This is a genomic window from Gammaproteobacteria bacterium (genome assembly GCA_022450155.1).
Taxonomy (GTDB): domain Bacteria; phylum Pseudomonadota; class Gammaproteobacteria; order Arenicellales; family UBA868; genus REDSEA-S09-B13.
This window is the reverse complement of the sequence record JAKUQR010000013.1, coordinates 1-57671: the sequence shown is the minus strand read 5'-3', so window position 1 is coordinate 57671 and position 57671 is coordinate 1. Positions and strand designations below refer to the sequence as shown.

The following is a 57671-nucleotide window of genomic DNA, read 5'->3' as shown; positions in this document are numbered from 1 at the left end:
TTGTGCTTGGGGTTTAGCGCGAGTGCTAAAATGGTCGCAGCAGAAGGTGTGGTCGAGTGGCTACAGGCGGTTTTCTGGCGGCGGCAGTCGGTCTCCCTGGTGGCGATAAATTGTGAACCCGGTCAGGTCCGGAAGGAAGCAGCCGCAGCAATTGATTCGAGTGCCGGGGTCGGGCTGGCTGGCGCCGTCTCCAGTGACCATTCAGCCGGTATTGACCATATGCGGCAATACCCCGTTTCAGCGAGAATAGGAACTGTATGAGCTACCAGGCATTGGCAAGACGCTGGCGTCCTCGGCATTTCAAGGATGTCGTCGGTCAGGAGCATGTCGTATCAGCGCTTACCAGTGCGTTAGACAATGAACGGGTTCACCACGCATTTTTGTTCTCGGGTACCCGTGGTGTCGGAAAAACCACCCTGGCAAGATTACTGGCCAAAGCACTGAACTGCGAACAGGGTGTCAGTTCACAGCCCTGTGGGTCTTGTTCTGCATGTCAGGGTGTGGATGAAGGACGATTTATTGACCTGCTTGAGGTCGATGCTGCGTCCAGGACCCGAGTTGAAGATACGCGGGAGATTCTAGATAACGTTCAATACACCCCAACTCAGGGTCGTTGCAAGGTTTACCTGATTGACGAAGTCCATATGCTCTCAGGCCATAGTTTCAATGCCTTGTTAAAAACACTTGAGGAACCACCTGACCATGTCAAGTTCCTCCTGGCTACTACGGACCCCAAAAAACTGCCAGCCACGATCATTTCCCGTTGTCTCCAGTTCAACCTGCGGGCTCTATCGCCTGACCAGATAGCCGCACAGCTGGACAAGATTCTGACAGCTGAAGAAATACAGCATGACAGCGAAGCGCTGGCTATTATTGCGCGTGCTGCTTCGGGCAGTATGCGGGATGCGCTGAGTCTGCTTGATCAGGGCATTGCCTTTGGCAGTGGTCATGTGAGTGTCGATTCAATGCGGGACATGCTGGGAATGATCGAGACAAGACACGTCGAGCATATACTCAGGGGCCTAGCCGCACACGATGGTGCCAGTGTCCTGGCTGCAGCAGACGACATGGCTGAGCGGGCGTTGGATTATATGTCTGTCCTGGATGATCTGCTTCTCGCCCTCCAGGATGTCGCACTCTATCAGGTGTCTCCTCAAGGCTATGCGGCCAAGGGTGAGGTTTCGGCTTTTACCGCCGAACTGGGCGACTTGATGATACCTGAGGATGTTCAGCTTTATTACCAGATTGCGCTGCTGGCAAAACGTGATCTGCATTTGGCACCTGAACCTGGTTCTGGCTTCCAGATGGCACTTCTCCGAATGCTGACCTTCATCCCTGATCTGGCGGAAGATTCTGCGCCTTCCGTGGCTCCCCCGGAACGCACACAGAAAAAAAGCGTCAGCAAAGCCAAGGCTGTCAGACAAAAACCTGCCCGAACCCGCACTGATGTGCGTGGGGAGGTCGGTGCAGAATCACCTAAGCCAGCCCCAACCGAGGGCAACAACTCGGCTGACGCGGATCCGGCGGACCCGGAAATATGGGCTGACCTGGTTGCAACTGCTGATCTCGCCGGCATCACCCGCGAGTTGGCCATGAATCTAGCACCACAGCGTTTTGTTCAGGGTGTGCTTGAGGTATCTCTGACTGAGTCGCTCGAACATCTGACCAGTGAAGCCCGAATAAAAACTCTAGAGAAGTCGCTTTCGGCCCAGCGGAAAGGCGTTTTGAAACTGAAACTCGTGGCGCCGATAGAAGACCGAGTTTCCTCACCGACACCGGTACAAACCGAGAAACGCCAGGCGGACGAGGCCAAGCAGGCGGCCTATCAGGCTATGCTCGAAGATCCGGCTGTACAGGAGATGATGAAACGATTTGATGCAACAGTCGTGCCGGAGTCAGTCAGGCCCGCTAATTCGAAAGAGGCTGGAAAATGAAAGGACCGCTGGAAAATATTATGAAGCAGGCGCAAGCCATGCAGGAGAACTTCAAGAAAGCACAGGAAGAGCTGGCTCAGATAGAGGTCACTGGGACGTCTGGTGGCGGGCTGGTGGAGGTGGTCATGACATGTCGGCACGATGTCCGGCGTATCAAGATTGATGATAGTTTGATCAGTGATGACAAGGAAGTACTGGAAGATCTGGTCGCAGCTGCAGTGAACGATGCAGTACGGCGTGTCGAGCAGGCAAGCCAGGATAAAATGAGTGGGTTGACGTCAGGGCTCAATATACCCGGGCTGAACATTCCCGGTTGACTATGAAGGAAGGTCGCGCAATTGAACAGCTGAAGCGTGCGCTTCGGCGCCTGCCAGGTGTGGGTCCCAAGACAGCCCAGCGGATGGCTTTCTATCTTCTCGAGCGAGATCGGGATGGTGCCAGTCAACTTGCTGAGGCCCTCACCGAAGCAGTGTCCACCGTCAGGCACTGTGCACGATGCAACAATTTCAGTGAAGAGGATCTGTGTGCAATATGTACATCTGGGAAACGCGATGAGAGCCTGTTGTGTGTTGTTGAGACCCCGGCCGACCTGGCCATTATAGAGCAGGCGGGTGCCTTCTCTGGTTATTACCTGGTTCTGATGGGGCACCTTTCACCACTTGATGGTATCGGCCCAGACGATCTCGCAGTACAGCATCTATTGAAAGTTCTGTTGGACTATCCGGTACGAGAGGTCATTCTGGCGACCAACCTGACCATTGAAGGGGAGGCTACAGCCGATTATCTGTCGGATCTCATGGCGAAATATGAAGTCCAGATCAGTCGTCTGGCCCGTGGTGTCCCAGTAGGGGGTGAACTTGAATATATGGATGCCAACACCCTCAATCAGGCGTTCTCTGATCGACGTGCGGTCCGGGTTGAGTTAGCCTGAGTCAAGAAACGTGCAAGTCGAATTTCCAGCCAATATCGTGACCGACCAGGAAAGTGTCCTTCAACAAAACCTGTGTGGCCGCCTCTGTCACTGAGCTCCAATCGGATACCTGGACCGAGTTCGTGCTCCTCAGGTAATAGATCCTGGGTCATGAAAGGATCATCTTTGGCTTGAACGATTAACGTTGGTGTAGTGATGCGCAGCAAATACTGTCGGCAGCTGTCAGTAGCATAGTAGTGTTCAGCATCGCGGAATCCATGGAGGGGTGCGGTGCCCAGGTTGTCGAATTCGCGAAAAGTTCGAGTCTTAAGCAGAGCGGGTATATTCAGACCGGTATTGTGCTGATAGGCTTTCCTAATGGCGGTTTTCTTCATTGACCCTACCAGCCAGTGTTGATAAAGCCTTGAGAGACCCTTTTCCAATCGTGATGCACACTGTGACAGTTCGAAGGGAACCGAAATTGCTGCAGCTGCTGCCAAGGGGATTTCCGGGTCTTTCTGTCCAAGCAGTTTCAGGAGCATGTTTCCGCCCAGAGAGTAACCTACGGCAAACAAGGGCACGTCCGGATTGTGTCGATGAAGCCAGCGTATCACGTAATCTAGGTCGTTGGTTTCGCCGGCGTGATAGGTCCTGGGGAGTCGGTTATTTTCTCCACTGCAACCCCGAAAGTGCATTACGCAAGTGCGGAACTGATGCTGGCTGAGGACTGAGCATAACCCGCGTATGTAGTGCGATTGTGAAGATCCTTCCAGGCCGTGAAGTACCAGAACTACGGGTCTGTCATGATCAACAGGGCCCGACCAATCCAGATCAAGAAAGTCCCCATCTTTGAGTTCCAGACGTTGACGATGATAATTGACCTTGAGTCGGCGGCGAGCAAAAATAGGCCACAGCGTCTGCTGGTGTGGGTGTCGGCACCACCAGGCTGGTTTGAATACAGGACAGACCTCCCCACCCTTACCTGAATTCATTGAGGTGGTCATCATGGCACCACTCGCAAAATCAGGTTCCGGGTCGCCTGAAGGTGAGTGGTTTACCATGGACGCCGGGCCGGATTCTGCCGGACTCAAAGACCACCTGTCCGCCTACAATGGTATAGACAGGCCATCCCGTAAGTTCCAGACCGGTGTATGGACTCCATCCTGCGCGGCTGAACATTTCCTCGTCCCTCACCGGGTGGCGTCGATCCATATCGACCAGCGCAAGGTCAGCATCAAAGCCCTCAGCTATACAGCCTTTGTTCGGAATGCCGTATGTCGCGGCAGGTCCAACACTCATCCAGTTCTGCACCTGCTTTAGTGTGCATTTCCCAGCCTTAAACTGAGTCAGCATTAGCGGAAGCGAAGTTTCCACGCCCGGCATCCCGGCCGGAGAGTCGGGATAGGGCCTAGATTTTTCCTCAAGTGTGTGCGGCGCGTGGTCTGTGGCGATGAAATCGATAATGCCGTCTTTCAAGCCTCGCCAGAGAGAATCCGCGTTTTTGGGGCCACGAATCGGCGGGTTCATCTGAACCCGGGCACCGAGCCGGACATAATCATCAGTATTCAGAAACAGGTGATTGGGAATAACTTCACAACTCACCTGGGCAGCCTTGTGCTGACGCAGGTGTTCGACCTCGATTGCAGTGGACAGATGGAGAATGTGGAGGCGTCGCCCATATTTATCGGACAGTTCCAGCGCCCGTTGCGTGGCGATAAGGGCGGTCTGTGGGTCACGAATTTCAGAGTGAAGCTGATGGGTTACTGATCCGCTGGAGTCAGATAGGATAGCGGCTGTGCGTTGATTGATGCGTTCTTCATCTTCGGCGTGCACCGCGATGAGGCGCTCACCTGAGGAGAATATACGGTCAAGAGATTTATCATCATCGACCAGCAGGTCACCTGTGCTTGACCCCATAAAAATCTTGATTCCACATGCAGGGTGCGTGGTGTTTAGGGATTGCAGGTTGTCCCGAGTGGCACCGATAAAAAAACCGTAATTTGCAACGCAGGTTTCCGCGGCCCGGTTCAATTTCCAATCCAGCTGTGCCTGGTCAATTGTGGCGGGTTTACAGTTCGGCATCTCCAGGAAGCTAGTGACACCCCCTCTGACGGCTGCACGAGAACCTGACCCCAGGTCTTCCTTGTGGGTGGCTCCCGGCTCACGGAAGTGGACCTGTGGATCGATTACACCGGGAAGCAGCAGATTACCGTACGCGTCAATAGTTTCTCTGGCAGCGCCGCTAATTGTCTGGTCGATTCGGTCGATCCTGCCGTTTCTACAGGCAAGATCAGAGTTAACGATAGACCCGTCTGGTTGTGCGACTCGGGCGTTTTTGATGACGAGGTCGAACATCTTGCTCATATACTGACCGAGTAGTGTGCCGTCTCAGTATATTGTACGGCCTAGAGCCTTCTAGGCGACAGTGTTGTACAACTGTTTTTGCTGCTGACCGATAACGAAGTCGCAATGTCAGGCGAGTTGTTTTTCCCGGATTTCATCGAGAGTCTTACAGTCGATGCACTGATTGGCCGTAGGGCGTGCTTCCAGTCGTTTTATGCCGATGGGTACCCCACACCTGTCACAATAGCCGTAGTCGCCACTGCCGATCATTCCGATGGACTCTTCAATTTTCTTGATCAGTTTGCGCTCACGGTCACGGGTTCTCAGTTCAAATGAACGGTCGGTCTCCTGTGTCGCGCGATCATTGGGATCGGGCAGGTTAATCGACTCATCCTGCATGGTCACCACTGTCCTTTCGGTATCGTCGATCAGTTCCTGTCGCCAGGCACTTAGGATTGCCTTGAAGTGCCCCTGCTGGCTGTCGTTCATGTATTGTTCCCGCTTTTTGGCACGATAGGGCTTGATGCCATGGACCAGTTCTGCGAGTTTGGTTTTTGTTGTGGCCATCTAGAAAATTGCTCCAATGAGATAAAAATACAAGCTCGGGGCTCGATGCGCCGTTCTCTCGAAAGCGGGCCGTTATACCAGAGTGACCTCTGGTGTGCAACTATTGTTGACTGGGACCTACGGCAGCAAATATCTACTGAATTTTGTTCACGCCAGGTTGGGTCTACGGTTTGACACTGGGAAATCAACGTGGCGGCGTCGCTCCCCCTAGCTGCCGGGAAACAGCAAAGTTCTGGCTGCGAAACGGGCAAGTTCAGATATAATGTAATGCCAGTTTAGATCAGATAATTCTAACAGCGTATTATTGCGATGGCTGTGGTGCTGACCACCAGCCGCGAGCAGTCGCATGTGATGGATCCCGACATATTCCCGATGCCCGTAAAACAAATAAGCTGGGTTAATGCGCCTTAAGACACTCAATCTTTCTGGGTTTAAGTCTTTTGTAGACGCTACATCTATTACCATTCCGGCTGACTTTACTGGAATAGTTGGCCCGAACGGCTGTGGCAAGTCTAATGTCATTGATGCGGTGCGCTGGGTTATGGGTGAGGCATCCGCCCGCAACCTCCGCGGTGAGAGCATGTCAGATGTCATATTTAACGGTTCTTCCACCCGGAAGCCTGTCGGCAAGGCTTCAGTAGAACTGCTGTTTGACAACAGTGAAGGCACGGCGCCTGATGCATATTCTGCGTTTGCTGAAATATCTGTCAGGCGCACCTTGTCCCGTGACGGTACTTCTGAATACCAGATAAATCGCGCGCGCTGTCGCCGAAGGGACATAACGGATCTTTTTCGCGGTACCGGTTTGGGTGCCCGTTCCTATTCCATCATCGAACAGGGCATGGTCTCAAGGATTGTAGAGGCCCGTCCTGAGGAACTTCGCAGCTTCGTTGAAGAAGCTGCTGGCATTACCCGCTACAAAGACCGGCGCCGCGAAACTGAGACGCGCATTCGGCACACACGAGAAAATCTTGACCGGATCGAGGATATTCGAAGTGAACTCGCGAGTCAGCTACGCAGGCTACAGCGCCAGTCCCAGGCTGCCCGGCGCTATCAGAAGCTTCGCGATGAAGAACGGGTTGTCAATGGTCAGTTACTTGCTGTGCGTTATGCCACGATGAAGCGGAGAAGTGAAGAGCAAGACAGGAGCACGGCCCAGGCTAGAAATCAGGTGGAAGCTGAACTGGCTCAGCAGAGATCGCTTGAGAGCACGGTGGAAGAGATCCGCGCACAGCAGTCAGATGCCCAGAAACTGGTGAATGACATTCAGGCAGAGTTCTATACGCTGGGTGCTGAGGTCGCCTCGATTGAACAGAAGATAGAGCACACCCGCGAAACTGAGCAGCAGCAGCGAGCTGAGCTGGATCGATTGACCACTGACTTGGCAGCAATCGGTACACAGTTGGAGCAGGATTCACTGGAACGCCAGAAGCTGGAAGATCTGGTGTCTCGCAGTGAAGGGCTGCGCACCAGTCGGGAATCAGCCCTCGAATCCACTCAGCAGCATCTGCTGGATACAGAGCAGCAATTCGAGGACTGGCAGGAGCGCTGGCACGACTTTACCCAGCAAGCGGCTGAACCTGCCATGAATCAGGAGGTGCAGCGTACGCGGATAGAACAACTCGAATCAGTAGATAAAAAAACACAGGAGAGACTGGCTCGTCTAGATGAGGAAGGTCTAAAACTCCTTGAGGAAGAGGAGCAGCTTGATGTGGAGGGAACGAGAACGGTCTCTCAGCAACATGACCAGGAAGTTGAGGACAGGCGGGCTGATTTTCAGAGACTCGCGCAAAGCATCGAGGATGGCCGTCAGGCTGCAGAGAGCCTGGCTCAGCGTGTTGATGAGGGGCGGAAGAACATGCACGCGACGAACAGTCGTCTTGAGAGTTTGAGTGATCTGCAGGAGTCGGCCCTGAAGCATGACGATCGTTACCAGGAGTGGTTGGTGCGCCGGGGTCTTTCGCACGCACCCAGGCTCGCAGAGGAGGTCAAAGTTGCCGATGGATGGGAGGCTGCCGCTGATGCGCTGTTAGGGAATCGACTTGCTGGGCTGGGTGTTGGCAGTATAGAAAATACCATTGCCGATGAAACTGCGCTGCCAGCCAGCAATTTGTTTTTCATTGAGTCCGGCCAAATTTTCGAAATTAGCGATGATTCCAAAACCCTATCGAGCAAGGTGCGCAGTTCACGCTATGATCTACAGTCGGTGCTGGCTGGGGTCTATATTGCTGAGACACTGCCGGAAGCGATGCAGAGGCGAACTACACTCAAACTGCACGAATGTGTAGTGACGCGTTGTGGAACCGTGGTGGGGAAGAACTGGGTTCGAGCACCACGCGCACCTGATAACGAGACAGGCCTGCTGTCCAGGGAGGATGAAATAGACGGACTGCGCGCGGAGGTTTCCTGTCTCGTACCCGCCACCCAGGCACTGGAAGATGAACTTCTCACTGTTCGCGAACGGTTTCGCCTTCTGGAACAGCAACAGCAGACCCAGCAACAGGAAGTGCACGGTTTGCGCCTCACGCGAGATATACACCGCCAGTCTCTGGCTGATAAGGAAGCACGATTTGCTCAGATTGAAACCAGACGACATCAGCTTGCCGGCGAAATGGAAGAACTCATCACTGATCTCAGTAAAACAGGAGAGGGGCTTGATGAGGCCCGTCGGAATCTCGCTTTGGCAGAAAATGAGACCGGTTCGGTTGACAGTGATCGTGAAGTCCTGCTGCAGGAAAAGCAGCAGGTATCAGATGTACTGATTCAGGCTAGGCGTGCAGTACAGGATAATCGAGATCAGCTGCATCGGGCCGAGCTCGACCTTCAAGGTGTTCGGGCATCGCTTGAATCGCTTCAGGTGGGTCAGGCTCGTCTGACAACGCAGCATCAACAGACTGCCTTCCGTCATCGGGAGCTGGAACACACGTTACGTGTTGGTGTCGAGCCAGAACAGGTTTTGAGACAGCGGCTGGACGAATTTCTCGACAGTAGGATCGAAGTCGAAAACAGGTTGACTGCTGCAAGAAATGACTACGCCCAGTTTGACGAAAATCTTCGAGACACACAGGCACTGGTGTCGGAATGTGAACAAAGGGTCGCAGTAACCAGGGATGCATTGGAAGAGCAGCGATTAAAGGCGCAGGAACTCGATGTGCGGATTGATGCGCTGCGGGAGCAGATCGAAGCAAGCAAATACGTTCTTGAGGAACTGCTGACCGAACTGCCGGAAGACGCCGAAGAATCTCTCTGGACGGAGAAATCTCAACAGCTGGGTGAAAAAATCTCCGGGATAGGGCCTGTAAATCTTGTAGCCATTGAAGAATTTGACGAGCAATCTGAACGCAAGAGCTATCTGGATAAACAACATGCTGACCTTGTTGAGGCTATTGACACGCTCGAGAATGCGATCAAAAAAATCGATAAAGAAACCCGGCATAGATTTAAACAGACATTTGATAATTTGAACATCGGATTCACCGAATATTTCCCACGATTGTTTGGAGGAGGAAAGGCCGTCCTCGAACTTACTGATGGAGACTATCTGACTGCTGGTGTTACAGTGATGGCCAGGCCTCCCGGTAAGCGCAACAGTACGATCCACCTGCTTTCAGGCGGAGAGAAGGCACTGGCAGCAGTCGCCTTGTTGTTCGCACTGTTTCGCCTCAATCCGGCCCCTTTTTGTATTCTTGATGAGGTTGATGCGCCTCTTGATGATGCGAATGTCGTTCGATATTGTCAGACCCTAAGGACCCTTTCGGAACGCTCACAGCTGATTGTGATAACGCACAACAAGATTACAATGGAATCCTCAGATGTGCTTCTTGGTGTAACCATGGGTGAACCTGGTGTATCTTCCATCGTTTCAGTCGATATCGAAGAAGCTGTAGAGATAGTCGCACAATGACATGACTCTGCGACTGGCTCTGCTTACTCTGGGTGTTGTAGCACTGATACTGATATTGGGCCTGTCGTACCTGCGGCGGCGGCCGGATGTATCCAGCTTGAAGATCCCCATAAGGACGTTCGGAAGGACGCTCGTGTTACTGATGGCAAATATTTTCCAACTTCTCAGAGCACGATTTTACCTCGGGCGGAACACTAAGATCGGTCAGAGAGAACCATCGCTGGTGGCAGCGGCAGACTTTGAACTGGGAGAGCAACCCGTAGCGGGGCACGATACGTCGCCTGTATCCGGGCAACAAGCGTCAGACCGAAAGCGTGCAGCTGAGTATCACAAGACCCGAGATATTGCTGGATTGCCACCTGAGGATGGTGTCGGCTCAGGACCACTGCGTATCGACTACTGGGCACGACTTTCAGGAGATGAATTAGTTGATCGGGATAGCGTCTTATCTCTGTTTCGAGAGTATGAAATTAACCTTGAACATCCAAGAGCGGTGCATGGTCGCAGTCACCCCGGACGGATCTGGCTGGATCTTGAACAGGCGGGCAGCGATGAACTGTTTACAGATCTTGTCGTGAGCCTTCAGCTGGCAGATCACTCCGGTCCAGTAGAAGAAACCGAGTTGACACGATTTAACAGCCTTATAGTTGCTCTTGCAGAAGGCCTTTACAGACGCTGCCAACTCGACAGTTCAATTGAAGACGCGCTTCCTCAGGCACGACGGCTGGATCGATTCTGCAAAGCCTACGATATGCTTGCAATATTGAACATAAAACCAATCGGTGAAACCAGTTTTTCGGGAAAGGATACAGAACGGGTGATGCAGAGATCGGGTATGCGGCTTGGTGACCAGAACATCTTTCATTATTACGATCCGCGTAATGGAAGGAGCCAGTTCAGTTTGGCAAACCGGTACCAGCCAGGGTATTTTTCCCATACAGACCTGATTGACGGTTCATTCTGGGGATTGACAATGTTTATGAGTATCCCACGCTGTACCGAACCTTCAAAGTCCTTCGGCGAAATGCTGTCAGTAGCCGAATACCTGGCCAGTGAACTCAACGGCAGCCTGGCTGATCCTGACAGCGGGCAGTTGTCACCGGCACATTTAGCGCTTATACAGCGGCAGGTTCATGGCGTTGGGGAGTCTATGAAAAGACTGGGTGTGACACCGGGTGGAGAGGAGGCATTGCGCCTGTTCTAGGATTGATATGAAGAAAGGTCCCAGAACCGAGTTGGACAGGCTGTACGGTCAGATTCGGCATCATGACTACTGTTACTATGTTCTGGATGCCCCGGAAGTACCTGATGCTGAATATGATCGCCAGTATCGTAAACTGATCGAGCTTGAGGCCCGTAATCCCGAGCTGGTTGCAAGCGATTCGCCGACCAAACGGGTCGGCAGTGCACCTGTTCAGGGTCTCGATGAGGTGCAGCATGCGATGCCCATGCTTTCCCTGAGCAACGCGTTTGCGAAAGACGACGTCATTGAATTTGATCGCAGATGCCGAGAGGCTCTGGGATTGGATGTTGTGGGTTATGTTGCCGAGCCCAAACTCGATGGATTAGCAGTTAGTCTTCATTATGACAATGGCCGACTGGTGCGTGCTGCGACGCGAGGGGACGGAAATCGAGGTGAAGATGTAACGCACAATGCCCGCACAATTCGTTCAATTCCACTACACCTGGTAGGCGTGGATCATCCCGATCAACTGGAAGTCCGTGGCGAGGTCTACATGTCTCACACCGGTTTTACTCGACTCAATGAAGCACAACGTGGTAGCGGCGGTAAACTCTATGTTAATCCACGGAACGCGGCTGCTGGCAGTTTACGGCAGTTGGATCCCAGAATTACAGCCAGCCGCCCTTTGGCGTTCTACGGTTATGGTGTTGGGCTGGTCAATGCCCGTGCATCTCCTGAATCACAAAGCCAGATGCTGGACTCCCTCCGTCATTGGGGTATCCGGGTCAATCCACAGGTCAGTGTTGTCAGTGGGGCCGCGGGGTGCATCGACTACTACGAGAAAATTGTTGCCATAAGAGAGAAGCTGGCTTATGACATAGATGGTGTTGTCTACAAGGTCGACAGTTTTGCAGCGCAGAAACAACTTGGCTTCATCGCCAGAGCACCTCGTTGGGCGCTGGCGCATAAGTTCCCAGCACAGGAGGAGCTTACGGTTATTCAAAGTATTGAGGTCCAGGTTGGGCGAACGGGTGCAGTTACGCCAGTGGCCCGCCTTCAGCCGGTATTTGTTGGCGGTGTAACCGTCTCAAATGCGACCCTTCACAATGCCTCTGAAATCAAGAGGCTAGATGTCAGAGTAGGTGACACGGTGATTATTCGTCGGGCGGGTGATGTGATTCCTGAAGTGGTCTCGGTCGTGCTGGACCGTCGTATAGGGGGCACTCGTGCATTTCGCTTCCCAAAGCGGTGTCCCATATGCGGTTCAGATATTGTTGGCGATGCCGACCAGGTAGTCCTTCGCTGTAGCGGCGGTCTGTTCTGCAGTGCCCAGTTGAAAGAGTCTATCAAGCACTTTGCATCCCGCCGGGCTATGGACATAGAAGGTCTTGGCAGTAAACTTGTAGACCAGCTTGTTGAGACAGGACATGTTCGTGATGTGGCTGATTTGTTCGATCTGGATCTCGAGGTCCTGTTGAGCCTTGAGCGGATGGGTGAAAAATCAGCCCGCAATTTGCTCGATGCGATAGATCATAGCCAAAATACGAGTTTAGGGAGATTCCTGTTTGCACTCGGGATACCACAAGTTGGTGAAGCAACAGCCAATACATTGGCCGAACACTTTGCCACCCTTGATAGGCTTCGAGCTGCAGATCAGTCGCAACTCCAGGCAGTATCGGATGTGGGGCCTGTCGTGGCCGAAGGGGTGATCCGGTTTTTTTCTCAGACTGATAATCAGCAGGTTATTGATCGACTGCTGGCAGCCGGTGTCATCTGGCCAGACAAACAGATTTCAGTACCCAGCGACAAACTCGCAGGCAAAACATTTGTCTTGACCGGGACTCTGGATCAACTGACCCGCGACGATGCGAAACAGCGCCTGACTGACCAAGGTGCCCGGGTTACTGGAAGCGTTTCAGGAAAGACGGATTTTCTGGTTGCCGGTGCTGATCCGGGCTCGAAGCTGGTCAAGGCGGAAGAACTGGGTATCCCGGTTCTGGACGAGATCGCATTCCTGCTGTTATTGGAGGAATCTGAATAATCCTATTTTAGGAAAAGAGATTCAGCGCTAAGATACAATCTGCCTTGTATCGTTATCGTGCGAAGGGCGGCTGGCCCAGCCAGAGCCGCACTATTGTTAACTCCATTGTTAGGAGATGTGATGAAAGACACGTTCGGTTCACGTGAAATGCTCGAGGTCGGGGACAAGTCTTACGAGATTCGGGCGCTCGATGCGCTTAATGATGAGTATGATATTGCACGGTTGCCTTACTCGCTGAAGATTCTGCTGGAAAACCTGCTCCGTAACGAAGACGATACCAGTGTCAGTGCAAAGGATATCCGTACGCTGGCCGGATGGGATCTCCAGGCAGGTGCGGCATCTGAAATCGCTTATACGCCTGCCAGAGTATTGATGCAGGATTTAACCGGCGTGCCTTCAGTGGTAGATCTGGCTGCCATGCGTGAGGCTATGACGGAACTTGGTGGTAATCCTGATCGCATCAATCCTTTGTCGCCGGCTGACATGGTAATAGATCACTCTGTCATGGTGGATCATTTCGGGTCAGCCCAATCCCTGGATCTCAATGCGGAGCTTGAATACAGCCGTAACCGCGAACGGTATTCTTTCCTGAGATGGGGTCAGCAGGCTTTCAGTAACTTCAGTGTCGTACCACCGTCAACAGGGATTGTTCACCAGGTTAACATCGAGTACCTGGCTCGCGTGGTATTCAGTCGAAAGGTGGACGGTGTGCTTCAGGCCTATCCTGACACGGTTGTGGGGACGGATTCGCATACCACCATGGTCAACGGGCTTGGTGTTCTGGGGTGGGGGGTCGGCGGTATTGAGGCCGAAGCGGCCATGTTGGGTCAGCCCATCAGTATGCTGATACCTGACGTTGTGGGGTTTGAACTGCATGGGGAACTGGCCGACGGCGCCACGGCCACTGATCTGGTACTGACAGTGGTGGAAATACTGCGCCAACACGGTGTGGTGGGTAAGTTTGTTGAATTCTACGGCTCCGGGCTTGATTGTTTGTCCCTGGCTGACCAGGCCACAATTGCGAACATGGCACCTGAATACGGGGCAACCTGCGGCATTTTCCCGATTGACTCGGGAACACTGAATTACCTAAGGCTGACCGGACGAACGGAATCGGACATCGCGCTGGTCGAAGCCTATGCCCGGCGGCAGGGTATGTTCAGAGACGAGTACATGCCTTATGCACAGTACACAGACAGTGTTTATCTTGAATTGTCTTCTGTTGTACCCAGTATTGCGGGTCCTAAGCGCCCCCAGGACCGGATCAGCCTGTCAGAAGCAAAGAGTAGAATCGCTGAAGCCTGTATTGATGTCTCATCAGGTAAGTCAGGGTTCCCACAATCTATCGTGTTAGAGGGACAACAGGTCGATCTCAAAGATCAGCATATTGTTATCGCTGCGATCACCAGTTGTACAAACACCTCAAACCCAGGTGTTATTGTGAGTGCCGGGCTAGTAGCAAGAAATGCTCTGGCCCACGGGCTTAACGTCAAGCCCTGGGTAAAGACATCGCTTGCACCCGGTTCAAAGGTAGTGACGGACTATCTGGCCAAAGCCGGTTTGCTCGATGCACTTTCTCAGCTAGGGTTTGATGTAGTGGGTTACGGCTGTACCACATGTATCGGGAATTCGGGTCCTTTGCCGGTCCCAGTGAGTGAAGCCATACAGGCAGGTGATCTTGTGGTCTGTTCAGTGCTTTCGGGAAATCGTAACTTTGAAGGCAGAGTACACGCTGAGGTCAAAATGAACTTTTTGGCCTCCCCACCTTTGGTAGTCGCGTATGCATTGGCAGGGACTATGGCTGTGGATTTTGAAACAGATCCACTCGGAACCACAGCCGATGGCCGTGACGTTTATCTGCACGATATCTGGCCTGGCCAGGCAGAAATAGAACAGGTCATCAGCAGTAACGTGACCCGAGAGCTATTTCAGGCGCGTTATTCGGATGTATTCACTGGCGATGCCCGCTGGTCAGGGATTAAGGTTGATTCTTCAAGCCTGTTTAAGTGGGACACTGAGTCAACCTATGTACGGCATCCCCCGTATTTCGAGGGCATGACCCGGCAAGTGCCTGGCATCCAGAGCGTCCACGGAGCCCGTGTTCTGGCCAAACTTGGAGACAGTATCACGACCGACCATATTTCCCCTGCCGGCGCAATCAGTCCAGACAGCCCGGCGGGTGATTATCTTCGATCACACGATGTAGTCCAGGCCGACTTTAATTCGTACGGATCGCGTCGCGGAAATCACGAGGTGATGATACGCGGCACATTCGCCAACATTCGCCTGCGCAATGAACTGGCTCCCGGTACGGAAGGCGGATGGACCTGCCATCAGCCAAGTGGCGAGCAGGCGACCATTTATGATGCAGCGATGCGCTATAGGTCTGAAGGCACGCCGCTGATGGTAATTGCTGGTAAAGAATACGGCACAGGGTCTTCGCGGGACTGGGCTGCCAAGGGCTCCTTATTGTTAGGTGTGAAAGCTGTTCTGGTTGAAAGCTTCGAGAGAATTCATCGTTCGAATCTGGTCGGTATGGGCGTACTTCCGTTGCAGTTTCAAGAAGGCGAGGGAAGTGAAGTTCTCGGACTGTCCGGGCACGAACTATACGATCTGGATGATCTTGAGTCTGGTATGAGGGAAATCGGTGTAACAGCGACAGATTCGGAGGGTGGAATAAAGCGATTTTCGGTGATTGTTAGAATCGATACTCCCAAGGAATGGGAATATTTCAATCATGGCGGGATCCTGCAATTTGTGCTGCGCCAGCTGCTGGGTTGAGCCTGCTTTTGATCAGGTTTTGATGGCAGCAGCAGCCCGTTGCCAAGATGTCTGGTCCGCAAAGGTGTAAAGTCTGTTGAACTAATGTTCTGAAAGTGGTTTTGCCAAAGCGGCAGAAAACTGATCCAAACTGTCCAGATATTGGAGAATACTCTTTGGCATCGGTACTCTTACACCAGCCATATAGGAGATTAGATCAACCCCTTCAGATAACAGTCTTTTGCCCCAACTATACACCTCTCCAAGATTGGCTTTATCGGAATTGATAGATGGCTGGTATTGTTTTACGCGTGCTGCCAGAGTGACGAATTCCGGCCAGCTATAGAAGAAATCCGGATCGCTTTTCATGATTTCGCTTTCTTGGCGTGCGGCCCGTGCGTAATCGAGAATTCCGTCTTCGACGTTGTCGTACCCAGGAATAGCCCTGAAGGTGGACACCATGTGTTCGGCGATATTATCGATGGCTTTCATCACCTGTGCGATTTTGACGTATCGACTTTCATAATATGCGGCGATCGACTTGGTGAAAACTTTTAACGGTTCACCCCAGAGTTCATCTATCCCCTCATGCCCACTTGAATGACGTACCTGTTTTCCCAGTTCCAGTGCTTCCTGAAAGCAGTCACTGCATTGTGTCATTAACGGGTTATCGGCCCCAACATGAATGCCGCGGTCCTCGAGGCCGACAATACTGGTGAAAAGATCAGTCGCCCGATTAAACAGCCCGCCTGCAAGCATCGCCGCATTGACACGCTTCCGCTCGGGGTTGCGTTCACTTTCGTAGGCCTGTCTGGCCGCCTCAACTCTGTTTCCAGGTGTATTGATACCGGCTTCAGTATGGTGGAACGTCCGCCGTGTCAGAACAAGAAGAAGGTCGCGTTTGGCCGACAGGGTTTCCATGGGGGGCGGGTAATAACGGATCCAGTAGCCATCGTAGAAGATGTGCGGCTTGCCGTTAATCTCCTTTCGAGATCCGTTTGCGATACCAATATTCATATACTGAAGCGCCGGCTGCGGTGTCTGTTGCCGTTAGATAAAGAAAGTGGTCAGAACAGCGCGGGTCTGTGACCAGGTGGGTTAGGGCGGGGTTGGTTGGGAAGAATCTGCTTCAATCCAGACTTACCGGTAAAAAGATTCGACGGGGCGGAATTGTACGCTGACCGGTTTGAAAGGCAATAGCTGGCGGTCGTTTCATTGACTCACCCGGGTATATTACCGGGGAATCAGAATGGCTAATGCCTTTTCACCGGAAATGTGGGGTTATAGGTGCGTTGACCGGTGTGACTCTTGATTAGCAGGAGATGAGACAGGACGGCCGGTCGAAGTGGCCGTAACGCGGCCCTCAAAGAAGATATCATCGGTCAGGTCGTCGGGGGACACTGTGTTTTCATAACGGTTTACAACAGTATCGATAGTGGTCGCACCGGCCCTGACAGCTTTGCTTTGTGCACGCTCTGATGCGATGGCCTCAGCCCATACAAACGCACTGCAGCGATCCGGAAAATCGACGGGACCTTTCAGGCTGTGGACTCGAAATGTTCCCTGGCTGGGTTGAGTAATCGTGATGTGTTCACGTTGAACGACACTGCCTACAACGGCACCTATAGCATTTGCGACATCGTTGTGCTTTGGTATCTTCAAGTCAATGCCGAGCAGGCGGCCCGCTGCAGGGTAATAAAACGGGGCGGGAGCACCCACGGCCACCAGAGATCGGCCAGGATCAAAATTCAGAGTAAACAGCCCACCGTCGATCGTACCGTTGCCCATGATCCATTCAGCGAATAATCGGTTGATCTTGCCGAATACCGCAGTCTCACTTCGGGAACCACCAGTCGCCATGCAGGCTTTTATAACTGTTTCACAAATGGTGCTGACGACCTTGTCATGTACAACCTGACTGACGGCGGAAGAATCATTCGGATCAAAGCTGCCCCAGCCGTATACGTGGCGCATCTGTTTTGCCCAGATGACTGCTGCAAGATGGGCCGCTTCGGTCGACCAGTGATCACTGAAACCGAGCACATGGGCTGCGTCCGAGGGGGTGAAGCCACTGTATATCACCATCCCTTTGCGCACCATTACAGCCGCAGCCTGGGCTTGCTCGCGTGCGCTGCGATGCAGGGTCTCGAGTTCGAGAGGGCGTTCAGCCAGACGCTTCCACACTTCCCTTTCAACAGGTGTAAGCTGAGCAATTTGACTACTATCAGCGAAAAGCGGAAGAAGAAATCGGTTACTTCGAGGCGTCGGTTTAGCGTCGAGCTGACGTTTCAGGCACCCAATCACCCAGTCATGGTCACCTGCAAGCAGGCTCATCGGTACCACCCGACGGGGTCCAATTCCCAGGCCTTCGCCGCCGCTGAACCGTGCTTCGCTGTCACCGCCGAGCCCTACCGAAAAAACCCGGGTAGCCTCAATCATCGGTCGCCACTGTCCAATCACAGTAGCATCTGCACTGAAGGCGGGATAGCCATTGGTTACGATGGCAACGTCCGTTGTGGTACCCCCCATGTCGGCAATAATGGAGTTTTCAGTCTGGGCGAGGAATGCGGCGCCAACTACGCTCGCAGCCGGACCGGATAACACAGTTTCTACCGGTCGTGTCAGCGCAATCTCTGCCGTAATCAAGGAGCCGTCGCCTTTGACTACCATGAGTGGTGCGCTGACGCCATGATCTGACAGAAGCGCCTGTGTCGTGCGAATTAGTCGGTCGATATAGGACACCAAAGAGGCATTGAAGGCCACAGTGACAGCCCTGCGCGGCGCATCCAGTGACGAGGCGAGTTCATGGCCGCAGGTCACAGGTTTATCTGAGAGAGAATGAATCAGTTCGCGTAGAGCAATCTCATGGGCGGGATTGCGAACGCTGAACATACCCGAAACACCAAACGCTGATACTCGGTTCCGGTACTTCTCGATGGTGCGACGCGCCGCATCCAAGTCAAGTGGACAGTTCTCTCGGCCGCCGGCGTCATGACTACCCGCCAGTGTAACGCAAGCTCCACCACGGACGATAAGCTCGAGTTTCGCCCGCTCTATCTGACGGGCGGTGTAACCCGGGAGCAGCAGGCAAACGGGGGTGCCACGGCCTTCGACAACGGCATTGGTTGCGAGCGTGGTCGACAGCGAGGTCAGCGTAACATTTGAAAGAAGGTTTGAAGGAAGCTTTTTGAGTACAGCACTGATCCCGATTTCGAGCTGGCTGTGCGTGGTCAGTGACTTACCACTGGCTACGACGTGGTCCTCAGCATCGACGAGCGCGGCATCTGTATAGGTCCCGCCGGTATCAATACCCAAACGGAGCTGCGTCTGTCCAGCAGGCTCTTCAGCCATAGGACTACTGGCCGTAGTCGAAGAATCCCTTGCCACTCTTTTTACCCAGATAACCTGCGTCGACCATTTGTTTTAAGAGTGGACACGGCCTGAATTTTGAATCTCCAAACTCCTCCAGAAGAATGTTCATGACGTAGAGACAAACATCGATACCGATCATGTCAGCGAGTGCCAGAGGTCCCATGGGGTGGCCAGCACCCAGTTTCATTGCTGCGTCGATCTCGTCTGCACTGGCGAGACCCTCGTAAAGTATGAACACGGCTTCATTTATCATAGGAACCAGCATGCGATTAACCACAAAACCCGGGCTGTCTTTTACGCTTACCGGTGTTTTGCCCAGTTCTCGGGTCAGCTCATCGACTCGAGTGAAGGTGTCATCTGAAGTCTGCAATGCCCTTATGATCTCTACCAACGCCATCATTGGCACTGGATTAAAGAAGTGCATGCCGATTACCTTGTCTGGCCTGCCACTGACTGAGGCAAGTTTTGTCAGTGAAAGCGACGATGTGTTGGAAGCGATAATAGTCTCCGGACGGGAGACCTTGTCTATCTGCTCAAACAGGCTGAGTTTAAGGGCCATGTTTTCTGTAGCGGCTTCTATGACAAGGTCGCAGTCAGCTAGGTCCGATAGATCGGTAGTGGTTTTGATCTTTCCAATTGCGGTGTCTTTCGCGTCAGCAGTAATCTTTTCGCGGTCTACCAGTCTTTGCAGGCTTTTATTAATTGCACCCAGGCCTCGACGGGTTGCTTCCTCTGACACATCCTGCATGACGATGTCATGGTCGGTGAGGGCAGCTACCTGAGATATTCCGCTGCCCATTGTGCCAGCGCCGACTATCCCGATGTTACTGATTTTCATTTTGCATACTCCTGTTCTTATCCACGGGTATATCTACAAGGGGCGCAAGGCTAACCTAAACCAGCGGCGAAACCAATGGCCGGCTGCGTTCAGGGAATCACCGGTATACACTGTCCATTAGACAGCAACTATGGTACCGACCATGAACAGCAAACAGATGATCGAGCAGCTGGTTGGATTCAACACTGTGTCTCGTGACAGCAATCTATCTCTAATCGAGTTCGTTCAGAATTATCTGGATGACCACGGTGTCGCATCAACCCGTGTCGTCAGCGATGACGGTGAGAAATCGAATCTTTATGCCACTATCGGGCCGGTTGAGGAAGGTGGTGTAGTCCTTTCCGGGCACACCGATGTGGTACCTGTAGATGGCCAGGACTGGCACACCGACCCATTTCTACTGACTGAAGACAACGGCAGGCTTTATGGGCGTGGAACTTGTGATATGAAAGGTTTCATCGGGATTGCCTTATCACTTGTACCGGAAATGAGATCACTACGGCGTCCTATTCACCTGGCGCTATCGTATGATGAAGAAGTAGGGTGCCGTGGTGCACCGGCCATGATTGAACGGATGGTGACCGACATACCCGCACCGAAAGCTGTTATCGTTGGGGAACCTACGGGTATGGGTGCAGTCACCGGACATAAGGGTATTGTTGGACTCAAGACAACCGTCCGCGGTTATGAGACGCATTCCAGTCAGACCAACCGTGGTGTGAGCGCGGTAATGAACGCTGCCCGACTCGTCAGTTATCTCAGTGCAATGGCAGAGCGTCTCGAGCGTGATACGCCGTCGAACAACGGATTCGACCCTCATCATACCAGTATCCATGTGGGCGTCATTAATGGTGGCACCGCGATGAATATCGTTTCACGGCACTGCGAGTTTGTCTGGGATATCCGTAATATTCCTGGAGATGACCCAGATGTTCTGATTGGGGAGTTCGAAAAATACTGTAAGGAAGAGGTGTTGCCTGAGATGCGGCGGCGATGGTCGGAGTGTTTTATTCAGACAGAGGTCATTGCACGTGCGCCGGAATTGTTACCAAAGGAATCTGCAGCGCTTGAATTGGTGCAGGCCATTACCGGAGTTCAGGATACCGGTCGAGCTGCCTATGTCGCTGAAGCTGGGCAGTTTCAGGCCGCGGGGTTTCCAACGGTAATGTGTGGGCCGGGCTCAATTGACCAGGCCCATCAACCTGATGAGTTCATCAGTCTCGAGCAGGTGGCACAGGGCGAGTCGTTTCTACGCCGACTTGTTAGAGACCTATCGACTTGAGTAGTGTCGATTCAGATCGACAGTTGCCCTGAAATCAGCTGAGCGACCTGTGAACTGCCGTTGACAGTCTGTTGGCGACAGACAGGCCGGATAGCCAGCAAATTCTCCAGTTCGCTGAGCCAGTCGCCGGACATGTAGTCTTGTACTGATAGCGCAAATCCGTCCGTGTTGTGCTGGAGAAAATTTACCAGTGCCTGCATTTCAGGATAATCTTGCCGCACAAAATAGCCAAATCGCACCTGGTTGTAGTAGATCTCAGCGATGGTGCTGTAACCTGCCTTGCCGATTACAGCATCGGCAGCATTGATCAAATCGGGGTGATAGTGTTCGCTGTTGGCGGGAAGGAGAAGGATATTCGGTGCCACCCATTGTTGTTTTTCTCCAATGCCGGCAATCACGAAGTCTATAGTAGCGAACTCTTGGTGGAGCCTACTCGTGAAAGGATATTCCTGAGGCACACCGCCCATAGTCAGGAACACCATCGATGTTTGTCTTTGTAGTCCCAGTGCCTTTCGGGTACTGTCCCTGTTCTGCCGTGGGGAGCGGGCAATCGGGTTAACATGAATCGCGCTACTCGCCGGATTACACACCGGTGCTGCTTGGATATGAACCTGGGCATTGGCAAAGACATGCTCCAGTACATCAGCGTATGTCAGGAATGCCGGATGCGTCTCCGCAAGTGATCTGTAGATCCAATCCCAAGTGAAGTTCTCGATCAGAACGCTGGGTAGGCCAGCCGCCCGTGCGGCTGCTATACCAATCGGTGCAATGTCGCAGATGACGAGTTCACAGTGTGTATCGGCCAGTTTGTTGGCCAGAGCCGTGATTTGCGTGGTCTTGAATGGTATTTCGTCGGCCAGTGCTTTCAGAGTAGTGGGAATATCTGTACTCAGTGCATCATGTTGGACCAAGCCGATATCGCAATTCAGTTGATGAAATCGAAAGTCATCGAGCGTGCGGGAGAAATACCACGGAGGGATGGAGGAGAAGATTTCAAAGCGCACTTCTGGTCTAATATTGGTCAGGGCTTTGGCTACTGCACAAGCACGGGAGGCGTGACCAAATCCATGAGAAGTCACGAATAAGGCGACTGAGCGAAAGCTATTTTCTCCTACCACACCCTAAACCAGTTGAATCGACCAGCTGCCCTGTTATTGATTGAAATAGTGCTCCAGAAACTTGTTAAATCCGATGCGGTCTGCTTGTTCCATTGCCCGCTGGCGGTCGATAGAGTCTATGGCATCCTGTGACATCTGGTTGAGTTGATTCGCGGGAAGGTCCAGGTTCTTAAAGTGTTCTCTGGTCTTGCCAGCCTGTGCCAGTGCAAAATTGAAAAAGTTATTGTCGTATTTCTGCATGGCTTCAAGAACCTGGGCTGAAGGAGTGAGGCTTGAGTCGTTGAATTTGTCCTGCTGTTTACGTAGCGTATTGCTGTAACCCTGGCCGCCATGCTGGTCGAGAAATTCAGCCAATATTTCAAATTGACTCATAATGCTGCTACCCAATTCGGTTAGTTTCTGATTCCCGATGGCCAGGGAGAGATCGGGATCACGACCTCTTTCGACAACTTGTTTCACGGTGGTATGGCAATCCTGCTGTTCAGTATTAGACATTGGTGGACTATCTAAGAGCAAACAATAAAGCAGAAAAAGATCGAGGAAGAGAATTTGTGAATGGTCAATGCCAATGGGCAGAAAAGGGTTGAGGTCTATACTTCGCAGCTCAATATATTCAACACCGCGCTCCCTGATTGCATAAGTTGGTTTTTCACCGGTTTGAATGGTTCGCTTGGGGCGTACCGATGCGTAATATTCGTTTTCAATCTGTAGCAGGTTGGTGTTCAGTTGCCTGTATTCACCATCAACCCGAAGGCCGATCTCCTCATAAGGGGGGTAGGACTCAGTCGTTGCCCGAATCAGTGACTCAATATACGCATCTGTGCTATCCAGGTTAATTCTAATAGCTGCCTGAGCGTCACTCCGATAGCCAAGATCACTCAAACGCAGACTGGTTGCGTATGGGAGGTAATAACTGGACTCACCCAAGAGTTCCAGATGGTGATCTCTGCCGTCGAGGAATGTTTGGCAGACCGCGGGTGATGCACCGAACAGGTAGGATATAAGCCAGCCATAGCGGTACACGTTGCGTACAACACCGAGGTAGCCCTCGGACTTGAATTCCCGTAGTGGCACAGTTGAGCCACACATTGTCCGCCAGCTGCGCCAGAAATCATCGCCAATTGAGAAATTGAAATGAATGCCAGCAATGGTCTGCATCAACTTGCCATAACGGTGAGACAGACCGATTCGATAAATAGTCTTCATGCGGCCGACATTAGATGTTCCGTAATTGGCGATGGAAATACTGTCGTCCCCATGCAGTATGCACGGCATACTGTTAACCCATAACAATTCATCTCCGAGATTACGGTAGGCAAATTGATGAAAGTCGGTCATTTCCTGCAGCAGTGATTCCGTGTTCAGATGTGGGGGGGTAATGAGTTCAAGCAAGGCCTCCGAGTAATCCGTAGTAATGTAAGGATGGGTCAGGGCTGAGCCCAGGTGAGATGGGTGTGGCCGCTGAGAAATGATGCCTCCCTGATTTACGCGAAGACTTTCTTTTTCCAGCCCTCGGCGCATGCTGAGCAGGCTGTTGGCAGCACCTGCCTGCTCGATCTTTCTCAGAGTCCGTGTTAGCGTTTGGGTCATGGAATCTTATCCAGGGCAGCGATTACAGCCGGGGCAGAAGCCTGGCGACTGGTATCAGGAGACAGTCGAGGTCGATACGGTTGGTCGGGAGATTCGTGACCTTACAAGTTTGATTGACGAGTCTGTCGCCCGATCAGATATGCAGACAGGGTTATGCCACATTTTCTTGCAGCACACCAGTGCATCTTTGTTGCTATCAGAAAATGCTGACCCGGCGGTACAGGTAGACTTGGAGCACTTTATGCAGCGTCTCATTCCAGATGGCGACCCGGCCTACCGGCATACCAGCGAAGGACCTGACGACATGCCGGCCCATCTTCGTTCGGTTTTGACCGGAAGTTTCCTGACTTTGCCAGTGCTTGAGTTCCGGCTGGGTCTTGGTGTGTGGCAAGGTGTTTATCTGTGGGAGCACCGGTATAAAGGCCGTAAACGTCGCTTGGTTCTGACTATCCAGGGTCAGATCGGAACTGTATGAATCGAATGAGCTCAATCCCTGCCAGCCAGAACGTGGTCGCAGCCCGCCGTTACAGTGTTGCACCCATGATGGATTGGACTGACCGGCATGAACGTTATTTTCTGCGCTTGATAACGCATCAAGCGATGTTGTATACGGAGATGATCTCTGCAGCAGCGCTGTTACATGGTGATCGCAACCGTTTACTTGTACACAGCGCTGCCGAGTATCCGCTCGGGTTGCAACTGGGGGGTAGCGATCCGCGTGAGATGGCCCTTTGTGCACGGTTCGGTGAAGCAGCGGGGTTCAATGAAATCAATATGAATGTGGGCTGTCCGAGTCCGCGTGTCCAGTCTGGCCGTTTTGGTGCATGCCTGATGGCGGAACCAGAACTGGTGAGTGACTGTTTCAGTGCTATGGCGTCAACGGTCCGCATTCCTGTCACCATCAAATGCCGCATAGGCATTGATGACCGAGACAGTTATGATGATCTCGAATCGTTTGTTACCACACTGGTAGATGGTGGTTGCCGTACATTCATTGTTCATGCCCGTAAGGCCTGGCTGACCGGTCTGAGTCCCAAAAAGAACCGCGAAGTGCCTCCGCTGCACTACAACATGGTGTATCGGCTGAAGCAGAACTATTCTGATCTTGAGATTATTGTTAATGGCGGAATCTGTAGTATTGAAGCGGCTCACTCTCATCTAAAGCACGTCGACGGTGTAATGGTCGGACGAGAGGCCTATCAAAATCCTTTCTCACTCGCCGATGTTGATGGACAGCTGTTCGGTACAACAAATCCGCCACTGACGCGCTGGCAGGTGCTGGACCAGTACAAATCCTATGTAGCTCGTGAAATTGAGTCTGGTACTCAGCTTAAACACATGTCCCGACATATCCTGGGACTTTTTTCGGGGCAGGTGGGTGCCCGGGCCTGGCGTCGGTATCTGAGCGAGCATGCAGTTCGATACGGTGCCGGCCTGGAGGTCATCGAGGCGGCCGAACGTATAGTTCAGCAGAAAATGCAGCACGTGGCATAGATACGTTGAGTTCTGTCGTTTCCATCGCGAGCTCCGTACAGGTTGGATCATGATACAAAAGAAAATCCCCGTTTTGGGTGTATCGGCTTTGCTGTTGCTCCTGGCCCTTACCATAGCGCTGACAGCGTTGGTGCTGAATATCGACCAGCTGCGCAGCGGCCTTGCCGCATACATCACGCAGCAGACGGAAAGAAACGTCACCATTGGGAGTGACGTCGAGATAGGTCTTGGGTTCAGTGGGTCCGGTTCGCTGTTGCTGACCCTGAAGGCAGAGGATGTGGTGGTCTACAACAATCCTGATTTCAGTGCTGAGCCCCTGTTCCACGCGCCATGGCTTGAACTTGAATTCAGGCTGTTGTCGATACTGTCCGGAGAGCTTGACGTCCGGAGTTTGCTGATCGAGCGTCCCAGGTTCGATCTTATTCGGTTAACTGACGGACGTTCAAACTGGCAAGATATCGGAGTCCTTGCTGTTGCACCGGCTAAACAAGTGAATGTATACGCGGGCAGGGTTCATTGGCACGATCGTATGACCCAGCAGATCGTGACGTTAGCTGACCTGTCTTGGCGTTCGATCAGATCCGAGACCGACTCGACAATCGCACGGGAGGTCTCATTTCAACTCTTGTCGGAAGAGTTACGTGCGCCTTTAGCTGTACGTCTATCGGCAAAGTCTTCTTCTACACATAGTCAACCGCGAGGCGTGGTATTGAATGAGGTTGTCGGTCATGTGACAACGCCTGGATTGGTGTTGAGTATGAGGCTGCCGGAGATTAGCGTGGACATAGACCGTGGCAGGATCCATGTGGCGGAGTCGGCGGTGAGTATCGGGGCCGCTGGTGCTGAAGCCGCGCTGAAGATCGCCGATCTGAGTATCGACACCCGCACCCGACAGATCAGGATAGCACTGCTCGACGCAGACTGTTTTATAGGTCGATTCGCACCTGGTATTACTGCTGATGCAATTACCATCGATCTGTCCAACCAGCGCATTGTTGTGCCGAAACTGGCCGTGAGCTGGCTGGGTGCAGAACTCTTTGCAGACTTGTCAGCTGCCTGGGCCGGAGGAGAGCCAGAGCTTCTGGCTGACTTTGATGTACCGTCGGTAAATGTTCAGACAATTTTGCACAACGCCGGCATTGTGCTGACGGGTCTCGAGCCGAACAGACTTCGTCCGATATCTCTGAATGGAAAGTTGCGTTTCCGGCAGAATCAACTGACTTTAGACGATCTCAATGTAAAGGCAGGCGATACCGTCGTCACGGGATGGTTCAGGCACCGCAGAGGAGACCCAGCAGCCTGGACGTTTGCTCTGGAATCCGACAGCCTTCTCCTGGCTGATAAAGCAGAAGACGGTTCCCTCCATATTACCTCCGCGGGTGTGCTTGTCGGTTTACTGGTCGAACGACTTTCAGATCTTCCAGCAGATGTGACGGCAGCGGGAAGTATCGCTGTTGAGCAGCTGTGGGTTGACCGGATACAGGCAGAACATGTGATCGCGACGATTCGCGCCAAAGGAAAAGTACTGTCGATTGCTCCATTGTCGGGTCAGCTTTACAGCGGCGCTGGCCAGCTATTTATTTGGCTGGATCGTCGTGCCGACGCACCACTCATTCTTGTTCGGCAAACAGTCGGTGATTTCAACCTGGGGAAACTCCTGCGCGATGCAGACGACATAGCTGGAATTGAGGCAACAGGCGATCTAAATTTTGTCCTGGCGATGCAGGGGCGGACTGGCGCTGAATTGCTTAAGAACGCCCGTGGGGCTGCCCGGGTCAGCCTGCGGAACGGAGAACTCTCGGCAGAGCTGTTCGACCGAGTTCTAGGACATTTCGATACCGAATTGGTGGCAGTGATCAGCGCACAGTTGCCTGTGCTTAACGTCGAGCAGGCTTCGACATCCATTCGAATCGACCGCGGTGTCATCCACAACCCGGATTTACGCCTCACTGGTCGTGGATTCTGGATCGAGGGTAAAGGATCACTGTCCGTGTCGGTCGGTGCTGTGGACTATAGAATTCTGCTTGCGCTTGAGGATGATCTGAACAGCGGTTTAGGGGGTGTTCCAGTTATTCCGTTTCAGATCACAGGATCAGTAGGTGATCCCAAGATTACTCTAGACGTTCAGGAACTGGTGCGATACAAAATTGAACAGGAGCTCACCGGCGTTTCACCGCGGCCATCTAGCGTGTTACCGGATCAGGCTACGATAACGCTGATCCAACGACTCGAACGGCAGATTGCAAACCTTCAACAGGTGTTGGACCCGGAATAGAATCTATAGCTGCGCCTCTATAATTAGGCAAGCGTGAGCGTTGTTTCTGTTATGCTTTAACGGAATATCCGGCAGATTCCTCAACGGTCGCCGGTTTCCTCGGTCTTAGAATGGAGAACGCTATGAGCGGTGAAAAGCTCAATAAAGTCAGTGCTCGGATCACGCAGCGGCCTTCCCAGGGTGCTTCGCAGGCGATGCTCTATGCCATAGGCATGTCGCGTGAAGATATGGACAAGGCCCAGGTCGGTATTGCCAGCGTCTGGTGGGAGGGCAATCCCTGCAATATGCATTTGAATGATCTCTCTGCGGAGATTAAACGTGGTGTAGAAGAAGCGGGCCTCATCGGTATGCGTTTCAATACCATTGGTGTCAGCGATGGAATTTCGATGGGTACTGAAGGCATGTGTTATTCACTTCAATCCCGGGACCTCATCGCTGATTCCATAGAAACTGTAATGGGGGGGCAATGGTACGACGCGTTGGTTACGGTGCCTGGTTGCGACAAAAATATGCCAGGCGTCATGATGGCAATGGGTAGAGTGAATAGGCCCTCAATGATGGTCTACGGAGGCACGATCAAACCCGGGATTGCCGGTAAACAAGTTGTTGATATCGTCTCAGCGTTTCAGAGTTACGGAGAGTTTATCGCTGAGAAAATAACTGACGCTGAGCGTGAGGCCATCGTCAGAAATGCCTGTCCAGGCGCTGGCGCCTGTGGCGGCATGTATACCGCCAATACCATGGCAAGTGCGATTGAGGTCATGGGTATGTCACTGCCTTACAGTTCATCCAATCCGGCAGTAGATTCCAGTAAGACTGAAGAATGCTTCAGAGTGGGTTCGGCTATCAGGAGATTGATGGAACTCGATCTCAGGCCACGCGATATTATGACGCGAGATGCATTTGAAAACGCTATGGTTATCGTTTCTGCGTTGGGGGGGTCAACAAATGCTGTGCTTCATTTGATTGCTATAGCCCGTTCCGTGGACGTTGATCTGACGCTTGACGATTTCCAGGCGGTAAGTGATCGGATACCGTTCCTCGCTGATCTGAAGCCAAGCGGGCGCTACGTGATGGAAGATCTGCACCACGCTGGTGGTATCCCGGGTGTGATGAAGTATTTACTCGGCGAGGGGCTTATCAGCGGTGACTGTATGACCGTAACTGGTTATACCATTGCCAAGAACCTTGAGACTGTACCGGAACTGCAAGCGGGTCAGGCCATATTTCATTCGCTGTCCAAACCGATCAAAAAGACCGGCCATATAAGAATCTTGAAAGGCAATCTGGCGCCGGGTGGTGCTGTGGCTAAAATCACCGGTAAGGAAGGTGAGCAGTTCAGTGGTCCCGCCCGTGTGTTTGACTGTGAGGAAGACATGCTATCTGCCCTTGAAGAAGGCCGTATACAAAAGGGTGATGTCATTGTTATCCGCTATGAGGGGCCCAAGGGCGGGCCGGGTATGCCGGAAATGCTGACACCAACATCTGCAATCATGGGAACTGGTCTGGGCGATGATGTTGCCCTGATGACCGATGGCCGCTTTTCCGGTGGCTCCCATGGATTTATCATCGGTCACGTGGTTCCTGAAGCGCAGGAAGGCGGCCCTATAGCTTTGTTGCGTGATGGTGACGTGATCACCATTGATGCTGTCGCAAACGCAATCGATGTTGACTTAAGTTCCGAAGAGTTAGCCAGCCGATTATCAGAGTGGACAATGCCGCCTTATGAAGCGGTTCGAGGCACACTCTACAAGTACATCAAGAACGTCAAAACAGCAAGTGAGGGCTGTGTAACCGACGAATAGCGTCTCGGAGTATTCTTTCGCCAGTACCAGGAAAAAATCAGTTCAGGCTGATTCTGATCGCCGCCGCCGCAGCGATTGGCGCAAGACACAGTGCAAGAACAGCCATCGCGCTTAATAAATAGATCTGCCCGGCAATGGGTAGGCCAAGTCCGGCGCTCTGTACTGCGGTGCTGCCGAATACCAACACAGGTACGTAGAGTGGCAGAACAATCAGGCTCAATAGGACACCGCCGCGCCGCGTACCGACAGTCAGTGCGGTTCCAACACTGCCGACTAGACTTAAGATCGGTGTGCCGATCAAGAGTGTCAGTAGCAGCACTGCCGTAGAAAGACCGCTAAGTTGCATCATCGGTGCAAGCAGGGGGGTGACAAGCAGTAGCGGGAGACCGGTAACACACCAGTGCGCCAGGATTTTACCCAGAATCAGAAGTGATACAGGTCCAGTCGTTAGAACCAACTGTTCCAGTGAGCCATCGTCGAAATCCGACCGGAAGAGTCCCTCTAGTCCGAGTAATGTAGCCAGTAGAGCTGCGATCCAGATCACCCCGGGTGCAAGCGCCTGCAGCTGTGTTGGATCCTGACCGATCGCAAGTGGGAACAGTGTGAAGACGATGACGTAGAACACTACGGAATTCGCCGCATCTACCCGATTGCGAATTGCGATCATAACGTCGCGCCGGATAACCGCTGCCAAAAGAGCAAAGAGCCCGGTGCGATTCATGCGGACAAGTGCAGGGTCTTGATCTGCCTGCCATCAAGCTGTAGATGCTGATGACCCGTCAGCACGATTAGCCCACCGTCATCCAGGTGCCGGTTAAACCGGGACTTGGCAGTATCGATCCCATCTTGGTCGATGGCGGTCAGCGGTTCATCCAGGATCCAGATCGATGCCTGGGTGATGAAAAGCCAGCCAATTGCCACTCGCCGGCGTTGACCTGCTGAAAGATGAATACAGGGGATATCACGAACCAGGGAAAGTCCAGTTTGGTTCAAGGCCTCATCGATGTGGGAGTCGACAGCAAAACCCTTGATAGCAGCTAGCCATAACAGGTTTTCAGCGGGACTAAGTTCGAGTTTAATGCCGTTGCTGTGACCCACGTAGGCGAGCTGTTCGTAATAAGCCAAACGACAGGTGCGAATATCCTGCGATTGCCAAAATACCGTGCCATTTTCCGGTTGTGTGGTGCCACAAAGGATTCGAAGCAGACTGGTCTTTCCAGATCCGTTAGATCCCTCGATATGTAGAATTTCTCCGCCATCAATAGACAGATTCAGGTGAGTGAACAGCGTGCGCTGTCCACGAACACACGTGATGTCGTGGGCTGTCAGCACGTGCCGGGACCACGCTGGATGTTCAGGTCAGCCATCGATATCGCTGGAATCATGCTTTGGATTATTCTGGAACCGTATATGGGTCAGGAGCAGGTAGATGAGTCGCGGTCGGTATGCATAATCTCGGACGCAAAGGTTACAATTGGTTGCCGCGTAACCCTTATAATCTAGAATTCCGATGGGGGGTAATGGAATCCTGTATACGGGTATACCTTACAGGAAGCAGGCTCTATTATCGCCGGAAATACCCAGACTATCATCTCGATTCCTGGATTGTTTAAATGGCCGTAGAGGAAATGAACGCTGTCTCATTATGAGTGACTGTAGAAATTGACAGCAACTGGCCCGCGGCGAAAAAAGCGCCTTGGTCGTAACAGAACCCGACAGGTCGATTCAGACGATCGACAGTCCGTTCTGGCGACCCTTGGCGATATGCCGATTCAGCGCGATCTACTGATTGAATATCTACATCAACTGCAGGATCGCTATGGCCATATCACTGGCGGACGGATCGTCGCTTTGGCAGATCTGATGAAGCTTGCACCTGCCGAAATATACGAAGTTGCCACGTTCTACCATCATTTCGATATTGTTACCGATGGCGAGCCTATACCGCCGGATCTGACCGTTAGAGTGTGTGATTCAGTGACTTGTGAGCTATTTGGGTCAGAGGCGCTGATCAGCTCGCTTCAGGCGAATTTGGGGAATAATGTCAGGGTCCAGAGAGTCCCCTGCGTGGGCCGCTGTGATGAGGCGCCCGTGGCAGTGGTGGGGAAAAATCCTATTTCCAGGGCAACTGTCGCGCAAGTATCAGATGCAATTCGGCAAGGCAGCACGGCAATCGCAGTACAGCCTGACTGGATCGGGGTCGAGGAGTACAGGCGTGGCGACGGTTATAGAACTTATGAAGCCTGCCGAGTTGGGTCTCTGAGCCACGATCATATTTTGGATGAACTTGACGGTTCCGATCTGCGTGGCCTGGGTGGGGCCGGATTTCCGGCCGGGAAAAAGTGGCGGATTCTGAAGGATCAGCCAGCGCCTCGACTGATGGCCGTCAATATCGATGAAGGTGAGCCAGGTACATTCAAAGATCGATACTATCTTGAGCGTGATCCACATCGATTTATTGAAGGTATGCTGATCGCTGCTGAGGTAATCGGTATCGACTGCTGTTATCTCTATGTGCGTGATGAATATCCGGGCGTGCTGCAGATACTTGAGGAGGCGGTTAAAGAGTTGGGTCCGATACTCGATGGCAAATTGCCTGAGATCCATCTTCGGCGGGGGGCCGGTGCGTATATTTGCGGTGAAGAATCAGCAATGATTGAGTCGATCGAAGGCAAGCGCGGCATGCCACGTCTACGGCCCCCATACGTTGCGGAAGTCGGTCTTTTCGGTCGGCCGACGCTTGAGCACAACTGTGAAACACTCTACTGGGTTCGGGACATACTCGAGCGTGGTGCGAGTTGGTTTTCTGGCCAGGGCCGCCGTGGCCGGCGCGGGCTACGGTCTTTTTCTGTCAGTGGCCGTGTCAATAATCCAGGTGTGCACTTGGCTCCAGCCGGAATCAGTGTGAAAGAGTTGATTGACGAATTCTGTGGTGGCATGCTGGATGGTCATACATTTCGTGCCTACTTTCCCGGGGGTGCTTCAGGAGGGATTCTTCCCGCTTCGCTGGGTGACGAGCCGCTCGACTTTGATACATTGCAGGCGCACGGCAGTTTTATCGGTTCAGCTGCCGTGATTATCTTGTCCGACCAGGATAGTCCCAGGCAAGCGGCCCTGAATACGATGCGATTCTTTTCGCGCGAATCCTGTGGTCAATGTACGCCCTGTCGTGTAGGCTGCGATCGGGCAGAGCGCCTGATGGAGTCGCCGAAGTGGGATACAGACCTGCTTGAGGAATTGGCCTGTGTCATGGAAGATGCATCCATATGCGGCTTAGGTCAGGCAGCGCCGAATCCAATACGTACAGTAATTCGGTATTTCCCAGAGGATGTGGGTGCTGAATGAATAGACCGGGGAATCAACAAGTGGTGCCGATTAGCTTTTTACTTGACGGCCGTTCGGTCACTGCCCAGCCACAAGAAACCATCCTCCAGGTCGCACAAAAGAGTGGTGTTGACATTCCCCACCTGTGCTACTCGGAAGGACTGCGTGCTGACGGCAATTGCCGGGCCTGTATGGTTGAAATTGAAGGTGAACGCGTGTTGGCGCCAGCATGTTGTCGGCAACCGACTGAGGGAATGAATGTTCAGTCGACAAGCGACAAAGCATTACGCTCGCAGTCGCTGGTCCTGGAACTGCTGAAGGGCGAAGTGGGCCCCGCCCGCCACAGCCCGGTCTCGGAGTTGGAGTATTGGTGTGAGAGTCGTGGGCTGTCTGAGAGTCGATTTGGTGGCCGAACCCAGCCACCCGCCGACCAGTCACATCCCGCAATAGCTGTCAACCTTGAAAGTTGTATCCAATGCACGCGTTGTCTGCGCGCCTGTCGTGAAGTGCAGGTCAACGACGTAATTGGGCTGGCATACCGGGGTGCCCGCGCTGAGATTGTTTTTGACCTCGGTGACGGTTTGGGCGAGAGTTCTTGCGTGGGCTGTGGTGAGTGCGTGCAGGCTTGCCCGACAGGCGCTCTGATGCCATCGGGGAACGTCGCGCAGGAGAGTGATGACACCACCGTGGACTCAGTGTGCCCTTATTGTGGTGTGGGGTGTCTGCTGACTTATCACATTAAAGACAAACAGATTAAGTATGTTACGGGTCGTGACGGACCGGCCAATCATGGAAGGCTGTGTGTTAAGGGGCGTTATGGATTTGACTATGTCAGCCACCCGGACCGAATTACTCAGCCGCTGATACGACGAGATGGTGTTGCAAAGGGTCTGACTGATCAGTTTGATCCAACTGATCCTCTGAAAAGTTTCAGGCCGGTTAGCTGGGATGAAGCGCTTGATTTTGCAGCTCAGGGGTTCAAGACCATATTGTCAGAGAATGGTCCAAATGCCCTCGCTGGATTGGGCTCGGCCAAAGGTAGCAACGAAGAAGCTTATCTGTTTCAGAAACTGGTTCGCACTGGTTTTAGCAGTAATCATGTCGATCATTGCACGCGGTTGTGTCACGCATCGTCCGTTGCTGCCTTGTTGGAAGGAATAGGGTCTGGTGCTGTATCCAATCAGGTGGCCGATGTTGAGCAGGCAGAGGTCATAATTGTCATCGGTGCCAATCCGACTGAGAACCATCCGGTTGCGGCGACATTCATGAAGAATGCCGCACAAAAAGGTGCCACCTTGATTGTTATGGACCCGCGTAGAAACCAGCTGGCACGCCATGCCACTCACTACCTGCAGTTTCGTCCGGACACCGATGTGGCGTTATTGAACGCGATGATCCATACCATTATCGACGAAGACCTGGTTGATAAGCAGTTCATCGCTGACCGCACCACGGATTTTGATCTGGTACGTGAAAATGTTAAGGACTTCAGCCCTGAGCATATGGCCGAGATCTGTGGCATAGATGCCGAGGAGATTCGCTGCGTTGCTCGCGCCTATGGTCAGTCGAGACGCGCCATGATCTTCTGGGGAATGGGTATATCACAACATGTTCACGGCACAGACAACGCCCGTTGCCTGATCGCGTTGTCTATGATGACCGGCAATATCGGACGCCCGGGTACAGGATTACATCCTCTGCGCGGCCAGAACAATGTGCAGGGTGCATCTGATGCCGGTCTGATTCCCATGATGTTCCCGGACTATCGTCGTGTGGACGATCCCGAAGCATCCGCTTGGTTTTCGAATTACTGGGGTGTCGAACTCGATACTGCCCCAGGCCTGACTGTCGTCGAGATCACTGATGCCGCGCTCTCCGGACAGATCAAGGGGATGTACATCATGGGCGAGAATCCAGCCATGTCTGACCCGGACCTGAACCATTCCCGTGCCGCGCTGGCCAAGCTCGAACATCTGGTATTGCAGGATCTGTTTCTGACCGAAACAGCAGCATTCGCGGATGTGGTTCTGCCGGCCTCGGCGTTCCCGGAAAAAACCGGTACATTTTCAAACACAGACCGGCGTGTTCAAATGGGCCGACAGGCGCTCGATCCACCTGGCGATGCGCGTCAGGATCTCTGGATCATTCAGCAGATCGCGAAACGGCTGGGGCTGGAATGGCACTATGCTGATGTTCGTGAAGTTTTCAATGAAATGCGCGATGCAATGCCCAGTATTTCCGGCCTGACCTGGGAACGACTGGAAATCGAGCACAGCGTGACCTATCCATGTGAGGGGGAGTCTGATCCGGGACAGAGTGTGGTTTTTGAAGAAAGTTTCCCGACAGCCAGTGGCCGTGGGCGATTTGTGCCGGCTGGCCTCAGGTGGGCCGATGAAAGGCCAGACCAGGATTACCCTTTTGTATTGATCACAGGCCGACAGTTGGAACACTGGCACACAGGTGCGATGACTCGACGAGCGACTGTTCTCGATGCCATCGAGCCCGAAGCAGTGTTCTATATCCATCCGGATGATTTAAACGCGCTCGCGATGAAAGACGGAGACCTCGTGAAGATTTCGTCCCGGCGGGGTGAGATCATCGCACCCTGTCGATCAGACGACGGTCTGCAGCCTAAATCCATATTTATTCCGTTCTGCTACCAGGAGGCTGCAGCCAATCTCCTGACCAATGCGGCCCTAGACCCAGTCGGGAAAATAGCAGAAGTAAAATACTGCGCGGTTAATCTGGCCGCTACAAAGTAAAAGAGACTGCATTGGCCGGAATCATTGATGGCAAGGTGTTCGCAGCAGAATTAAGAGCACGCGTTGCGAATGTTGTGAGCGGTCTTAAATCAAGCCATGGGTTGGTACCCGGGCTCGCCGTGGTGTTGGTCGGTGAAGATCCTGCCAGTGAGGTTTATGTCCGAAACAAGGGTAAACAGACGGTCGAAGTCGGCATGGCATCGTTCGAACACCGCCTGCCTGATAAGACGACCGAGGACGATCTCCTGGCGCTGATCGAGCAGCTTAACGGTGATCCAGCGGTCCATGGGATTCTGGTTCAGTTGCCGCTGCCTGCTCAGATCGATGCCCATGCCGTGATTAATGCGGTCGATCCAGACAAGGATGTTGACGGATTTCACCTGGTCAATGTCGGACGATTGGCGACTGGTGAGCCTGGACTGGTCCCCTGTACGCCGTTGGGCTGTATGATGCTGCTGCGTGCGCATGCCGGTGATTTGTCGGGTCAGAATGCGGTGATTGTCGGTAGATCCAATATTGTCGGTAAGCCGATGGCTGCTCTGCTCCTTGCGGCACACTGTACTGTGACGGTCGCGCACTCACGTACGAAAGATCTGATCGATGTTTGTCGGCAGGCGGATATACTCATTGCAGCAGTGGGTAGAGCCGAGATGATACAAGGGGACTGGATAAAACCGGGTGCAACGATAATTGATGTGGGAATCAATCGTATCGATGGTGAGAACGGCAAAACCCGGCTGGTGGGAGATGTGGAGTTCGTGTCAGCGAGCGCTGTGGCAGGCGCGATTACACCGGTACCCGGTGGGGTGGGACCAATGACGATTGCGTGTTTGTTGCGCAATACGGCTCAGGCAGCCTGTGCGGTAAATGGAGCCGACTTCACTGTGGAATAGAGATCTACCTGAAGTTACGTGACCGGTTGGCAAGGTTTGCCAGCAGACTGCTGTGATCAAGTAGTCGATAGGCAATCAGGTGTAAAACATCACCATCACGTTGAACTTCTCCCACCGCGCCGAGTAGGTGTGCGCCAAGCAGTTCCCGCCGCTGTTTTTCAGCCAGGCGTTTCCACACAACCAAGTTAATATTGCCAGTCTCATCCTCAAGGGTGACGAATGTCACACTGTTGGCGCTGGCGGGGCGTTGTCGGGTGATTACCAGGCCAGCGACCTGAGCTTTTTGGCCGTTGGTTTTCTGGTAGATCTCAGCGCTTGTGGAGATACCCAGCTGGTCCAGTTCGGAACGCAGCAGGACCAGTGGGTGTGGCCCCAGACTGAGGCCGGTACTGCTATAGTCCGCTTGAATCTCTTCAGCGGTGCTCGGTGTGCGCAGCAGGGGGGACCCTTCAGATACCTGCATGTTCTGAAAGATCGGGTTAGGGTCTTTCAGACCTGAAACTGCCCAGAATGCCCGTCGGCGGTGACTATTTACCAGGCTGGATAGAGCATTTGCTGCAGCCAGTGCCTGGAGATCGGATTTACTGAGCCCCCCTCGTTGAGAAAGATCATGCAGGTTCTGGAAAGATATCTGGTTCCGGAGTCGAACCAGTCGTTGTGCGCCTGACCGGGTGAATCCTTTTACCATTCGAAGCCCCAGCCTTATAGCGAACTGATCGTTTTTTCTCTCTAGAGTACAGTCCCAGTTGCTGGAAAATACATCTACAGGTTGTATAACAACGTTGTGACGACGGGCATCCTGTACCAGTTGCGCAGGAGCATAAAATCCCATCGGCTGGCTGTTCAGTAGTGCGCAGGTAAATGCCGCTGGATGATGATGTTTCAGCCATGCAGAGATATAGACCAGTAGTGCAAAACTGGCAGCATGGGATTCGGGGAAACCATACTCGCCAAAGCCCAGAATCTGTTGGTAGATGTTGCGAGCGAAAGTCTCATCATACCCACGTTTCTGCATGCCATTGATCAGTTTCTGTTCGTAATTTTCAAGCCCGCCCTGTCGGCGCCAGGCTGCCATGGATCGCCGCAGTCCGTCGGCTTCACCGGGCGTAAAGCCGGCAGCAACCATCGCCAGTTTTATAACCTGCTCTTGGAAGATCGGCACACCCAGGGTTCGTTCAAGTACCTGACGCACCGCTTCACTCGGATAGGTGGTCGGCTCTTCACCCCGTCGTCGCTTGAGATAGGGATGCACCATGTCGCCTTGTATAGGTCCTGGCCGGACGATCGCAACCTCGATAACGAGATCATAAAAGCAGGCCGGTCTAAGTCTGGGCAACATAGCCATCTGTGCTCGAGATTCGATCTGGAATACACCGACGGTATCGGCACGGCTGATCATGTCGTAGACCGCAGGGTCTTCTGCTGGAATCGATGACATGGTTAACGCAATGTTCTGGTGTTTTTGAATCAGATCGAAGGCGCGGTGAATAGCAGTCAGCATACCCAGAGCAAGACAATCAACTTTCAGCAGCCCAAGCGCGTCAAGGTCATTTTTATCCCATTGAATTACAGTGCGCTTCGCCATAGCAGCGTTCTCAACCGGTACAAGGTTGTAAAGAGGTTCCCGGGAGATGAGAAACCCCCCGGTGTGTTGTGACAGATGGCGAGGAAATCCAATGATCTCGCTGGCCAGATCGAGTACGGTGGAAATCAAAGTATTTCTGGAGTTGAAACCAGCTTGATGCACTCGTTGAGGGGTTATTTCCCCATCGTCCCACCAGCTGATATTTCGTGCTAGCCGATCAACCTGGTCCAGACTGAGTCCAAGCGCTTTACCTACATCACGAATGGCACTGCGAGGTCGGTAGGTCACCACAGCTGCAGTCAACGCAGCATGTTCACGGCCATATTTCCGGTATACATACTGCATGACTTCTTCACGCCGTTCGTGCTCAAAGTCGATATCGATATCGGGGGGTTCATTGCGTTCCCGCGATATGAATCGCTCAAATAGAATCTCCATTCGGGCGGGGTCGACTTCAGTGATGCCCAGGCAGAAACAGACTACAGAGTTGGCAGCAGACCCACGCCCCTGGCAGAAGATATTGCGCGATCGAGCAAAGCGTACGATGTCATATACCGTAAGGAAGTAGGCTTCATAGTTGAGCTCTTCAATCAATGAGAGTTCGTGCTGAATCTGTTTCCTGATCTTTTCTGAAATAGCATCTGGCCAGCGCTGGCGCATGCCTTTTTCCACCAGATGGCGAAGGTATGCAGTCGGGTTGAGATGATCCGGACAGAATTCATCCGGGTACTGATAGCGTATCTCGTCGAGAGAAAAACCACACTGTTCCGCAATAACGACAGTTTCTGACAGAATATCTGCCGGGTACATTCGTTCCAGTAGTTGCAGGCTGCGAAGGTGACGCTCAGCATTGGCGTAAAGTTGGTGTCCGGCTTGGGGCACAGTAATACCCAGGCGGATAGCGTTAAGCGTGTCCTGAAGTCGTTGTCGTGTTCTGGTATGCATATGGACATCACCGCTTGCAACCAACGGTACCCCGGTTTTCTTTGAGATTTTTCGAAGCTGCTCAAGTTGCCGGGAATCCTGGCCATTGATAAGTTGTTCTACACCGATCCATATGCGGTTTGGCAGGAGCTCACCCAACCAGCCAGTATTTTGTTCAAGAGTTCTGTAATATTCAGCAGATGTGTGGCCGGGTGTTGATTCCGGACTGCTCAGCATCAGGACGAGACAGTCGGCAAGCGCTTCGCGGGTCATGTCATCTGTCACAAGTCGGTACTGTCCTTTGGGGGTAATGGATCGTGCCTGAGTCACCAGGCGGGTCAGTGAGCGATAGCCGTGCCGGTTGGCGGCGAGCAGAACCAGCTTAGGCCCGTTAGCGAGGGAAAATTCGCTACCAATAATCAGGGACAGGTGGTGTTCCTGAGCAGCAACATGGGCTCTGACCACACCAGCCAGACTGCATTCATCAGTCAGTGCGAGGGCGCGGTAACCGAGTTCTTGAGCTCTTTTAACCAGTTCCTCAGGGTGAGATGCCCCCCGAAGGAATGTGAAGTTAGACAGGCAGTGGAGTTCGGCATATTCCAGCATGGCGTGATATTCAGTATACTGTATATATATACAGTATACTGAATGATCCGGCTGTCAGTCGAGGGATACAGCTGGAGACTATGTCGGGTAAGGATAAAATCGGGCTGATCAGCGCCCGCTTGTCCGATTTAATGTTACAGCGGTGATTCCAATGCTGATAAGAGAAAAACCCGCTGCCAGAGCGAAGCCATAACGGAGTTCAAAATCGCCAACAAAGCCTGCCGTGAGCGCACCGAGCGCACCTACACCATCCATCAGAGCAAAAACGAATCCCAACGTGGTGGCTTCACGCTTTCCAGAGTAGTCGACAGCCATAGCGAGGAGTCCGGACCGGATAACCACGAGTATTGCCATGGCTGCAATGAGTACGCCAGCCGTCCACCCTTGATACGGAAACACTGCAGCCAGCAAGGCACACGTGCCTGCAATCGTTAAGCCGCAGACAAATACCCGCTGCCGCCCGATCCGGTCGGACCAGCGGCCGACCAGGGGCTGTCCTGTTGCACCGACCAGCATCGCCAGTGCAAAAAACAGACCTGTCTCGCTGGTTGAGTACCCGAGCTCGCGCTGAACAAACAATGGTGAAATCGTCATCAATGCAATGAGCGCCATGTTGTAGGTGGTTATGGCGGTAATCAGAGCGAGTCCTTTCCGGGTGGTCCAGCTATAAAGAAGACTCACCAGATCAACCCTACTGATGCTGCTGGTTCTCGAAACTGGGATGGTGTTACGAAATCTATAAAACACAACCCCCATGATTAGTGGTGGCAAGATTGAAAGTTGGAGCGCCGATCGCCAGTCCATCACCGACAGCAGAATGCCCACCACCAGAGGCGAAAAGACTTCCGCCAGGGTGCCACCCAGCGCATGAATTCCCAGTGCCAGACCTCTGCGAGCGGGGAAACGACGCGCCAGAACACCCGTTGCGATGGGGTGCCATGTGGCATCACCCATACCGGCTATGGCAAGCATTGTCGCGAGGATCCAGAAATCCGGGGCAAAGGACGCTAGAAAGTAGCCTAGTCCGACCCACCAGAACGTGAACAGCAATAGCCGACCCGGTCGTTGCACCCGGTCGGAGAGGATCCCGGCTGGCAGATAGGCCAGTGCAGCGCCAACCGAGTGGAGCGTGATCAGAAGGCCGATTTGGGAGGGTTGCAGGTCGAATGCAAGCCCGATTGCCGGTGCCAGCAGCCAAATTGCAGCCGGTGCCCAGTCATTGGCGAGGTGTCCTACTGCCAGTATTCCTTGGAGGTTTCGAGTGGACGCCAGACCACGAAGGTTCTGTTGAGACGGATTGGACATTGTTGATGACATCCTGTGCCACAATCGGCGCTTCATTGAATTTCGTGATCCGTCCAACAGTCTGTGTCTTGACCCACTGTCGAATTGATTTTTCAGAGGTGATCTGAAGACAGGTACGTTGAGGAACAGCGAGGATACGGAGTATACCGATGACAAACCTTCATTTTCCACGCAGCGAATACGACCGTCGCTTGATTGTTGCAGTACGGGCTCTGGGTCAGCAGGGTCTGCACGGCGTGGTTCTCTTTCGTCAGGAAAGCATGTACTACTTGAGTGGTTACGATACCAGTGGTTACACCATGTTTCAGGCCATGTACCTTGGCGCTGATGGCCGTATGGCACTCCTGACTCGGTCTGCTGATCGTATTCAATCCCGGGCAACATCGATTATTCCTGATATCCGTATCTGGACTGACCACGAACAAGCATCTCCCGCCGACGAGTTGCGGGAACTGCTGCGCGACTACGGCTGTGAAAATCAGACCATTGGTATTGAATATCATGCTTATGGACTAACCGGTCAGCGAGCTCTGGTCGTGAATGCAGCACTTCAAGACTTCTGTACGCTGGTTGATGCATCAGACACTGTTCGGCTTGCCAGACTGGTGAAAAGTAATTTAGAACTCGATTATGTTCGTCAAGCAGGTGCGCTGTGTGATGAGATGCTTGAGGTCAGTATTGAGTACACTCAACCCGGCAATACGGTCAAGTCTGTGTATGGCGCCATGATGCAGGTCTTAATGTCGGGGGGCGGTGACCCATCGGCGAGCCGTTGGCCGATGGGTGCTGGGGAGTCAGCGGTGTTTTGTCGATATCACACGGGTGACGAAATCATTCAAGATAACGACCAGGTCATATTTGAGCCTGCAGCTGCTTACCGCCATTACCATGCCTGCATGATGTATAACATTGTTACGGGTGACCCCAATCCCAGGCAGCAGGCAATGCATGAATCATGTGTTGACGCCTTAGAGAGTTGTCAGGCCCTATTGCGTCCGGGAAACACAGTCGGCGAGTTGTATGCTGCCCACGCGAATGCGTTTGAACGTGGTGGCTACGCCAATGCGGCACTCGCTGCCTGTGGATACAGTGTGGGTATCAGTTATCCTCCGACCTGGATGGATTGGCCAATGATCTGGGCTGACAATCCTCAGGTGCTTGAACCCGGAATGGTCTTTTTTATGCATATGATACTGCTCGACGACAGCACTGGACTGAGTATGTGTCTGGGGGAGACTGCAATCGTTACAGAAGGGGCCTGTGAACGGGTTAATCACATGCCACGGGGTGTGATCCAGGTCTGACTTCCATGCTGTGGGCTTGTTGGTCGCGCTACAATAACGGACATAATTTGCGGAAGCTTTAGGAGAAAGAAATGACAAAAGCAATACGTGTGCACAACACCGGTGGCCCTGAGGTGATGATCCTTGAGGATGTGGAGATCGGACAACCCGGTGCTGGCGAGGTCCATGTCAGGCATACAGCCATAGGACTGAACTTTATCGATGTTTATTTTCGTACCGGGTCCTATCCAGTGCAGACCCCATTTACGCCAGGCTTCGAGGCGGCAGGAGTCGTCGAGGCGGTTGGAGATGGAGTGAACAACTTGTCCGTAGGGGATCGTATTGCCTATGCAGCACCGCCTATTGGTGCTTATGCTGAAGAACGGTTGATTGCAGCAGACCGGGTGGTCAAGTTGCCTGATGAAATAGCCGACCGCGTCGGTGCCGCAATCATGCTCAAGGGAATGACGACCGAATATCTGTTAAGGCGAACTTACGCCATCAGCGCCGGAGATACCATTCTTTTTCATGCAGCTGCAGGGGGTGTTGGTCTGATGGCCTGTCAGTGGGCGAGTCATCTCGGCGCAACGGTCATCGGAACGGTAGGATCAGAAGAAAAAGCTGACCTCGCCCGGGCACATGGCTGCCATCACACTATTATCTATACCCGGGAAGATTTCGTAGAACAAGTGAATCAGATCACGGATGGCAAGGGAGTAAACGTGGTTTATGATTCAGTTGGTAAGGATACGTTTCTTAAGGGGCTTGATTGCCTGCAGCCATTGGGGACCATGGTGTTATTCGGAGCTTCGTCCGGCACACCGGACCCAATCGATCCGGCACTGCTTCAGGCAAAAGGGTCGCTGTTTCTCACGAGACCGTCGTTATTTAACTACATTGCCGAACAGGAGAGTCTCACTCAGTCTGCACTCGAACTGTTTGATGTGGTTTCTACCGGTGCTGTACAAGTTGAGGTCAATCAGGAGCACACACTCGGCGATGCGGCAGAATCCCATCGTGAGCTAGAAGGTCGGCGTACCACAGGTGCCACAGTACTGATTCCCTAAATTATCCCAGACTGCTGTACTGGCGCCAGTTGGGGGTGAAACCATGAATATGCACGATGCCATACGAGCGGCCTGTCAGCCGCGGAACCTGGATTCTGTGGAGATGCAGGATGTCATGCGGATTATCATGGATGGTTCGGCGACACCTGCCCAGATCGGGGCGTTTCTGGTAGCGCTTCATATTAAAGGCGAGACTGTCGATGAATTAACGGGTGCCGCGACGGTGATGCGTGAATATGCAGCGAAAGTAGAAGTCTCGGTAGACAAGGTAGTCGATACGGTGGGTACCGGTGGAGATTCAGCTGGGCTGTTCAATATTTCAACTGCAGCTGCGTTTGTGGCGGCTGCGGGCGGTGCTGTCGTGGCCAAGCATGGTAACCGGGCAGCGACCGGCAAATCGGGCAGCGCTGATGTGCTTGAAGCAGCTGGCGTCAATATAGCACTGTCTCCTGAGAACGTTGGTCGAACGATCGATGCAGTTGGTATCGGCTTTATGTTCGCGCCGACACATCACGGTGCCACTCGACATGCCGTGGGGCCTCGTCGGGAAATCGGTGTACGCTCGATCTTCAACCTGTTGGGGCCTTTGACCAATCCTGCTGGTGCAGGATGGCAACTGGTTGGTGTTTATGAAGAACGATGGGTGCGGCCGCTTGCTGAGTCCTTCGAAAATCTGGGGAGTGTGCATACACTGGTGGTTCATTCTGAGGATGGACTTGATGAGATCAGCATCGCTGCGCCCACCTGTATTTCTGAATACAAGGACGGCGGCGTAGCTGATTTCACGATCAAACCCGACGACTTTGGATTGACGATTCAGCCTCTAGATTCGATTCGTGTCGACAGTGCTGAACAGAGTCTTGAAATGATCCGGCAGGCGTTAGGTGGTAATCCGGGTCCAGCTTATGACATGGTTATGCTAAATGCAGGGGCCACACTTTATGCAGCAGATCTCGTGCCATCTCTTGCTGAAGGTATGACTGAGGCTAGAGCCATCCTGGATTCCAAGGCAGCGCTGGAAAAGCTTGAAGAGATGGCGGCCTATACTCGGCAATTTGAGTAAAGCTGACTACATGGAGAGCTTAGATGCAGACTATATTCGTCCAGGTTAAATGTGAATTGGGTCAGTCCTACCGTGTGGCAGAAGAACTGGTGGAGATCGATGGTGTATCAGAGGTCTACTCGGTATCGGGTCCTTACGATCTGCTCGTAAAATGTTATGTAGCCGATGAGGGTGACGTGGGACACTTTGTGAACAATCAAGTCCAGTCGGTGCCAGGGATCCGGGATACTCTGACAATTATTACCTTCAACGCATTTGGGTAATCCCCGGGGCCCGAGGCTAAAACCGGATGCGTTACGATAGCCTCATTTTTGATCTTGATGGAACAATCAGCGACCCCAGTGTAGGGATATCCCGCTCGATTAATTACGCGCTGATCCATCACGGTTTTGAGCCGTGCTCGACAGAACAGATCTCGAGCCTGATCGGATTGCCGCTGGATCAGATGTATTACCACCTCGCGGCTGATGTCGACGAAAGGCAGATACCCAGCATGGTGGACAAGTACCGGGAACGCTACCTCGAGGTTGGATTCAGCGAAAATGTCATGTATGACGGCATGCGCGAGGTTATTGATGGGCTCTACCAGCTGCAGAGCTGTAATCTTGGTATCTGCACGTCGAAGCGAAACGATATTGCGGAAAAGATACTGCAGATGTTTGAGCTGACAGAGTGTTTCAGATTTGTCAGTGGTGGGGAGATCGGTATCAGCAAGTCACAGCAGATCGCAGTGTTATTGGAATCATCAGAGATTTCAGACCGCTCGATGATGATCGGTGATCGTTCAGTCGATATTTTGGCAGCCCACAGTAACGGGCTTCAATCAACGGGCGTGCTCTGGGGTTACGGCAGCCGTTGCGAACTTAAAGAGGTCCGTGCCGGGCACCTTTCTGATGCACCCGCCGAACTCCTGGAGTACTTGAATACCCAAGCTATCTAGCTCGCTTCAGAATTAAGTGCACTGGACAGGAGTTGGTAACCCAATATTGGACCTCCTTTACTGAGTTCCCGATTTAGGTGATTCGGGTTCTACAATGACATCTGCAGGGTCTAGTCTTTGGCGTGGACTTGTACTGTTCCAGGCTAAGGCCGATTGTCATCCGCGTGAATCAAGAAGGTAGGTGAGGCTATGACTGGCATTGAAATCGATGGGAAAGTGGTTGCCAACGAGATCTTGCAGAGGGTAGCTGTTGATGTCGATGCATTAAAGCAGGATGGTTGGGCACCGACACTGGTCTCTATCCGGATCGGCGATAATTCTGCGGTCGACCGTTATGTTCGTAACCAGCAGCGCAATGCATCGAAAGTCGGAATTGATTTTGTAGAGAAATATTTTCCTCCCGATATTTCCGAAGCCGAAGTTCATGCGGCAATCGTCAACTTGAATGTTGATCCACGCATAACGGGGATAATTCTGCAAAGACCGATCCCTGAAAATCTGCCGATTAAACACCTGCAGGCTACGATTCATCCACTTAAGGATGTTGAAGGGATGCATCCGACGTCAATTGGAAATATCGTGTATCGGGAACTCGAGTTAGGCCCTTGTACAGCAATCGCAGCAGTTGAACTGCTTCGCGGCACCGGTTTGTCGATAGAGGGACTGGAGGTGACCGTCATAGGTCACTCCGAGATTGTAGGCAAACCAATAGCCTTTCTGTTGATGGCAGAAGGGGCAACTGTGACGGTCTGTCATCACCTGACTCGGGAAGTAGCGTTGCATTCACGTGCGGCCGACGCGGTCTTGATTGCGGTCGGAAAACCAGGCCTTCTAAAAGGAGACATGATTCGTCAAGGCTCTGCGGTCATCGACATCGGAATCAATCAGGTCAAAGATGATGAGGGCAAATTCAGAATCGTCGGGGACTGCGACTACACCTCCTGCCGAGAAGTCGCTGGTTGGATTACACCCGTCCCTGGGGGGGTTGGTCCGGTGACGGTTGCCGTGCTGATGCGCAATACGGTCGTTGCTGCAGGTCGCCTCAGGGAACAATACCGCGAGCAGATGACCGGCCATCTCTAGACGTGTCGACCGAGTCCCAATGTTGCAGTTGGGTAGGGAATAAGGAATCTACAGCCCAGCTGGAGCTACCGCCTGTCGTCAGGATAACCCGGGTCATCACGTTCGACTGGTAGGTTACGACAATTATGCGCAGTCGCAAGGCACCGCAATGGTAATACACCGGGGTCCGATCTTGGTCTAGATCACCTGCACAATGTGTCTGAGTCCAGCGACACAATCCCTGCGCTGGCGCAGTGATGTGAACTGGGTTTCGTCAGCGCAGCCTGAAATCCGTTAGCTTTGGATCGTTCAGCCTAGTCGTTGCCGATCTGGGACGACGCTATACTTTGCTTAGTGTTCGAAGCGCTGTAAATTACAACGTCTTCCTATTGTCGAATCGCCTGGAACAGAGCCATGATTCCCGCTAGACCGCTTGCTAACCTTCCCACCCATGATGTCGAAAATATGCCGCCTTATATTGGCGACCAGGATCTGTGGTCGAATGACCAGGCTCTTCACGAAGGCATCGAGCGAGAAGGCGCTGGTTGGGCGCAAGAAAGATTGAGCGAGTTTGGTAGGGACACCGGTTCGGCCGAAACGTTCAAAAAGGCTGATCTTGCCAACCGTTATCCACCCGAGCTGCGGGCTTTTGACCGCTATGGGATGCGTATTAATCAGGTTGACTACCATCCGGCCTACCATGAACTGATGGCCTTGGCGATCGAGAATGATGTTCCGAGTTTTGCCTGGAAAAATCCGCGGTCCGGTGGACAGGTTGCACACGCGGCGTTGACTTACCTGTTTACCCAGGCTGAGGGTGGCGTGCTCTGCCCCATGGCAATGACCTATGCAGCAATACCCGCGTTGCGGATGACACCAGTCATTGGGGATGAATGGATTCCCCGATTGCTGGTAGAAAAATATGACCCACGCGATATTCCGGTACACCAAAAGACCGGTGCCACCATGGGCATGTTCATGACTGAGAAACAGGGTGGTTCAGACGTGCGGGCTAACTCTACTCGAGCCATTCCTGTGGGTGTCCAGACGGGGGAGGCCGCTGAATACTACCTCACTGGACATAAGTACTTCTGTTCGGCGCCGATGTGCGACGCATTTTTGACACTGGCCTACACAGATAATGGTCTGTCGTGTTTTCTGGTTCCACGCTGGCGACCGGATGGTGAACGTAACGCCCTTTTTATACAGCAACTCAAAGATAAACTCGGTAACCGGTCAAATGCCTCCTCAGAAATGGAATATCAGGATACCTGGGGATTGATGGTTGGCGAGGAGGGCAGGGGCATCCCGACAATCATTGAAATGGTGCGAGGCACTCGCTTCTACTGTTGTGCCAGTTCTGCTGGCCTGATGCGCCAAGGGCTGGTGCAGGCCATGCATCACACAGCATACCGGGCTGCGTTCAATAAAAAGCTCATTGATCAGCCCTTAATGCGCAATGTGCTTGCTGACCTCGCGATTGAATCGGAGGCTGCGTTGGCACTGACATTGCGACTTGGTCGCGCAATCGATGAATCAGCCGAGAACGAGCAAGCAGCGGCATTTGCGCGCATTGTCACAGCTGTCGGTAAGTACTGGATCTGCAAGCGGGCACCGGCTCATTGTGTTGAGGCCCTTGAATGCCTTGGGGGCCCAGGTTATATCGAAGACTCGATCATGCCCCGTCTTTATCGTGAGGCACCACTGAACAGTATCTGGGAGGGGTCAGGAAATATCATGTGCCTGGATGTATTACGGGCCATGTTTAGAGAGACCGCAGCCATCCCAGCGATTCTGACCGAACTCGAATCCGTACGGCATGAAAACATTCTGTTGGATGTTGCCATAGACAGGTTGGTTGCGGAACTTGGCGACCCTGAAGATTTGGAAACGCGGGCACGACAGTTGACTGAACTGATTGCTTTAACATTACAAGCTACGCTTCTAGTGCAGCATGCACCAACTCCGGTGTCGGATGCTTTCTGCGCCACTCGGCTTGGGTCCCACTGGCTAGGTAGTTACGGCACTTTACCAGCCGGTACGGATTTCAATTTGATTCTTGAACGAGCATTGCCCGTCGGGTAATAGCAGATTTAGAAACAGCTTCGTACAGTAGGAAACGTAAGGTGGGCGCAGTACAAAAAAACCCCGCACTGCGGGGTTTTTGTCATTCAGACTAAATTCTAGGCTTGTTCCCAAACGGCATAAGTCTTGCCCGTGTTATTGAACTCATAGACTACAGCCTCCTCATCACCCTCGACCCAAGCATCGTGACCCGGGGCGAACGAGTAGGCGTCGCCGGCATTTACCACAATCTCAGTGCCATCGTCATGCCGAACCCGGAGTGAGCCTTTTAGAACCATTCCGACATGCCCTGCCTGGCAACTGTCACCACCGACCATCGGCTTGATGCAACTTGACCAGCTCCAGCCGGGTTGTACGGTAATTCTTGATGCGGCGACGGTTCCAAAGTTAACCGTTTGGGCGAGAGTCTTGTCGGGAGCTTTAGTGTCATCGGGGTTATCAAAAGATTTCTTTTCTAGTGTAGTCATGCAAACTTCCTCTGCTAAATAAAATTGTGGAACGTTTTGAACTAAAGATCACTTGTATACGATCGTGTCCCACTAGACTACCACATTTAGGAAATAGCGGCTTTACAGAACCAGTAAGACCTAAAGCAACTCTGGACACGATGACATCTTCGGTTACTGGCGATTGAGTTGAGCCGGGACAGCTTCTCACCATTATGTTGTTTCCGGAGGGAATTAATAATCCTTTAGTCCAGCTTGGGAAACTGGCTGGGTGGAAAAGTGTCCACATTGGCAGAGCGCTGCTGAACGAGGACGCCGCCATCGATCACAATGCGGTGTCCAGTGATGTAAGCAGCGTCCGATGAGGCCAGGAACACAGCACTGCCAGCCAGGTCGGCAGCTTCACCCATACGGCCCAGCGGCACAATCGCGCCCTGTTTTTCCCGAACTTCCACACTGGCCCCGTAGGTGTCAATGAACCCGGGTACCAAACAGTTGACACGTACGCCATAAGGCCCCAGATCCAACGCAAGTGCACGTGTCATTGCCTCTATACCGCCCTTGGAGGCGTCATAGGCGACAAAAGCTCGATGTGCTTTGGTCGCTCCGCCGGATGACATGTTGATTATGCTGCCTTCCCCCTTGCGTGCCATGATGTGGGCTGCCCGACGTGCACACAGGAAAGTGCCCGTAAGATTGGCTCCGATCAGTCTGTCCCACCAGGCTTTGTCTACTTCCAGGATATGCTTGACCGGCGATGTAAGGCCCGCGTTGTTAACGAGCACATCAACAGTGCCGTATTCGTTTAGTGTGGTGTCGAACAGGGCATCGACCTGTTCTTCGATCGCGACGTCGGTAGCCACTGGAATAGCTGAACCACCATCAGCAACTATCTTCCCCGCTACGCTTTCGATTCCGTCTTTATCGAGATCAGCCAGAACCACTCGTGAACCTTCAGTTGCAAAACGCTCGGCTATGGCCTGACCTATGCCCCGGGCAGAGCCCGTAACGATAACAACCTTGTCTTTCATATCAGGTGCATGCACGATTCAATCCTCATCAGAAGTCCATCACAGTATATCAACTCTGTATCAGCTATTGATTCACTGATAGACCCCGATTGGGATGCTGAATAGTTTGCTATTCAGAACTACAATTCTAAGGAGATCACATCATGCCAAGGTATCTGCACAAATTTACGTATTCTAAAGAGGCGGTCAAAGGCCTCGTGTCGAAGCCCGAAAATAGAATAGAAGCTATTAGACCGCTGATTGAGGCAGCTGGCGGTAAACTGATCGATGCCTATTACACTCTGGGTGATTCCGATGGAATTATGATTACGGAATTTCCAGCCGATATCGATGCGCTCACAGTTTCAATGGCGGCTGGTTCTTCTGGTGCAATCGCGGATCTCAGTACTACTGCTCTGATTCAGATCGACGATGCGGTGAAGGCGGCGGAAAGAGCCGGTACTCTGACTGGACTATATCGTGCGCCTGGCCAATAGCGACGGCATTTTGTTGGGTGGTTTGCTTAGGCGTTGCTCGGATTAAGGCTCTGCAATAGCAAGGCCTGTGTAAATTTAGGAAGAGTGGTTCAGTTTCGTAGGTAGGGTTACAGATTCTCAGATTTGTGCCAAGAACTAAATCGGATCAGCGAAGACAGACAAAGCATGACACCCGGTGCATTAAATGGGTCCAAGATAAGGTCATTCACTTTGGTGTCTTGCCTCAATATAGTTTTCTATCAAGTCAAACCAGTCAATGACAAGGTCAGGAAACTCGTCTGCCTCTGAAATCTCTGAAAGTATGTCTACCACTTCTCCAATAGACAAATCATCCAAGTAGTTATGGATGATTTTCGTTGTCTCCTCTCTGATATGACCTGCTACTCCGCCTGTGCCATCCTTTCCGTACAGGATGGTTACCGCATCAGTTTCCATCACTTGTCCTCCTCTATGGGTAAGATTTCAAATCATACCGAATGTATCTAAAGAGTTAACCACTTAACCCCCTAAAACCGCTGATTGATGCACACCCCTGGCCTAAAACGGTATAGTTTTAGGGGTATAAACGGTGTTCTTTCTGCACATCCATACGCCTCTGAAATCTTCGTTAACAACTCAGGTTATTAAGGTTTAATATAACCAATTAAACCTCTTAATTAGTCTATTGGGAATGGAGGGTGGGTGTGAATCAGTTACCTCCAACGCAAAAAAACAGTGCACGGCATTTTGCCGGGTGGATGTTATGCCTGGCGGGTGTACACGACTACCGCATTATCAGTGTTACCAGTAGCTTTGGTCGGGGCGGGGCTGTTGAGAAGAGAGAATGCCGACGGTGCCGAAAGGTGAACGTACGACCTAGTCGGTAGATGATTGTTCGACACGGTAACGACGTTGGTTCTTTGACCATGTAGCCCAGATAAGGAACTTACAGGTGATCGATGGCCTGGCCGGATTAAGTTGGATGCACTCTAGAGGCATACTGGGTTACCGCCGCTTATGTTCTATTAACACAGTTTTAATTTCTTCAATAAACACTGCCGAAAGATGGGTCCACGCTCCCCGGCGGAGGTTTAAGTCCAGCAAGTCGGCATCCCTGTGCCACCGGCCCACCCGGAATTATCTCAAACAATCTTCGCCGCCCGCCAATATGGTGGAATCTCTCATGCAGGGCATCCTGTATTTTCCGGACATTTACGTGTCCATCGTTCCGGGCGAAGTACTCCTGCAGGCATTGAATCACTGCCCAATGGTCTGCAGTCAGATCAATCCCTTCATCGTCAGCAATGATTTTGCAGTCATGCGGTGACCAGTTTTCGGGCGCATAAGGAAATTCGGTCAGGCTTGGTGTTGTCGAGTCATCACTCATTCTGAATAGTACCCTGTCGTTTCATCTCACCATCTCATTCCCAACAGCCCATTAAAACTGTAAACCTCTCTGCAGGAACAGATAGAGGAATGTGTAGATGTGTTTCATCTGTATGTGCCGGTTGCTTTGTCTAGAGTTGCGGTCAGCCGCTTTTAACCTTAAACGCCGACCAAAAACACAAACCAGAAATAACTGCTGTTATGACAAAAGGTGGTGGCGGAACAAAATTTTTGCCTGTAACGCGCAAAAACACCATCGTTGCAAAAACAACAGCAAATCCTACCGCAGCACCCAATAGAATTTTCTTAACGCTTTCCCGTTCTTCGACTCCCCGTGCCTGAAAAAGTATGCAGCCGCTCGCAATAACCGATGCCCCTAGGATATAACGCATGACGACGCCAATATTCATTGCGTAGGCATCAGCTTCCGGCCAAATCTCTTTGGTAATTTGCTCAGCAAGCCGATAAACACCAATCCAGTCAGTACTAGAATTGCCGATACTATCGTCAATGTTAGCTTAGGTGACCTCATAAATCTCCTTATTAGTTTATTCTTTTCATCGAGTAGACGATGTCTACACATCCGTTCTCTTCATCCCATTGCTTCATCTCAGGCGAAATCATAAGAGCTTGGAAAGCTTCCATATCCATGCAATTCAGTAGCAATATTGATTTGTGGTCGTTGACTTTGACCAATTCATAATCAGTAATGAAGGCAGAGGTCTCTTCTTCACCTTCCTTAACCATAGCTTCAAATTCATCGACGGTACAGTTGTATTGAGATACTACGCAAAGGTTAATTTTTGATCTCCTATATTTTCAAGCGATTCATCCCGCTATCTTAAACCCAGCACCGCACTAAAGCTGCAAACCTGTCTGCCTTCATCGTTAGACGAATCCTTACTTGTCCTCCGTTGGTGCGGGGCGCGGTTTCACAATCAAAGTGCTTGTCGTGACGAAGACGTCCTCACCCTTTTGATTCTTTAACGTGGAGGTGTAGCGGACAAAGCCCAAGTCGGGTTTGCTTACCGACACCCGGCTCTCCTCAATTTCGACCTGCCCACTCAATTTATCCCCAGGGCGCACGGGCGTCGGCCAGTTCATTTTTTCATGGCCAGGCGAACCTAAGGTTGTCTCATGACATAGGAACGCCTTATGCATTAGCCGAAGCCAGATCAGAGCTGTCAGCCATCCGCTGGAAATGATGCCTTTAAAAACGGTTTCTTGAGCCGCCCGGTCGTCGATGTGGAATGGGAAAGGATCGTACTTTCGCGAAAACTCTATGATCTCTTCTCGCGTAACATCGTACGTCCCGAGGTCAAATACATCCCCCGCCTGGTAGTCTTCGGCATATCGAAAGTTCACTTTATTCATCCTCCATGAGTGCGGTCAGGGTAGCAAAAAATCGAGCAGAAGCGTTTCCTACCGCTATCTTATTCCTGTTACAGAGGGGCAACCAGAGCAGAGGATCTGGTGAAACGCCAGGCTGACAGGAAGACAAAGGTACAGACGGACAGATACTGGAATCTCCATAAATATAAGGTTTAGGATGGAACTGAAGTTTGTTTGCTTCGATTCTTAAAACCGGGACTATCGAAACAACCCAGTAAATAAGCCATTTTCTGAGCCCTTGAATCATGGGTCTTTAGAGTAAAAAGCCTATGTTCTAGCCAAATACTAGGGATTCTCGTGCGTGCTTTAGTCGAATCAGGGTCCATTGCTTAATACATGCACCAGAATGGCTTAAACGACCTTGCAAACCTACGGTTCAGCGGATAGCTCGCACAGGGTTGTGTGCTGATCGATGGGTCCCGATAACAAGACAAGGGGCCAGTGGATCGTTCCACTGAGAACGGGGATTGATCTGTAGGGATTAGGGTTCCTCTTTGATCTGCCCGTAACCCTCTTGCCCCTATCTCACAGCCTCACAAACGGAAAGTCACCACCACCATGGCCGGCCCAGTCGATGTCCGTGACTATCGCCCGAGCCAGTCCAGTTCACCCGTTGGAGACTTCACCAATGGCGCTGATTGACTGTATATAATTCCTATTCTCTCGAGTCGAACGGCGAAACCTGAATGTCCGCTTCTGGCTGAGGCTGTTGAATGAGTCGTTTGCTCTGTGCCGCTCGACGTGATTTCCTTTGGGTACCGATTCAGCGGAGGATTGCTGCGATGAAGGGTGACAGACCTGAAACAGGGACCGGCGGGTGCCTTTGTGGCGCGGTACGTTTCCAGGCCATGGGCGAGCCTGTGGTCACCGGCCATTGCCACTGTGCGGATTGCCGGCGGCACAACGGCGCACCGGTCGTCACGCTGGTAATTTTCGAGGCCGACAAGGTCCGGTTCACGGAAGGGGAACGCAAGATCTACCAGTCCTCGCCGGGGGTGGGGCGGGCGTTCTGCGACCAATGCGGAACCCCGCTGACCATTGAGAGCGAGAAAGACGACCCCCGGACTATCGAGTTTCACATCAGCACCTTCGACGATCCCGACGCTTACGTTCCCAGCCTGCACTGGTACCACAGTCGACGGATCGCCTGGTTCGACGTCGCCGACGATCTGCCCCGCTATCACGGCCTGGATGGCGACGGCGAAGAACCCAGCCGCCACGGCCCGGCAACGGAAGGTCCACCGGCTGGAACGGAGCGCTGAACCAGAGGTTAAAACGGCGCCAGGTCGAGAAAACAGCGGATCACGTTCTCGGTATCAGAACCGATAAACCAATGGCAATCATACGTTTCATACACCAATATTGCGCCTATAACACAGCTGTGTTAATAGACGCGTGAGTCCCGATAGTAGGCGCGGGGCCAGTGGATCGTTCCACTGAAAACTGGGATTGATCTCTAGCGATTAGAGGTTCCTTTTTGATTCCTGCGAGACATAGTCAGGATCCGGCGGGTAAGGTATTTTCATATGCGGTATAGGTCTCTCTCCACGACTCAAATTGGAAGTCATCCATGACCATCGAACCATTGAACCCCGACACGCTCGGCCGGCGCCTGTTCAGTTTCGGTGTAATCACCGACACGCACGTAAACCAGGGCGAGGACGACTGTAATTCCCCTTTTGAGGTGAACCGCCTGGCCAACCGACGTATGCGCTACGTGATCCGCGATCTGAATGCCCGTGATCTGGCCTTCGTGGTTAACGTCGGCGACCTGGTTCACCCAGTGCCTGCCATCCCAGACCTCTACGCCGCCGCGGCGGCGCGATTTCATGAGCAGGCCAAAGAGCTGAACCACCCTCTCTACCTGACGCCGGGCAACCACGACGTCGGCGACAAGCCCAACGACTGGGCCCCGGCAGCCCGCATCCATGAGGACTACCTGGCGCTCTGGGATGAACACTTCGGTGCCCAGTATCGGTCCTTCGACCATGACGGCTGCCACTTCATCATCGTCAACGCCCAGATCATCAATTCGGGTTTCGCCGCTGAGAAGGAGCAACGGGCCTGGTTGGAAACCGACCTGGCAGCCAACAGAGACAAGCGCATATTCCTGCACAGCCATTATCCGCCCTATTTCTCGAAACCCGACGAGCAAGAGAACTACGACAACATCGGTGAGCCGGGCCGCACCTGGATGTTGAATCTCCTGGAAAAGTATGGCGTCGAGGCCCTTTTCATCGGCCACGTGCACAATTTCTGGTTCTATCGCCATGGCGAAACGGACTGCTACCTGTTGCCGTCGACAGCTTTCGTGCGGCTGGACTACAGCGAGATGTACCGAATCTCCCCCGGCCCGGGCAGCGAATTCGGCCGAAATGATAAACCGAAACTGGGCTATTTCATCGTCCACGTTCACGAGGGAGGTCACGTCTGCGATGTCGTCCGCACCTACGGTAACGAGGCCGCACTGGGCTCGCCGGTCGTAGCCGGGCCATCGTGCATCGCTCCCGTGCACCCGCGCCTCAACAGGCGCGGCGATTTCGGCTTCGACATGCGCCAGAACTGGATGGAGATTGTCGAGATCCCGCCTACCGGTGGCCTCGATGAATTTGACCGCAAGCAAGTTCGCAACGACTACCCGCTGATGGCGCTTTGGGAAATGGGGGTCAAGAAGATTCGGATCCCATTCCAGGATCTACAGACACCAGATAACATCGATCGCCTGCGCATGCTGAAGTCCCACGGCCACGAATTCACCCTGTTCTCTTTCGGCAACCCCTCCCCGCGCCACCGCGACCTGATCACCGCACACCAGGACATTTTTTCGGCCTGGGAGATCGGTCTCAACTGGGAGGTCCTGGAGCGGGATATCGGCGGCGTCGGCGAAATAGCGCGGGCCGTCGAGGTACCCGTCTATCTCTCGCGGCTCAGATCCATCGATGAGCAACGCAGTGAAGCGGGGAAATATTACCATGCCATCAATCATGGTTTCCTGGCCGATGACAGGGACCAGATGGCCGATGCCCTGGCCCGTCCGGAGCTTTCCGGTGCACTGAGCGGGTTGGTCTTCCGGCTGACACTGGAAATGTCACCCTGGGCGACAGCCGCCACGGCCAGCGCTATCGCCACGGACCTGGGCGTCGCCGCTTCCGTGCATCTGCGCATGTTCGGCGCTAACCCGGCCCTGGAAACAGCCGACGACTATCTGAGTGTCAGCCGCATCGCCGAGGCCATGGCCGCCGCCGCGGCCTTCGACAACGTCACCGTCTACGCCGATACTTTCGTCGACATTGACCGAGGCTATTTCCCACGGACCGGCGTCCTGGACCGAATGTTTAATCCACGCCCCGGGTTCCATCTGGTGCGACACCTGAACGCGGCTTTAAACAGGGTGGACGGCGAGATCAGTGCAGGCGCAGTGGGTGAATGTCCCGGCGGACGTTATATCCAACTTCAGGTCGGCAAGGGGACCATCGTGCTTGCCCTGCCCGACACGCATGCGACGGAACTGTCAGTTCCCTTCGGCGCTGCCCATGGTGAACAGATCGATTTGGGCAGCGGAGAAATTGCTCCCGTAGCGGTGGAAAATGACAATACTGTCTCCGTCATCGTACCCATGAGCAATGGCGTAACATTTCCTGTCCTGATCATCCCGGGTTAGAACTGTCGGCGGATACGGGATAGCCCGACTTGACGCTGTGATTGGCTGGTCGCCGTTTGAGGGTATCTACGCCCCGCATCGTGGCCTATTCAGGGACCCTATCGTACGATTGCGTACGCTGGCTGGCGTGGGTCAGCGCCGGCCCGGATAAATCCCGGCTTTGGTTTCGCTACGATGACCTCAATCGCCGCAGCATTCCTGGTGTAGTCAGGATATATATCCAGGCGGTGGCCTCGGCGCTCCAGTTCCTGACGGACCGCTTCGTCAATGCGACCCTCCAGGCTTACCACCGCGGGGAAATGTCGAAAGGGGGCGAAGGAAGACGGGAAACTGTGTGAGGTTATGCGCGGTGCGTCGATTACTTGCTGGATATCCATACCAAAATGGAAAATATTGAGAAAGACCTGAAGCATAGATTGCACCTGAGCATCAACTCCGGGGGCACCGATTTAGATTGATTCGAAGGTTAAATCTTCGTGTGCTTAAAATGTGCTGAAACTGGGTCCCTTAGAGTCCTCTCCAGTCCATTCAGGTAAACTTGCACGGAGTCGCTGCCTGAGTTTTAAGGTCTTTTGTAGGACTAATTTAGAGGCGCCCGTAGCTCAGCTGGATAGAGCGCTGCCCTCCGGAGGCAGAGGCCAGGGGTTCGAATCCCTTCGGGCGCGCCAGTTTCCTAAGTGTTTAAGCCATTTTTGCCCACCACTGCTTTGATCAGATTTTCAGTGTGCTGAAAATGTGCTGAGAATCCGTGATTTGCTACTGTATCGTGTAAATACTCTGGTGCCAGATGAGCGTAACGCTCTGTCATCTTGATACCAGAATGACGAAGCAGTTTGCTCACCTCGTATAACGATACACCGCCCATTACAAGCCAACTGGCGTAGGTATGCCTCAGGTCATGGATGCGAAAGTCTTCAATTCTGGCCTGTTTACAGGCTCTCGCAAATGAAGTCCTTACATCTTTGACCCGATCTCCTACTTTCGC

The 57671-nt window shown here is 52.7% G+C and carries 45 protein-coding genes, 1 tRNA gene, 1 other RNA gene and 1 pseudogene; 28 read left to right on the top strand and 20 right to left on the bottom strand.

The genetic code is table 11. From position 1 onward, the window contains the following. Positions 1-85 precede the first annotated feature (85 nt). The 4 genes from ffs to recR all read left to right on the top strand — a co-directional run bounded on the left by ffs (position 86) and on the right by recR (position 2865). Positions 86-183, top strand: an RNA gene (gene ffs / locus MK323_09055) — signal recognition particle sRNA small type. Between the two features lie 74 nt (positions 184-257). After that, entirely contained in the window at positions 258-1934 is a 1677-nt protein-coding gene (gene dnaX, locus MK323_09050) for a DNA polymerase III subunit gamma/tau (GenBank protein ID MCH2482310.1), read from the top strand. After that, entirely contained in the window at positions 1931-2251 is a 321-nt protein-coding gene (locus MK323_09045) for a YbaB/EbfC family nucleoid-associated protein (protein ID MCH2482309.1), read from the top strand. The genes dnaX and MK323_09045 overlap by 4 nt, the downstream gene beginning before the upstream one ends. Before the next feature lie 2 nt (positions 2252-2253). After that, positions 2254-2865: a recombination mediator RecR gene (gene recR, locus MK323_09040; protein ID MCH2482308.1), complete on the top strand. Its 612-nt coding sequence runs from the start codon at positions 2254-2256 to the stop codon at positions 2863-2865. On the opposite strand, the gene MK323_09035 is transcribed toward recR, so the two are convergent. The 3 genes from MK323_09035 to dksA all read right to left on the bottom strand — a co-directional run bounded on the left by MK323_09035 (position 2820) and on the right by dksA (position 5754). Next, the gene (locus tag MK323_09035) at positions 2820-3851 is read right to left on the bottom strand and encodes a hydrolase (protein MCH2482307.1); all 1032 of its coding nucleotides are present in this window, start codon (positions 3849-3851) and stop codon (positions 2820-2822) included. The genes recR and MK323_09035 overlap by 46 nt on opposite strands. Positions 3852-3867: 16 nt before the next feature. Further along, entirely contained in the window at positions 3868-5199 is a 1332-nt protein-coding gene (locus MK323_09030) for a dihydroorotase (protein ID MCH2482306.1), read from the bottom strand. 117 nt (positions 5200-5316) lie between these two features. Beyond that, the gene (gene dksA, locus MK323_09025; protein MCH2482305.1) at positions 5317-5754 is read right to left on the bottom strand and encodes an RNA polymerase-binding protein DksA; all 438 of its coding nucleotides are present in this window, start codon (positions 5752-5754) and stop codon (positions 5317-5319) included. A gap of 400 nt (positions 5755-6154) precedes the next feature. Between dksA and smc the strand changes: the two genes are divergently transcribed. The 4 genes from smc (at position 6155) to acnA (ending at position 15663) form a co-directional block, all read left to right on the top strand. Next, complete coding sequence (gene smc / locus MK323_09020) at positions 6155-9658, top strand: chromosome segregation protein SMC (GenBank protein ID MCH2482304.1); 3504 nt, start codon at positions 6155-6157, stop codon at positions 9656-9658. 1 nt (position 9659) lies between these two features. Beyond that, the gene (locus tag MK323_09015; protein MCH2482303.1) at positions 9660-10862 is read left to right on the top strand and encodes a cell division protein ZipA C-terminal FtsZ-binding domain-containing protein; all 1203 of its coding nucleotides are present in this window, start codon (positions 9660-9662) and stop codon (positions 10860-10862) included. Positions 10863-10869: 7 nt separating this feature from the next. Then, positions 10870-12882 carry an NAD-dependent DNA ligase LigA gene (gene ligA, locus MK323_09010; protein ID MCH2482302.1) on the top strand — a complete coding sequence of 671 codons (2013 nt, stop codon included), beginning with the start codon at positions 10870-10872 and terminating at the stop codon, positions 12880-12882. Positions 12883-13002: 120 nt separating this feature from the next. After that, complete coding sequence (gene acnA, locus MK323_09005; GenBank protein MCH2482301.1) at positions 13003-15663, top strand: aconitate hydratase AcnA; 2661 nt, start codon at positions 13003-13005, stop codon at positions 15661-15663. An 81-nt stretch (positions 15664-15744) separates the two neighbouring features. Here acnA and MK323_09000 read toward each other — a convergent pair whose 3' ends face one another. The 3 genes from MK323_09000 to MK323_08990 all read right to left on the bottom strand — a co-directional run bounded on the left by MK323_09000 (position 15745) and on the right by MK323_08990 (position 19852). Further along, positions 15745-16659 (bottom strand): hypothetical protein, encoded by a 915-nt coding sequence (locus MK323_09000; protein ID MCH2482300.1) that lies wholly within the window; start codon positions 16657-16659, stop codon positions 15745-15747. Between the two features lie 264 nt (positions 16660-16923). Next, the gene (locus MK323_08995) at positions 16924-18993 is read right to left on the bottom strand and encodes a hydantoinase/oxoprolinase family protein (GenBank protein ID MCH2482299.1); all 2070 of its coding nucleotides are present in this window, start codon (positions 18991-18993) and stop codon (positions 16924-16926) included. Positions 18994-18997: 4 nt separating this feature from the next. Beyond that, positions 18998-19852, bottom strand: coding sequence for a 3-hydroxybutyryl-CoA dehydrogenase (locus MK323_08990; GenBank protein ID MCH2482298.1), 855 nt, complete (start codon positions 19850-19852; stop codon positions 18998-19000). A 142-nt stretch (positions 19853-19994) separates the two neighbouring features. Here MK323_08990 and argE point away from each other — a divergent pair, with 142 nt between their 5' ends. Beyond that, the gene (gene argE / locus MK323_08985) at positions 19995-21134 is read left to right on the top strand and encodes an acetylornithine deacetylase (protein MCH2482297.1); all 1140 of its coding nucleotides are present in this window, start codon (positions 19995-19997) and stop codon (positions 21132-21134) included. A gap of 11 nt (positions 21135-21145) precedes the next feature. Here argE and MK323_08980 read toward each other — a convergent pair whose 3' ends face one another. Further along, positions 21146-22252: a hypothetical protein gene (locus tag MK323_08980; GenBank protein MCH2482296.1), complete on the bottom strand. Its 1107-nt coding sequence runs from the start codon at positions 22250-22252 to the stop codon at positions 21146-21148. Between the two features lie 33 nt (positions 22253-22285). Continuing rightward, entirely contained in the window at positions 22286-23842 is a 1557-nt protein-coding gene (gshA, locus tag MK323_08975; protein MCH2482295.1) for a glutamate--cysteine ligase, read from the bottom strand. On the opposite strand from gshA, the gene MK323_08970 reads away from it, so the two are divergent. From MK323_08970 to ilvD, 4 genes are all read left to right on the top strand, one after another. Further along, positions 23841-24317 carry a secondary thiamine-phosphate synthase enzyme YjbQ gene (locus MK323_08970; protein ID MCH2482294.1) on the top strand — a complete coding sequence of 159 codons (477 nt, stop codon included), beginning with the start codon at positions 23841-23843 and terminating at the stop codon, positions 24315-24317. The two genes, gshA and MK323_08970, sit on opposite strands and share 2 nt — an antisense overlap. Positions 24318-24322: 5 nt before the next feature. Beyond that, positions 24323-25336 carry a tRNA dihydrouridine(20/20a) synthase DusA gene (gene dusA / locus MK323_08965; GenBank protein ID MCH2482293.1) on the top strand — a complete coding sequence of 338 codons (1014 nt, stop codon included), beginning with the start codon at positions 24323-24325 and terminating at the stop codon, positions 25334-25336. 49 nt (positions 25337-25385) lie between these two features. Then, entirely contained in the window at positions 25386-27611 is a 2226-nt protein-coding gene (locus MK323_08960; GenBank protein ID MCH2482292.1) for an AsmA family protein, read from the top strand. Between the two features lie 122 nt (positions 27612-27733). Continuing rightward, positions 27734-29416 carry a dihydroxy-acid dehydratase gene (gene ilvD, locus MK323_08955; protein MCH2482291.1) on the top strand — a complete coding sequence of 561 codons (1683 nt, stop codon included), beginning with the start codon at positions 27734-27736 and terminating at the stop codon, positions 29414-29416. Positions 29417-29453: 37 nt separating this feature from the next. Here the strand turns inward: ilvD and ccmB are convergent, their stop codons facing one another. Beyond that, complete coding sequence (ccmB, locus tag MK323_08950; GenBank protein MCH2482290.1) at positions 29454-30137, bottom strand: heme exporter protein CcmB; 684 nt, start codon at positions 30135-30137, stop codon at positions 29454-29456. Further along, positions 30134-30748 (bottom strand): cytochrome c biogenesis heme-transporting ATPase CcmA, encoded by a 615-nt coding sequence (gene ccmA / locus MK323_08945; GenBank protein ID MCH2482289.1) that lies wholly within the window; start codon positions 30746-30748, stop codon positions 30134-30136. The genes ccmB and ccmA overlap by 4 nt, the downstream gene beginning before the upstream one ends. A gap of 330 nt (positions 30749-31078) precedes the next feature. On the opposite strand from ccmA, the gene MK323_08940 reads away from it, so the two are divergent. From MK323_08940 to folD, 3 genes are read left to right on the top strand one after another with little or no spacing between them, the layout of a single operon-like run. Then, positions 31079-32761 (top strand): NAD(P)H-dependent oxidoreductase subunit E, encoded by a 1683-nt coding sequence (locus tag MK323_08940; GenBank protein MCH2482288.1) that lies wholly within the window; start codon positions 31079-31081, stop codon positions 32759-32761. After that, the gene (gene fdhF / locus MK323_08935; protein ID MCH2482287.1) at positions 32758-35502 is read left to right on the top strand and encodes a formate dehydrogenase subunit alpha; all 2745 of its coding nucleotides are present in this window, start codon (positions 32758-32760) and stop codon (positions 35500-35502) included. The genes MK323_08940 and fdhF overlap by 4 nt, the downstream gene beginning before the upstream one ends. An 11-nt stretch (positions 35503-35513) precedes the next feature. After that, a complete protein-coding gene (gene folD, locus MK323_08930; protein ID MCH2482286.1) occupies positions 35514-36395 on the top strand; it encodes a bifunctional methylenetetrahydrofolate dehydrogenase/methenyltetrahydrofolate cyclohydrolase FolD in 882 nt (293 codons plus the stop codon). Between the two features lie 4 nt (positions 36396-36399). On the opposite strand, the gene MK323_08925 is transcribed toward folD, so the two are convergent. Together MK323_08925 and MK323_08920 are read right to left on the bottom strand one after the other, a co-directional pair. Next, positions 36400-39510, bottom strand: a complete 3111-nt coding sequence (locus MK323_08925; protein MCH2482285.1) for an error-prone DNA polymerase — start codon at positions 39508-39510, stop codon at positions 36400-36402. 108 nt (positions 39511-39618) lie between these two features. Further along, positions 39619-40815 carry an MFS transporter gene (locus MK323_08920; protein MCH2482284.1) on the bottom strand — a complete coding sequence of 399 codons (1197 nt, stop codon included), beginning with the start codon at positions 40813-40815 and terminating at the stop codon, positions 39619-39621. 149 nt (positions 40816-40964) lie between these two features. On the opposite strand from MK323_08920, the gene MK323_08915 reads away from it, so the two are divergent. The 8 genes and pseudogenes from MK323_08915 to MK323_08880 all read left to right on the top strand — a co-directional run bounded on the left by MK323_08915 (position 40965) and on the right by MK323_08880 (position 48315). Beyond that, the gene (locus MK323_08915) at positions 40965-42119 is read left to right on the top strand and encodes a Xaa-Pro peptidase family protein (protein MCH2482283.1); all 1155 of its coding nucleotides are present in this window, start codon (positions 40965-40967) and stop codon (positions 42117-42119) included. Positions 42120-42190: 71 nt separating this feature from the next. Then, positions 42191-43165 carry a quinone oxidoreductase gene (locus MK323_08910; GenBank protein ID MCH2482282.1) on the top strand — a complete coding sequence of 325 codons (975 nt, stop codon included), beginning with the start codon at positions 42191-42193 and terminating at the stop codon, positions 43163-43165. Positions 43166-43208: 43 nt separating this feature from the next. After that, entirely contained in the window at positions 43209-44228 is a 1020-nt protein-coding gene (gene trpD / locus MK323_08905; protein MCH2482281.1) for an anthranilate phosphoribosyltransferase, read from the top strand. 23 nt (positions 44229-44251) lie between these two features. Continuing rightward, complete coding sequence (locus MK323_08900) at positions 44252-44491, top strand: Lrp/AsnC ligand binding domain-containing protein (GenBank protein ID MCH2482280.1); 240 nt, start codon at positions 44252-44254, stop codon at positions 44489-44491. Between the two features lie 26 nt (positions 44492-44517). Next, positions 44518-45168: an HAD hydrolase-like protein gene (locus tag MK323_08895; protein ID MCH2482279.1), complete on the top strand. Its 651-nt coding sequence runs from the start codon at positions 44518-44520 to the stop codon at positions 45166-45168. Positions 45169-45357: 189 nt separating this feature from the next. Continuing rightward, positions 45358-46251, top strand: a complete 894-nt coding sequence (locus MK323_08890) for a bifunctional 5,10-methylenetetrahydrofolate dehydrogenase/5,10-methenyltetrahydrofolate cyclohydrolase (protein ID MCH2482278.1) — start codon at positions 45358-45360, stop codon at positions 46249-46251. Between the two features lie 64 nt (positions 46252-46315). Further along, positions 46316-46432 (top strand): annotated as a pseudogene (locus tag MK323_08885) (ribulose bisphosphate carboxylase small subunit). Positions 46433-46644: 212 nt separating this feature from the next. Beyond that, positions 46645-48315 carry an acyl-CoA dehydrogenase family protein gene (locus MK323_08880; protein ID MCH2482277.1) on the top strand — a complete coding sequence of 557 codons (1671 nt, stop codon included), beginning with the start codon at positions 46645-46647 and terminating at the stop codon, positions 48313-48315. 98 nt (positions 48316-48413) lie between these two features. On the opposite strand, the gene MK323_08875 is transcribed toward MK323_08880, so the two are convergent. Together MK323_08875 and MK323_08870 are read right to left on the bottom strand one after the other, a co-directional pair. Continuing rightward, positions 48414-48782, bottom strand: coding sequence for a cupin domain-containing protein (locus MK323_08875; protein MCH2482276.1), 369 nt, complete (start codon positions 48780-48782; stop codon positions 48414-48416). Between the two features lie 224 nt (positions 48783-49006). After that, on the bottom strand, positions 49007-49792 hold the full coding sequence (locus tag MK323_08870) for an SDR family oxidoreductase (protein MCH2482275.1): 786 nt from the start codon (positions 49790-49792) through the stop codon (positions 49007-49009). 143 nt (positions 49793-49935) lie between these two features. Here MK323_08870 and MK323_08865 point away from each other — a divergent pair, with 143 nt between their 5' ends. Next, entirely contained in the window at positions 49936-50268 is a 333-nt protein-coding gene (locus MK323_08865; GenBank protein MCH2482274.1) for a GYD domain-containing protein, read from the top strand. Between the two features lie 201 nt (positions 50269-50469). Here the strand turns inward: MK323_08865 and MK323_08860 are convergent, their stop codons facing one another. The 4 genes from MK323_08860 to MK323_08845 all read right to left on the bottom strand — a co-directional run bounded on the left by MK323_08860 (position 50470) and on the right by MK323_08845 (position 53007). Next, positions 50470-50703: a hypothetical protein gene (locus tag MK323_08860; GenBank protein ID MCH2482273.1), complete on the bottom strand. Its 234-nt coding sequence runs from the start codon at positions 50701-50703 to the stop codon at positions 50470-50472. A 589-nt stretch (positions 50704-51292) separates the two neighbouring features. Beyond that, the gene (locus MK323_08855) at positions 51293-51634 is read right to left on the bottom strand and encodes a TusE/DsrC/DsvC family sulfur relay protein (protein ID MCH2482272.1); all 342 of its coding nucleotides are present in this window, start codon (positions 51632-51634) and stop codon (positions 51293-51295) included. A gap of 142 nt (positions 51635-51776) precedes the next feature. Continuing rightward, positions 51777-52043: a hypothetical protein gene (locus MK323_08850; GenBank protein ID MCH2482271.1), complete on the bottom strand. Its 267-nt coding sequence runs from the start codon at positions 52041-52043 to the stop codon at positions 51777-51779. A 490-nt stretch (positions 52044-52533) separates the two neighbouring features. Continuing rightward, the gene (locus MK323_08845) at positions 52534-53007 is read right to left on the bottom strand and encodes a MaoC family dehydratase (protein MCH2482270.1); all 474 of its coding nucleotides are present in this window, start codon (positions 53005-53007) and stop codon (positions 52534-52536) included. An 800-nt stretch (positions 53008-53807) separates the two neighbouring features. Here MK323_08845 and MK323_08840 point away from each other — a divergent pair. Then, complete coding sequence (locus tag MK323_08840; GenBank protein MCH2482269.1) at positions 53808-54287, top strand: GFA family protein; 480 nt, start codon at positions 53808-53810, stop codon at positions 54285-54287. Positions 54288-54595: 308 nt separating this feature from the next. Continuing rightward, positions 54596-56686 carry a metallophosphoesterase gene (locus tag MK323_08835; protein ID MCH2482268.1) on the top strand — a complete coding sequence of 697 codons (2091 nt, stop codon included), beginning with the start codon at positions 54596-54598 and terminating at the stop codon, positions 56684-56686. Between the two features lie 98 nt (positions 56687-56784). On the opposite strand, the gene MK323_08830 is transcribed toward MK323_08835, so the two are convergent. Next, positions 56785-57099, bottom strand: coding sequence for a gamma-glutamyltransferase (locus MK323_08830; GenBank protein ID MCH2482267.1), 315 nt, complete (start codon positions 57097-57099; stop codon positions 56785-56787). 178 nt (positions 57100-57277) lie between these two features. Here MK323_08830 and MK323_08825 point away from each other — a divergent pair. Then, positions 57278-57354: transfer RNA gene (locus MK323_08825), tRNA-Arg, on the top strand. A 5-nt stretch (positions 57355-57359) separates the two neighbouring features. Here MK323_08825 and MK323_08820 read toward each other — a convergent pair. After that, a partial coding sequence (locus MK323_08820) for a site-specific integrase (protein MCH2482266.1) occupies positions 57360-57671 on the bottom strand: 312 nt, incomplete at its 5' end.

What these genes read in the sequence shown, in the direction of transcription:
- dnaX (MCH2482310.1), top strand. Translation starts at nt 258, where the DNA reads ATGAGCTACCAGGCATTGGCAAGACGCTGGCGTCCTCGGCATTTCAAG.
- MK323_09045 (MCH2482309.1), top strand. Translation starts at nt 1,931, where the DNA reads ATGAAAGGACCGCTGGAAAATATTATGAAGCAGGCGCAAGCCATGCAG.
- recR (MCH2482308.1), top strand. Translation starts at nt 2,254, where the DNA reads ATGAAGGAAGGTCGCGCAATTGAACAGCTGAAGCGTGCGCTTCGGCGC.
- MK323_09035 (MCH2482307.1), bottom strand. Translation starts at nt 3,851, where the DNA reads ATGATGACCACCTCAATGAATTCAGGTAAGGGTGGGGAGGTCTGTCCT.
- MK323_09030 (MCH2482306.1), bottom strand. Translation starts at nt 5,199, where the DNA reads ATGTTCGACCTCGTCATCAAAAACGCCCGAGTCGCACAACCAGACGGG.
- dksA (MCH2482305.1), bottom strand. Translation starts at nt 5,754, where the DNA reads ATGGCCACAACAAAAACCAAACTCGCAGAACTGGTCCATGGCATCAAG.
- smc (MCH2482304.1), top strand. Translation starts at nt 6,155, where the DNA reads ATGCGCCTTAAGACACTCAATCTTTCTGGGTTTAAGTCTTTTGTAGAC.
- MK323_09015 (MCH2482303.1), top strand. Translation starts at nt 9,660, where the DNA reads ATGACTCTGCGACTGGCTCTGCTTACTCTGGGTGTTGTAGCACTGATA.
- ligA (MCH2482302.1), top strand. Translation starts at nt 10,870, where the DNA reads ATGAAGAAAGGTCCCAGAACCGAGTTGGACAGGCTGTACGGTCAGATT.
- acnA (MCH2482301.1), top strand. Translation starts at nt 13,003, where the DNA reads ATGAAAGACACGTTCGGTTCACGTGAAATGCTCGAGGTCGGGGACAAG.
- MK323_09000 (MCH2482300.1), bottom strand. Translation starts at nt 16,659, where the DNA reads ATGAATATTGGTATCGCAAACGGATCTCGAAAGGAGATTAACGGCAAG.
- MK323_08995 (MCH2482299.1), bottom strand. Translation starts at nt 18,993, where the DNA reads ATGGCTGAAGAGCCTGCTGGACAGACGCAGCTCCGTTTGGGTATTGAT.
- MK323_08990 (MCH2482298.1), bottom strand. Translation starts at nt 19,852, where the DNA reads ATGAAAATCAGTAACATCGGGATAGTCGGCGCTGGCACAATGGGCAGC.
- argE (MCH2482297.1), top strand. Translation starts at nt 19,995, where the DNA reads ATGAACAGCAAACAGATGATCGAGCAGCTGGTTGGATTCAACACTGTG.
- MK323_08970 (MCH2482294.1), top strand. Translation starts at nt 23,841, where the DNA reads ATGGAATCTTATCCAGGGCAGCGATTACAGCCGGGGCAGAAGCCTGGC.
- gshA (MCH2482295.1), bottom strand. Translation starts at nt 23,842, where the DNA reads ATGACCCAAACGCTAACACGGACTCTGAGAAAGATCGAGCAGGCAGGT.
- dusA (MCH2482293.1), top strand. Translation starts at nt 24,323, where the DNA reads ATGAGCTCAATCCCTGCCAGCCAGAACGTGGTCGCAGCCCGCCGTTAC.
- MK323_08960 (MCH2482292.1), top strand. Translation starts at nt 25,386, where the DNA reads ATGATACAAAAGAAAATCCCCGTTTTGGGTGTATCGGCTTTGCTGTTG.
- ilvD (MCH2482291.1), top strand. Translation starts at nt 27,734, where the DNA reads ATGAGCGGTGAAAAGCTCAATAAAGTCAGTGCTCGGATCACGCAGCGG.
- ccmB (MCH2482290.1), bottom strand. Translation starts at nt 30,137, where the DNA reads ATGAATCGCACCGGGCTCTTTGCTCTTTTGGCAGCGGTTATCCGGCGC.
- fdhF (MCH2482287.1), top strand. Translation starts at nt 32,758, where the DNA reads ATGAATAGACCGGGGAATCAACAAGTGGTGCCGATTAGCTTTTTACTT.
- MK323_08925 (MCH2482285.1), bottom strand. Translation starts at nt 39,510, where the DNA reads ATGCTGGAATATGCCGAACTCCACTGCCTGTCTAACTTCACATTCCTT.
- MK323_08920 (MCH2482284.1), bottom strand. Translation starts at nt 40,815, where the DNA reads ATGTCCAATCCGTCTCAACAGAACCTTCGTGGTCTGGCGTCCACTCGA.
- MK323_08915 (MCH2482283.1), top strand. Translation starts at nt 40,965, where the DNA reads ATGACAAACCTTCATTTTCCACGCAGCGAATACGACCGTCGCTTGATT.
- MK323_08910 (MCH2482282.1), top strand. Translation starts at nt 42,191, where the DNA reads ATGACAAAAGCAATACGTGTGCACAACACCGGTGGCCCTGAGGTGATG.
- trpD (MCH2482281.1), top strand. Translation starts at nt 43,209, where the DNA reads ATGAATATGCACGATGCCATACGAGCGGCCTGTCAGCCGCGGAACCTG.
- MK323_08900 (MCH2482280.1), top strand. Translation starts at nt 44,252, where the DNA reads ATGCAGACTATATTCGTCCAGGTTAAATGTGAATTGGGTCAGTCCTAC.
- MK323_08895 (MCH2482279.1), top strand. Translation starts at nt 44,518, where the DNA reads ATGCGTTACGATAGCCTCATTTTTGATCTTGATGGAACAATCAGCGAC.
- MK323_08890 (MCH2482278.1), top strand. Translation starts at nt 45,358, where the DNA reads ATGACTGGCATTGAAATCGATGGGAAAGTGGTTGCCAACGAGATCTTG.
- MK323_08880 (MCH2482277.1), top strand. Translation starts at nt 46,645, where the DNA reads ATGATTCCCGCTAGACCGCTTGCTAACCTTCCCACCCATGATGTCGAA.
- MK323_08875 (MCH2482276.1), bottom strand. Translation starts at nt 48,782, where the DNA reads ATGACTACACTAGAAAAGAAATCTTTTGATAACCCCGATGACACTAAA.
- MK323_08870 (MCH2482275.1), bottom strand. Translation starts at nt 49,792, where the DNA reads ATGAAAGACAAGGTTGTTATCGTTACGGGCTCTGCCCGGGGCATAGGT.
- MK323_08865 (MCH2482274.1), top strand. Translation starts at nt 49,936, where the DNA reads ATGCCAAGGTATCTGCACAAATTTACGTATTCTAAAGAGGCGGTCAAA.
- MK323_08860 (MCH2482273.1), bottom strand. Translation starts at nt 50,703, where the DNA reads ATGGAAACTGATGCGGTAACCATCCTGTACGGAAAGGATGGCACAGGC.
- MK323_08855 (MCH2482272.1), bottom strand. Translation starts at nt 51,634, where the DNA reads ATGAGTGATGACTCGACAACACCAAGCCTGACCGAATTTCCTTATGCG.
- MK323_08850 (MCH2482271.1), bottom strand. Translation starts at nt 52,043, where the DNA reads ATGAATATTGGCGTCGTCATGCGTTATATCCTAGGGGCATCGGTTATT.
- MK323_08845 (MCH2482270.1), bottom strand. Translation starts at nt 53,007, where the DNA reads ATGAATAAAGTGAACTTTCGATATGCCGAAGACTACCAGGCGGGGGAT.
- MK323_08840 (MCH2482269.1), top strand. Translation starts at nt 53,808, where the DNA reads ATGAAGGGTGACAGACCTGAAACAGGGACCGGCGGGTGCCTTTGTGGC.
- MK323_08835 (MCH2482268.1), top strand. Translation starts at nt 54,596, where the DNA reads ATGACCATCGAACCATTGAACCCCGACACGCTCGGCCGGCGCCTGTTC.
- MK323_08830 (MCH2482267.1), bottom strand. Translation starts at nt 57,099, where the DNA reads ATGCTTCAGGTCTTTCTCAATATTTTCCATTTTGGTATGGATATCCAG.